The sequence below is a fragment of the Myroides sp. LJL119 genome (genome assembly GCF_054871605.1).
Map to the genome: position 1 here is coordinate 1 of NZ_JBTXLO010000003.1, position 57,671 is coordinate 57,671.

Here is a 57,671-nt window from a genome sequence, read left to right on the forward strand (position 1 = left end):
ATTATGATAATCCTATTGAATTAAATAGTATTTGGACAGATATGAGTTATAGCAACCAAAAATTAAAAGATTATCATATTGGAATTAAGTTAAGGTATGCGTTTCATTTATAATTATTAAAGTAAAGGATCCCCTTATCCCTATGATTTTTAATATAAAAAATCTAATTATCTGATTTAGTAACTTATCTTGGACTATGATTATAGCATAAAGATTTAGTGAGATTGTATTAAAAATTGTGTAAGTATAAAGTTCTGCTTGGGTTAAAAACCGAGCAGATTTTTTTTATTTAATATTTCACATACTTATGGTAATAAAAGAACTAATTACAGATGAGTTATTCAATCGGTTTAGAACTAAAGATAAACTTCAAAACTCCTAAAAAGGATAATAAAAAAGAGGAGTTGAAAATATGTTAGAAGGTTATTTAGATGCTCTGCTAAATTACGATAAGCAAGTTTTTCCTATGGGAAATAATGTGAGCAGTGGTTAATGAATTAAAAAATAAAAACTAGTTGAAGTAATAAAATTAGAAGTTTCTAGAGACTGGGATACAATTTTTAATCCGATTCTGACTTTAGCTTTAAGAAAAGCTAGTAGAAAATGAACTATGTCAGTTATGAGCTGGGGGAATAATATTAGACCGATTTATGATCTCTATATAAAGATAGGGTTAAACTTTAAACAAAACTGAACTTAAGTTTATTTTTGAATTTACCCTCTTAAAGATACAATGCCGATTTTAGTAAGGATTTGTAAATCGCCATCTGATTATATATTAAATGTTATTATAATTAACGACTTATATTCTAGAGCAGTATCAAAGAAAAGGTGTATTGTGTTTTTGAAGTGTTATTTGGTAGTGTGCTGATTTTTAATTATTTTTCTGAAAAATATGCCTTTTTAAAAATGAAGAACAAACTCTTTGTAACATTGACTTTATTATCTATTCCTATATTTGCAAATACTTCTATAATTTATAACGGAGCAGATTGTGCTGACTATAAGACACCTGAAAAGTTGTACAGAAATATTAAACAACACACAGAGCAACAAGTAACAAAATCTTTTAAAGAGCTATGTTTGATAGTTGATCAGTATGCTGAAAATACACTAAAGAAAGGCAATATAAATTCCTTAGCTATTGCTATTTATAAAGATGGACAGGTTTATGAGCAATATTATGGTGAATTAGACAAAGAGTCCAAAAAAAAACCAGATGGGCTAACACTTTATGAAATAGCTTCGATTTCAAAGGTGTTTGAAGGTTCTATAGCTGCTAAAGCGGTTCTTGAACAAAAGATAAAACTCAATGATGATGTTAGAATGTATCTTAATGGTGATTATCCAAATCTACAATTTGAAGGTACTCCTATTACTATTGAGAATTTATTGACTCATACATTAGGACTTAAGGATAAAGCTCCTAAGAAATTAGACAAGATTTATCAAGGTGTAAGACAGGGTGTTTATGAGAATAAAGATTTTCATTATAATATGTCTGATTTACTAAAAGAATTAAAGACAGTTGAGCTAAATAAAAAACCAGGAACGTTTTATGAATATAATTCAGTAGGCCCAGAATTAATGGCCAATATTTTAGAACAAGTATATGATAAGCCTTACAAAGATATCTTACAAGATTTTTTAAATGAACTTGATTTACAAGATACTCATTTGTATGAGTATGATAAATACAAAAATAGATTAGCAATCAGTTTTGATGACAAGGGAAGGGTAGCTCCATTACTTAAAAACCCGTTATTAGGAGGTTCCCATGGTATAATTAGTACATTACCTGATTTAATCAAACTTATGCAGTTTCAATTGGAGAGTAATAATCCTTTAATTAAGGAGTCAACACGTTTATTATTTAAAGATAAGATAGAAGGAGATGACAAGGGATATTTATGGGATGTTGGTTATGGTGAGAAAGAAGGTGCTTATTATGGAAAGACTGGAACTTCCAATGGTGTCCAAAGTGGTATTTTAATTTGTCCCGATTCAAGTTATGGAATGATTATAATTATGAATAATAATTCAGAGGAAGCACAAGATGACTGGGCAGGTCTGTATAATCAAATAGAAACAGATTTGATTATACAGCCAAAGATTAACCTTGTGTCTTTATTATCAATAGAATTTAAAAATGATTTCAATTCAGCTAAACATAAGTATAAAGAACTAAAGCAAGATAAAGAACAATATCTTTCAGGTTCTTTTTACCTGAATAATTTTGGATATGAATTAATCCATTCAAATCAAATAGACAAGGCAATTAAAGTATTTGAATTAGCACTGTCTGATGATAGTACTAACGCTAATTTGTATGACAGCTTAGCTGAGGCTTATTATTTGAATAAGGATTATGATAAGGCATTATTGAATTATACAAAAGCTTTAGAGTTAGATCCTGAAAATGAGAATGCTAAAGTTGTAATTAACAAAATTAAGCAATTGTAATTTATTGATATTACTATTAAATATAACTTCTTAGAGTCATTAAAGGTTTAGCTATATAAGAAACTACGTAAATTAGCAATAAAAACAAAGAAGATGACACAGTTCATATTACACTCCCTATGCCAATAAATTAAACTGAGAATAAATCTTTTGAATTACCTTTTCGGGTAGATTTTGCTCTTCACATAAAATCTTTAAAATCTTCAGTTGCCTTTACTACTTCATTAATTATTCCTTTGGCATTTTTTATAGAGTAACCCTCAGTTATTTCTAATATATCTTATCTATTAATGTTTGTACGTTTACCATTGATAGCCATGGCTCTTGCAACTCTTGTGTAATTCATTAGAGCGTCTAAGGGATACGTTAAATCATAGGCAGGAGTAAGGTTCCATTTATCTTTTTGATCATCGTAAATGAAGCTAAAGTTTTTTAAATGATCATCAATATTAGCGAATACCAAATTAAATACTATTTGTTTGAATATTTGCTGAATATCTTTGTGTGGCACTTTTAAATTTACATACAGTTTAAAAAGATTATCATAGTTTGAATTTTTAGACTTTCTAAAACCCAACCAGCCATTCCAGAAGTGCTTAAAACATGTTGTTTCTCTCCATTTTGCCTATCAAAACGCAAAGTGGCAAAATGTTTATCATCAATCAATCACCTCAGAAGGCATCATTTCTATACCAATAGAGGTAGCTAGTTGATAAAAGACAAATTCTACTTTTTCTTTAGAATAACCCAATTCCTGATTAATAGCTAATTTTATAAGGTAATGGCCTATTCATTTGTGCTTTCAAAATCACCTGCAATAATAGCTCCTGATTCTTTATATTCAGAAATTTAAATCTTAGGACGAGCTCCATCAGCCAAAGTACCTATTTTAAAAATATTGCGCAAAGGTAAATCGCTCAATCCTTTTTCTTGTATATAGCTTTTTACATCTAATACTTTTTTTACTACCTCTGTAATTTCCTTAATATTAATTTCTGTAGTAGCATTGATCGATTCTGAATGTACAAACTCTAAAGCGCCCATACCGCGCGCTCTTACGTAGAATAATTGCTCTAGTGGCGAAATGTTTACGGCCTCTTTATGGGAAAACTCTAACCATTCTTTAAACATTAAATGTCCAAAGACATTAGGTAGCAAGTCGGCTATCATTGGAGGCAAATCTCTAAAGGTATCGCCTTCAAACTCAGAAAACACCTGTATATTAGGTGTACGCCTAATGATATACGGAATCAATTTCTTGTATAGATTAGCGTTTAAAAAATCGGGCTGATACTGAAAAAAAGATTTCCTTTGATCGGCATCATAGCCAATTTTACCAATTTCGGTGTCTTTATATAAGACTGATATGATTTGATTTTTAGCCCTATTAATATAAAGATTGGTTGTCGTTTAAGTTTGTTTTTTTGGTTTATATAAACTGACTAAAACTATTTATTTGGTCAAAATATTGTAATATTTTTAAAACAATTTCAAGCGTTGCTATCGCCATTTTCTAGTTTGGAAATGGTGATAGGAGACAAATCTAATTCTGCAGCCAAACCTTGTTGTGTCAACTTATCTCTTTTGCGAAATTGTTTACACCATTCGCCTATAGATTTCTGGTTATCTTTTATGGTTATAAACCCTATCTTAATTTACATTATAATCTAAATAGAGATTAAATATCGTGTATTTTCATATTTTAATATAAAAATACACGATAAGAATCAAATCTTAGCTATTTGGTGGTAATAAACGTATGTATTTTTCTTTGTATCAACTATGATTTTTATTTTATTGTATAACTCTTCAAATTAGTTACTCATTTATAATTCATTTGTTATAGTTTAAATTCAACTGCTCAGCAAGTAACTGTATATTTTCTTTTCTTTTTAATGGCTCTATCCAATGTGATGGAATACTATCATATCCATATAAAATACCAGCTAAAGCTCCTGTAATAGCTCCATTTGTATCAGTGTCTTTGCCTAAAGACATAACTTTTAAAATAGCTTCTTCATAACTGTTTGTAGTAAGTATTGTTTGAAGAGCAATTTCTAAGCTCCCAACAACAAATCCTCTATTGTTAAATTCACTTGAATCGATTTCTTTAAAATTAGGAGAGAAGATACGTTTAAAGTATTCATTTTCTTGATAGCTCATAGCCAAGTCTTGTATAAGATTTTCATATGCCAGATGTGCATCTTTGGTTAAAACAAGATGCTTGGTATACATAAGATAGATATAACAGCAATCTATAGCTATTTTATGGGCATGTGTTAAACTACTAAACTTACTGATATAGCTGTAAGGATCTGTAATACTCTTATCATATAAAAGAGGAAATAGTAGGGGGGATATACGCATTAAAGAGCCATTTCCATTGTCACGTTCTGTCTTGAGTCCTGCTGTTCTCCAATTATATTCATTTGCAAAATTTTCAATAGCAAATAAAGTTGTTCTTCCAATATCAAAAGTATCTCCATCGGCAGTCCAATAACCTTCTTTCATCCAATCTTTAAAACGATCCATTAAATCGTTTAAATCAGTTTCTTCAGAGGCTAAATATTCTGCTGTACAAAAAGTAAGAGAAGAATCATCACTAAAGGTTCCGACAGGTTTGTGCCAGGAGCCAAATCCAGTTAATCTATTAGGTTCATTTTGATAATTAGTTTTGACAGACTCTAGGTCTATTTCATTTGGGTACTTAAATTCGATAGGAACTCCTAAAGCATCAGCTGCTGCTACACCAAAAAGGATATCTTGTGCTAAGTTTGACATTTAACATTTATTTTTAAAGATTGTGTCTCAAAATTAAATCATATAAATGGCAAGCCAAACTTCAAAGAAAAAATTCTTTAATTTACTTTTTAAAGTATTCAAATTAAAGATTATAATCAAAATATTTAGTTGCAAAACAATAAGAGATCTATTTGGTATGGATGTCAAAAAGTTTCAACGCCAGTATAAAAATAGTGAATTTAAAATTTGGAATCAAAGATCATATGCTAAAGATTAGTTGATATATCCGACAAATATAACTCAAAATCTATCTATAGATGAAGTCTGTTTATCTAAAGGTGAACAATATAAGCATAGTGACTCCCAAGGTTGGTAAAGGACAGAAAAACACCTTAGTAGTCATAGTAAAAGGTACTAAATCTAAAACGGTTATCGAGCACCTTTTAAGGCTGCCAAAGCGTTTAAGAGATAAAGTTACAGAGATAAAGTTACAGAGATAACTTTAGATATAGCAGGTTCTATGAAGCCCATAGCTAAAAAATGTTTTAGCAAAGCAGTACAAGTAATTAATAGTTTTTATGTTCAAAATATTATTAGTCAGACTGTTAAAAATGTTAGGCTTAAGTACCTTTGGCAAGAGTTGGAGATTCAAAGCAATGCTATTATTCAAACTAGGTTAGAAAAGAAAGTCCATGTACCTGAAATACTAAGTAATGGCGATTCACTAAGACAATTATTAGCCAGATCCCGACATTTACTTTTTAAAAATCCTAATAACTGGACTCTGGATCAGCAAAAAAGAGTAGATTTACTCTTTAATTTATACCCAGAAATTAAATAGGCGTATAATTTAACTAACTACCTTCTAGTTGTTTATAATCAAAAAGCACCCAAAGAAGTAGTTATGACCAAACTTGCACAATGGTTTAACCAGGTTAAGCAAACCGATCTAAAATAGTTCCAGATTGTTGTAAAAACCTTTGCCCAGCATTACCAAGATATCTTAAACTACTTTAATCACGGAAGTACAAAGGCCTTTACTGAATCCTTCAACTCTAAAATTAAGTACTTCCGTATTATGTATAGAGGAGTAAGAGATTGAAAGTTTTTTCTATTTAGATTAAGCAAACTTTTTGCTTAGTCACCAAGTTTTGCACTTAATCCCAAATGTCTACAAACTATTAAATGAAGAAAGCCTAACTATTTAATTATCAATAGTTAGGCTTTTTTTCTGTGGAGTCGCCGAGAATCGAACTCGGGTCCAAACAAGCAATCAGATGGCTTTCTACACGCTTAGTCTTTTATTATATTTTCGACTATTGGCTAGGCAAAAGACTACCACCAAGAGCTTAGACTCTTAAATTTCAACTTGTATTCGAGACCTTAACAAGTCTATGTTTACTTTACGGTTCCCTTAAATAAGATGCCGTAAACCAAGGCCTCTAAAGGGAATTTAGCTTTCTCACCTAGTGAGAACTAAAAGCAAATCCTACTATAATTCAGATTAAGCAGCTAAAGCGTAATTTTCTTCGCCGTGTAAAAAGTTCGTTACATGATATTTACGAGCTACATAACAACGCTCGACGTGCTTACTAACTAATTCCACTCGCTGTCAAAACCGATCGACCCCGTAGATTGAATTAATTCAGATTGCGAAATTAGGAAATTATATCTATTTGACAAAATTTTCATAGGATAAAAATACTTGTTGATACAAGTAAATAATTCTATATTTGACTAACCAAGCAAAGACTTTAACCATATAAATCATAATATTATGAAAATAGGAATAATCAAAGAGAGGAAATTTCCTCCTGATAGAAGAGTTGCGCTTTGTCCAAATCAAGTTAAAAATGCTTTGGAGCAATATAAAGACCTTAATATCAAAGTAGAAAGTTCCTTAGTTAGAATTTTTTCTGATCAAGAATACCTGGATTTAGGTATAGAAGTTTCGGATGATTTAAGCGATTGTGATGTAATTATCGGATTGAAAGAAATTCCCGTTAAAGCCCTTATACCAAATAAAACTTATCTTATATTTTCGCATACTATAAAAAAACAAATACATAATCGCGAGCTTTTACAAGCTTGCTTAAGAGAGAACATTACTTTAATGGATCATGAAACATTAGTAAACCAAGACAATAAGAGAATTATTGGTTTTGGAAGATACGCAGGAATAGTCGGTGCGTATAATACCCTTAGGGCTTTTGGAATTAAGTATGAGCTATTTAATTTAGCAAAGGCTGAAACTTTAAAAACAAAAGATGATTTGATTTATCGTCTTAAAAAGCAATTTTTCCCACCCATTAAAGTTGTTGTAACCGGAACAGGAAAAGTTGCGAATGGGATAATGGAAATTCTCGAGGGTATGAAGATGAAAAAGGTAGATCCTGATAAGTTTTTAACCCAAAAATATGATCGTCCCGTTTATACACAGATCGATGTTACTCACTACTATAAGCGTATTGATGGAACACAGGGCAGTAAACAAGATTTTTACGATTATCCAGAACTTTACACAAGCGATTTCGAACGATTCTCTGAAGTAGCAGATATTTTAATTACAGGACATTTTTTTAAAAAAGGTTCTCCTGTTATTTTAAGTAAGCAAATGCTAAATTCTGCAAAGAATCAAATAAAAGTAATAGGTGATATATCTTGTGATGTGGACCAGGGACCAATTCATGCCACTATAAGAACAAGTAACCTTGAGAATCCTTATTATGGATATCACCCAAAATTGGATCAAGAAGTAGAGTTAGACCACCCGGCTAGTATAACGGTAATGGCTATTGATAATCTTCCATGTGCGTTACCATATGATTCAAGTCGTGATTTCGGAGATGTCTTTATAAAGGAAATATTACCTGCCTTTTTCAACGAAGATATTGATAAAATTCTGGAGAAAGCAACGATAACAAAATCTGGAAGCTTAACCGATAACTATAAATATTTACAGGATTTTGTGGATTCCAATCAATAGTATTCTACAAGTAAAGAACTTTTTACTTGTAAAAAAAATAGTTTAGTTACAAAAAACCAGCCTTTTAGGCATTGCTTGATGGATTAAGTATTCTTGGAGATATGTCTTTTTTATCAATTAAAAAAGGCTGGTTTTTATTAATTCTCAATTAAATAATACCCTTGTGTTAATAATAAGTATGGAACAAGGTGAATTTTAGCTTTAATGGATTCTTTTAGAGTCTAATTTTGACTGGCTTTTAATTTGCTTATTTACTAGGTTTTTTTCTATCCAGTTTAAATAAGCAATTACTTTTTTTATTACCTGGTCTAAGTCTCTTTTTTGATTTTCTTTTTTACCACCTAGAATAATAATTCGTCCTACTTTATCAAGGTGGAAAAAGTAAACTCTTAATTTTCCAGATTTTGCCTCGTAAATCTTGGTTTTCTTGACTACTTTTAATCCTTTAGCAACCTCACGGAATTGACTATCAGGTAATCTGTTTAAATTTGAAGATAATTCTATTATAAAAAAGAGTCTTTTTAAGTCAGACCGTAAATTACCTGCTTGTTCTATTTTAGCGGTAAATAATTGAAAATTAGAAATGCCGTATTCTAGTAACTCTCAAACGGGTATTTTTGTGTTTTTACAAATCCCTTTACATAATTCAAGTGTATATCTATCCATAACAATGATTGTTTATATTAATACTTACTATTAAAATAAATTGCTCTTCTTTATGATAGTTCTTACAGTAAAAGATTGGAATTCCTTGTTCAAGGAGGTATATAAAACAAAACTATAGAAGTCTTTTTCTATGTTAGAAATCTTTATTTTAGGGTAAAGACTTAAAAAATAAATCTAAAGCTAATCTAAATTTTTATAAAAAACAAATCATTTGTTTAATAACTCTCTGATTATCAATTAAAGTAGGTGTTTTGAGTTGACTGTTAAGATTAAATAAAAAAGGCACCAAAAACAGATGCCTTTTAGATATTTTCTTAAAAATAGTTTATTGTAAAAATTTAAGTTTTTTTTAAAACCAAGTTTATCTATAATAAGATCTTTATACTAGTAATTAATATACCATGGTAACAAATTATCTTTTAAATGTTATTTTAATAAATTTTTACAAATAAAATTTAATTCTAGAATTTGTAATTCATTTAATGCCAGTAAAATAAAATATTTATTTTGCCTTATTAGTTAGACCAGATTATGTAAGCTAAGGCCTTTTATTAGATATTTTCAGTAAAAAATTTGTCAGCATGTTTAAGTCTGCGACTTTTTTGTTCTTTCTTTTTTTCGGCTAATATTTTAATCGTTTTTAGAATTTTTTCTGATAACTGCGCAAGCCAAGCCAATTGTTCAATAACCAAAGAAGACTCTTGCATTAAGGTAGAAAATTCCTCTTGAGTTGAACAAGTTCTTTTAAGTTCTGCTTGTCTGAGATTTTGTAAATAGGTAATGCTAACTTGAAAATTATCCATTGTTTCTTGTGACAGAAGGTTGGGACTCGTTTTCCTTTTTTCAAGTAAATCAATGCCTATTGCTAAATTTTGATCTATATAATTAGTTACTGTATTAAAAGCTTGTGAAGCCTTTGTGGTTTCTCTACTTTGTACATATACCCCAATAGAGGCTGCTATAGATAAAAAAGTATGATTTAAAACTGCAAGTTCGTAAATCTCTGCTTTTAGTAGTTGCTTGCTCTTTGGCTCTTGAATCATTCTTTGGAAAGAAGCCATAAGATTTCCCACTTCAATAAAAGCATACTTTCTAGCTAATTTATATGGAAGTGTTACTTCTCCTTTTTCGTTGTATAATACTACAATTTCTTTAACATATTGTTTGTTTGCTTGTATACTCTTTGATAAATGTTTGTTTACATTTAAAAACTCCCAAGAAGGCCATAAAAAATAATTTGCACAAAAGGCTAACACTGCTCCTATAAATGTATCAATGATACGATAGGTTAATAAATCCATGAAATTTGGAGTTAATATTCCGTATATTAAAACCACGTATATAGTTACAAATGTAACTCCTACTTTGTAATCGGTATGAGAAAACCAATATCCTAAGATCATGGATAAAACCACTAAATAAGCTAATACTTGTACGTTTTCTTGTATTAAATAAAGTAATCCAAATGCTATCAATCCTCCTGCAACTGTACCGATAACCCTTTCAAAGGAACGCTGTTTGGTAAGTCCATAACCAGGACGCATAATAACCACGATAGTCAGTAATATCCAGTAGCCATTTAGTAAATTAAAAATATTACTAATTATCAAACCAGTTAGTACTGTGATAGTTAACCGAGAGGCATGACAAAAAATAGTAGAGGTAAAGTTTAGGTTTTCTGCTAAGGTTTGCCAACGATAATGTACGGGAGTTAGAAATTTCTCTAAATCTTTGTAGTTGTCTTCTATGCTAGTTGTAAATGCTTTTTCTATTAATGTTCTTTCTAAAACCTTTACTTTATCAATTTGTTGCTGTGCATAATGTAATACATTGTTAAACATTAAAATAGCCTCAAGTTTGGTTTTAGAATTATCCTTTACACTAAATAACGCAAGTTGTTTTTGTAGCTGGTGTAATTGAGGAATTAGACTCTCATCTGGGGTATACTTTAGGTCCATATTTAAAGCCTCTCCAATTTTTTCCACTGTAGTGGATAAATCATAGGCCAACTTTTGATAGTTTGCTATAATATAAGGATCACTTTTAAATAATTCGCGTAATTTTTGGTGATCAAATGAACTAGAAACCGCTATTTCTAAAATATCTACTAAAGAGGTAAAAGCTACTAAAAGACGTCTATTATTTGAAGAGTTACCTGTGCTGGCTTTATTTCTAACGACAAATTCTCGTAGATTTTCGTGTACATCGTTTAATTGAATTTGAATTTTTAATTGTTCCCCGGTAATTTTGTCATTATCGGCATTACTGTCCCATAACTCCCCACGATATTTTAAGTACTTTGCCGTTAGCTCCATACAGTTTGAGGTAAGAAGTACCCCATAGCGACGTGGTCTAATATAATAAAATATAATTGCAACCAGTAGGTATAAAAGACCTCCAAAGAGTAAAAGAGATGCATAGGTCCATAACTCTTGTCCTTTATAAGTATGGGCTAAAGCTAAACTGGCTGCTAACAGACCACTAAAAGAAAGCAGATTTGCACGATGTCCATAGACAGCTATCATACTTAGACTAAAAAATATAAATATAAATACAGGATAAAATAACCAATATCCATGACTTAAAGATAAAGCAAGTGTTACCAAAGGAACCGTTACTGCTCCCACTAATAAGCCTGCGACTTTGTCCTTAATATTACTGGGAATATCAACCGGGGCGGTCAATAAAGATCCCATTGCCATGGCAAAGGCCCAGTTAAATTCTTGATAAGGCATGAATATTAAAAAAGGTATAACCCCTGAGAGAGTTATTTTTAAGGCTCCAGCTAGATGAGAATCATCTGTAAACTTTCTGGCTTTACTTAACATATGGATTAACTTATAATAGGATTTATCTTGGTTTTGTATTCAAGATAGCAAGGTAAAACAAATTAAAGATGAAAAATAATTTCAAGTATTAATTATTAGTTTATTTTTCATTAATTTTGCAGCTTGAATTTTTCTGAAAAATATAAAATTATGATATTATCAATAGTTGGGTATGGAGATCCTGTTTTAAGACAAGTAGGAGAGGATATAACAAAAGACTATCCCAATTTAGATCAATTAGTGCAAAATATGTATGAAACTATGTATTCTGCAAGTGGAGTTGGTCTTGCTGCACCACAGGTTGGATTACCAATTCGTTTATTTGTTATAGATGCTGCTCCGTTTGCTGAGATGGAAGATAATACAGCTGAGGAAATAGAGTTTTTAAAAAATTTCAAGAAAACTTTTATCAACGCAAAAATTACCAAAGAAGAAGGTGAAGAATGGGTCTTTAATGAAGGTTGTCTAAGTATTCCAGATGTACATGAACCAGTAAAGCGTAAAGAGAAAATTACCATCGAATATTACGATGAGAATTTTGAAAAACACGTAGATACATTTGACGGTTTAGCTGCAAGAGTTATTCAACATGAATACGATCATATTCAAGGCGTTTTATTTACCGATAAGCTTTCTACTTTAAAAAAGAAATTGATTTCAAAAAAATTGAACAATATTTTAGAGGGCAAAATCTTCACAGATTATAAAATGAAATTTGCTCAAAAAAAAGGTAGATAAATAAGTTGGATATTAAATACAAATTAAGATATTTGCGAATCTTAATGTGAAAATTTAGAAAAAATGAGTTTAGAAAAAGTATTAGCTATTTCAGGAAAACCAGGTTTATATGAGTTATTAGTGCAAACTCGTACAGGATTCGTTGCTGAATCTTTAGCTGATGGAAAAAAGAGCACTGTTGGATTAAGAAACAACGTAAGTTTATTATCGGAGATTTCTATTTATACATATAGCGATGAAATTAAATTGTTTGAGGTATTTAGAAACATAGCCAAAAAAGAGAATAATGGCGAGGCTATTTCTCATAAATCAGATAATCCTACTTTGGTAGCTTATTTTAGAGAGGTTTTACCTGAATTTGATGAAGAAAGAGTATATGCTTCAGATATTAAAAAAGTATTAAATTGGTATAATATTCTTCAAAAAAGAGGATTGATTGCCGAGTCATTCAAAGAAGAGCCTGCTGTAGAAGAGGCTAAATAATACTTTTAAAAATAGAATTTTATAAAAAGCTCGAATGCAAGTCAGTATTCGGGCTTTTTATTTTTTTTGGTATCTTAACAAAAAAAATCATGTACACAAGAAAACAACAACTTGAATCGATTTCACGTTTATTAGATATTTTAGATCAATTAAGAACCCAATGCCCATGGGATAGAAAACAAACCTTTGAGTCACTTCGTAATTTAACCTTAGAAGAGGTTTATGAGCTCGCAGATGCAATTAGTTCTAAAGACTATTTGGAGCTTAAAAAAGAGTTAGGTGATGTTTTAATGCATGTTTTTTTCTATGCTAAGATAGGTAGTGAAGAAGATTTGTTTGATATAAAAACAATTGCTGATGGTATTTGTGAGAAATTAATATTTCGCCATCCGCATATCTATGGAGCGCAAAAAAATTTGACATCGGAGCAAGTAGAGCAAAATTGGGAAAAATTAAAATTAAAAGAAGGCAATGAGTCTGTTTTATCGGGTGTTCCCAATGGACTACCTGCCATGGTTAAAGCATTTAGGATTCAGCAAAAAGCTAGTGGAGTGGGTTTTGATTGGCCAAATGAACAGCAAGTCTGGGATAAGGTAAACGAAGAGTTACAGGAATTTAGTGTAGAAAGACAGGCTTTGGATAAGGCCAAAATGGAACAAGAATTCGGAGATTTACTTTTCTCGTTGGTAAACTATGCGCGTGTAGTGGGAATAGATCCAGAGAATGCTTTGGAGCTAACCAATAAGAAATTTATAAATAGATTTAAATCTATGGAGACTCAAATAAAGCAGCATGGCCAGAATATAGAAGAATTATCCTTAGAACAAATGGACCATTATTGGGATCAAATTAAAGCACAAGAAAAGTTACAATAAATAAGACTTTACTAAATTAAAAAAGCTCCTTAATAAAATAGTTAAGGAGCTTTTTAGTTTTTATTAGTTAAGGTTGGGTTGAATTTTAATCTTTACTTTGAGATAAGTCTACTTGTTTTAAAGGAATTAGTTTGGTTTTAAATTTCACTTTATGATAAATATAAAAGAATAAGAAAAATGGTATTCCCATGTAAGTAATCATCATGGCCTTTATATCTACAACTCCTTTGAAAATTAGATCAGTATCTTGTCCAATAATTACTAATATACAAAGTATTAGTGCTAGAATTGGACCAAAAGGGAACCATTTGGCTTTGTATACTAGGTCGTTTATATTTTTATTTTGAGCCAAATAAGCTCTTCTGAATCTATAATGACTAATAGCAATTCCGAGCCACGCTATAAATCCGGTAAGACCAGATGCCGCTAATACGTAGTCAACAGCATTTTCAAAATTAGCCTGCAAAACAAATATAAAAAACACAACTAGTGCTGTAGCAGCAAGAGCAAGGGTTGGAACTCCATGCTTATTGGTTTTTTCAAACGATTTATAGGCCATCCCTTGTTTGCCCATGGCATATAGCATTCGGGTGGAGGCATACATTCCTGAGTTTCCGGCAGATAAAATCGAAGTAAGGATAACAGCATTCATTAAAGCTGCGGCAAAGGCCCAATGAGCTTTTTCAAATACAAGGGTGAAAGGCGACTTTGCAACTTGGTCAATGTCTGCCCCTAATAATTGATCACTGGTATAAGGAATAATTAACCCTATAACAAAAATGGCTAGTATATAAAAAATTAGAATTCTCCAAAATACCTGCTTAATAGCTTTTGGTATATTCTTTTCTGGATTTTCACTTTCTCCGGCAGTAATACCTATTAATTCGGTTCCTTGAAAAGAGAAACCAGCAATTAGAAAAACTCCTAATACGCTTAGGAATCTTCCCGAGAACCCATCCCCTAGAATAGGAGCGTTACCGATGGTGAAATTACTAAAACCAATATATTCAGATCCTAAAATTCCAAAAATGGTTAATACCCCTACAATTAAGAATACAATTACCGTGATTACCTTTATAAAAGCAAACCAATATTCGGATTCACCATAAGCTTTTACAGATAACATGTTTAAAAACACAATAAAAGAAAAGAAAATTAAGCTCCATCCCCAAGTAGGTATAATAGCTAAAGGCTCCCAGTAAGAAATTACTATAGAGGCAATGGATACATCTACAGCTACAGTGATAACCCAATTAAACCAATAATTCCAACCCAGGGCAAAACCAAATGATGGATCAACAAACCTGGCTGCATAGGTACTAAATGAACCAGATACAGGAAGATAAGTAGCCATCTCACCTAAAGATGTCATTAAGAAGTAAACCATTAATCCAATAGCCCCATAAGCGATTAAAGCTCCTCCAGGACCAGCAGATCGAATTGCTTCGCCACTGGCCATAAAAAGACCAGTACCAATACATCCTCCAATGGCAATCATTGATAAATGACGAGCCTTTAAAGCTCTTTTAACTTTTGTATTACTGTTTTGTTCCATCTAAAAATATTTGCAACAAAGGTAATTATATTTTCTTGCAAATTTAAATAATACGCAACGTTTTAGTGGGTTTTCTTATAAATAATACAATTAAAGGATTGTTTTTGTGTAGTTAATTATAGATTTTGCAAATATGTTATTAATAAAATAAAAATAAAATTCGCTTTAATCTGTATGATAAAATTAATTGTTCTAAAAATATAGCCATAAAGAGAATATAATTTGCTATTCTTTTTATGGCTATATTATGCAAAAGACCTTTTTTGCTTTATATTTTATGTTCTATCGTGCTGTCTTTAAGATGCATGTAACTTTATTAAAGACATTATTCCTTCATAAATAACATTTAGACCTACACAAAAGGTGAAAAAAGCACACATTTTATTGATAACGTTTGCTCCATTTGCTCCAATTCTCTGTGTAATATTAAAGGCAGAGTAAGTAAATACATAAAAAAGCAAACAACAAAGTGTTATTCCCACCATAATAGCGCCAAAGTTTTCTACTGTGGCTTCAAATTTTTTACTATACGAACTCGCTGCTAATGCAAAAATTACAGATATGGTTCCTGCATCTACCACAATTGGGAATGTTAAGGGGTAAAACAATTTATCTCTCATAGTGGTATCTGATTGTACCGTTGCACTGGTTTTTTGTCCTGCGCTTTTGTCATTAAGTAGGTCTAAGGCTGTCTTACAAATTAAAAAACCTCCTCCAACTTGGACAATAGGAATGGACAAATGAAATACCATTAAGATTAATTGTCCCAATAGTAAAGAAATAACGCATAGGGCAAAACTAAAATACACCAATCTTTTAGTGCAGTAATTTCGTTCATCTCGGGATAGATTTGTAAAAAATGAATTTACAATAAATGCCACTCCAATGGGGTTTAGTACCGGAAATATGGTCATAAACGAGGTTAAGGAATGCTGAAAGAAGGATTGAAACATAATACTTAAATCTTTAGATAACTTGTTTACAGAATAATTTAATTTTAAAGTTAATACTTTTTTTTAACAATTTTAGGTTTAAGACAAGTAATTTTAACAATTCTAAAGATGATATCCTAACTAATTAATTTTGATACCCATAAGTAAAATGCAAAGCGGGGAATTGTTTATTTTAGCATTTTATTTGTTTTTTAGATCAGCTAAAATTAGAAGAATAGCGTGAAAAGTTGTAGTTTTGCGACGTTTTATTCTTAACAACACAGCAAATAAACAACTGATGAAACAAACTAAGTATATATTCGTTACAGGTGGTGTAACATCTTCTTTGGGTAAAGGAATTATTGCAGCGTCTTTAGCTAAGCTGCTACAAGCGCGCGGTTACTCTGCTACAATTCAGAAGTTTGATCCATATATTAACGTAGACCCTGGTACATTAAATCCATATGAGCATGGAGAGTGTTTTGTTACCGATGATGGAGCAGAAACAGATTTAGACTTAGGTCACTATGAGCGTTTTTTAAATGTTCCAACTTCTCAAGCCAATAACGTAACCACAGGGCGTGTTTACCTTTCTGTAATTGAAAAGGAGCGCAGGGGAGAGTTTCTAGGAAAGACTGTTCAAGTTGTTCCACATATAACCAATGAGATAAAAGAGCGTATGCAACTTTTAGGAAAATCAGGGGATTATGACATTGTAATTACGGAAATTGGTGGAACAGTAGGTGATATAGAGTCTTTACCATACATCGAGTCTGTAAGACAATTATTATGGGAATTGGGTGATAACAACGCTATTGTTGTTCATTTAACTTTAGTGCCGTTTTTAGCCGCAGCAGGAGAACTTAAAACAAAGCCAACGCAGCATTCGGTAAAAACCTTAATGGAAAGTGGAATTAAAGCGGATATTTTAGTTTGTAGAACAGAGCACAACTTATCTACGGAAATTCGTCAAAAGTTAGCTCAGTTTTGCAACGTTAAACCAGAGGCTGTAATTCAAAGTATAGATGCACAGACTATCTATGATGTTCCTAATTTAATGTTAGAGGAAGGATTGGATAAGGTCGCTCTTAAAAAATTAGATCTACCGGAAAAGAAAACGCCAGATTTAGCTTCTTGGAATGAGTTTTTACATCGCTTAAAAAACCCTAAACACATTGTAAATATAGGTTTAGTTGGTAAATATGTAGAATTACAAGATTCTTATAAATCAATACTAGAGGCTTTAGTACATGGTGGAGCACAAAATCAATGTAAAGTAAATATTATTAGTATTCAATCTGACAATATTAATGCGGGTAACGTGGCAGATAAATTAAAGAATTTAGATGCTATTTTAGTTGCTCCTGGATTTGGTTCTAGAGGAATAGAAGGAAAGATTGAAACGGTAAAATATGCAAGAGAAAATAATATTCCATTTTTAGGAATTTGTTTAGGAATGCAAATGGCTGTAATTGAATACGCAAGAAACGTACTTAATTTCAAAGGAGCCAATACAACAGAGGTAAATGAAAGTACACAATATCCTGTGATTACTTTTATGGAGGAACAAAAAGCGATTACCGATAAAGGGGGAACTATGCGTTTAGGCGGATGGGATTGCGCTATTGAGTCAAATACAAAAGCATTTGATATCTACAAGAGCAATTTAATAAATGAGCGCCACCGTCATAGATATGAATTTAATAACCAATATTTGGAGGATTTCGTTAAAGCAGGCTTAATAGCATCGGGAAAAAACCCTGATACTGGTCTTGTGGAGATTGTCGAGTTGGATAATCATCCTTTCTTTGTAGGGGTACAATTTCACCCAGAGTACAAAAGTACGGTTGCTCAACCACACCCTCTGTTTGTAAATTTCGTACAAGCAGCGATTCAAAATAAACAAACTAATTAGTTTATTTTGCGCTCTTATTTATAGAATAATTTCAAAATCATTTGATCAATTACAAATTAAGTAATGGAAGAAAAAAAATTAGATCGTAACAGTATTGTAGGCTTTATTATTATTGCCGGTTTGCTTATATGGTTGATGCTTAACAACATGAACAATGAGCAAGAAGCTATGAAAAAAGACGCTGAATTAGCACAAAAAGAAATTGTGAAAGATTCGCAGGCTAAATCCATCGAACAGACCATTGCAATTGGTGCTGAAAACGATTCATTAGCTAGTGAAGCCTTACGTGCTAGTTTAGGTTCATTCGCCTATAGTGCTTTGTTACCATCTGCACAGGATGTAAATACAGAGCTAAAAAGTGAGTTACTTACTTTACAGGTTTCAAACAAAGGAGGATATTTATCAAATGTAACGGTAAACAACTTCGAGCGTTTTAGTAAAAATTCAGGAGAGCTAGTAGAACTTATTAAAGATCATAATTCTAATTTGAATTTAGAACTTTATACAAGTGATAATAGAGTATTTAATACACAAGATTTATACTTTACTCCAGAGTTAACTAAAGAAGGAGAGAACCAAGTCTTATCGATGCGTTTAAAGGCCTCTGAAACACAATACCTTGAGTATCGTTATGTTTTAAAACCTGATAACTACATGATAGACTTCTCTATTCGAAGTGTTGGTTTAAGTAAAATAGTTGACTTAAATAAAACACCAAAATTAGATTGGAGTTTAAGTGCGTATAGAAATGAAAAAAGTATCTCTTATGAGAATCGCTACACCAACCTTTACTACGAGTATGAGAATGGTAAGGATAATGATTTAGGAGCAGCTGGAAGTAAGGAAAATAAAACAGTTAAGGATGTTAGTTATATTGCATTTAAACAACATTTTTTCACATCTATTTTAATTACAGATAAGAACTTCAGCGATGCTAATCTTTCTTCTGTAAATTTAGCAAAAGATGAAGCAAGTGATACTACTTTTTTAAAGGAGTTTAATGCTCAGGTTCCTTTGGCTTATTCAAATGGAGAGTTGAGTTACGATATGAGTTTTTACTTTGGACCTTCGGATTATAAAATCTTAAGATCTTATGGTGAGAATCTAGACAATATAATTCCTTTAGGATGGGGAATATTTGGTTGGTTAAACCGCTTTTTATTTATACCTGTATTTGGAATTTTAACTTCTTTTATTCCTTCTTACGGAATAGCGATCATTGTACTAACTATTTTTGTTAGACTTATTATATCGCCACTTACTTACAAGAGTTATGTTTCTCAAGCTAAAATGAAAGCAATACGTCCGGAAATCACCGAACTTAATGAGAAATTTAAGAATGACCCGATGAAGAAGCAGCAAGAGACTATGAACTTGTATTCTAAAGCAGGGGTAAATCCAATGGCAGGATGTATTCCAGCTTTATTACAAATTCCTATTTTCTATTCATTATTTCAATTCTTCCCATCAGTTTTTGCTTTACGTCAAAAAAGTTTCTTATGGGCAGATGACCTTTCATCTTACGATTCGGTTTTATCTTTACCATTTAATATTCCATTTTATGGAAACCACGTGAGTTTATTCCCTATTTTGGCCTCTATTGCTATTTTCTTTTATATGAGAATGACAACCGGAGATCAACAAATGTCTGCTCCTCAACAAGAAGGGATGCCAGATATGGGTAAATTAATGAAGATCATGATTTATATCTCACCAGTGATGATGTTATTTTTCTTTAATAATTATGCCTCAGGATTGAGTTTGTACTATTTTGTATCTAACTCTATTACAATAGGTATTATGTATGTGATCAAAAATCATATCGTAAAAGAAGATAAAATTAAAGCCATTATTGAAGAGAATAAAACTAAGAAACGCCCTAAAGGTAGATTTCAGCGTAAAATGCAAGAGATGATGGAACAAGCTCAAGAGCAACAAAAACTAAAAGAACAAGGTAAAAAGTAATTTTAGCCTTAAAAAATAAAATCATTAATACCCTGAGCTCCTTTAAAAGTTATTCTTTTAAAGGAGCTTTTTTATTATACCTGGTAAAGTTTAATAACCTGAGGAAAAAACTGGCAAATAGCGCTTTATAGGTTAATTTACTAAGTGCTCCGATGTATGGAGGATAAAATAGATTACTCAACAAAGTAGCATTTAATGTTGCCTTAGAGGTGGAGAAAAAACAATATAGTTTTTTTAGAAATTTTTCTTGAAAACTATCAAGTGGTTAAAGCTTTATCAAAATTTTATGCTAGGGTTTTTAATTATTGTATTTTTGCTTTTTATTTTAGTATTAAAATATTTATGAAAAGAGTAGTAGTAGGACTTTCAGGAGGGGTAGACTCAAGTGTTGCCGCTTATTTACTGAAAGAACAAGGATATGAAGTTATAGGATTATTTATGAAAAATTGGCACGACGACTCAGTGACTATTTCTAATGAATGTCCTTGGCTAGAAGATAGTAATGATGCATTGATGGTTGCCGAGAAATTAGGTATACCTTTTCAGACTGTAGATTTAAGTGAACAATATAAGGAGCGCATTGTAGATTATATGTTTAATGAATATGAGAATGGACGTACTCCTAATCCTGATGTGTTATGTAATCGAGAAATTAAATTTGATGTCTTTATGAAAATTGCATTGAGTCTTGGCGCCGATTATGTAGCTACAGGACATTATTGTCGTAAAGCAGAAGAAACTATTTTGGATGACAATGGGCAACCACAAACGGTTTATAAATTAATGGCAGGTGTAGACTCCAATAAGGATCAATCTTATTTCTTATGTCAATTATCGCAGCAACAATTGGCAAAAGCTCTATTTCCAATTGGAGAGCTTTTAAAACCAGAAGTAAGAGAGATTGCAGCCAAAATGAACTTAATAACCGCGGATAAGAAAGACTCTCAGGGACTTTGCTTTATTGGGAAGGTTCGTTTACCAGAGTTTTTACAACAACAATTAAAACCTAAAAATGGTTTAATATATGAAATACCCGCAAATGCAGTAAGCTTTAATTTGCCAGAAGATCTTGATTCTTTACCAAAACAACAAAAGCTGTTAGCTCAAGCAAAAGCCTACCAACTAAGTCCGCAGATGGGTAAGAAAGTAGGTGAACATTACGGAGCGCATTTCTTTACTATTGGACAAAGAAAAGGGTTAAATGTAGGTGGAACCGTAGAGCCACTATTTGTAATTGCTACTGATGTAAAGGAAAATATCATTTATACGGGGCAAGGTAATTCTCATCCAGGATTATTTCATAAGGTCTTATTTGTAAAAGAATCAGAAATACATTGGATTAGAGAAGATTTAGCTTTGCAAGAAGGCCAAACAATGTCTATATTAGCACGTATAAGATATCGTCAACCTTTACAACAGGCAACTCTACATAAAGTTGAAAATGGTGTTTTTGTTGAATTTGAAAACCCTCAATCTGCAATAACAGAAGGACAGTTTGTTTCCTGGCATTTAGAGGATCAATTAATAGGGTCTGGCGTAATTAGCAAAGTATAATTAACCAACATTTATTTTATGAATCGAATTACGGAACTTTTTGGTATCCAATATCCAATTATTCAAGGAGGAATGATTTGGAATAGTGGATATAAGTTAGCAAGTGCAGTTAGTAATGCTGGCGGACTAGGATTAATAGGAGCTGGGTCCATGTATCCAGATGTTTTGCAAGAACACATCCGAAAATGTAAATCCGCAACAAACAAGCCTTTCGGAGTTAATATTCCAATGCTCTATCCTAATATCGAGCAGATAATGGATATTATTGTACAAGAAGGGGTTAAGATTGTTTTTACCTCTGCGGGTAATCCTAAGACTTGGACTTCTTTTTTAAAGGAGCATGGTATTACGGTTGTACATGTTGTTAGCTCTGCAAAATTTGCATTAAAGGCTCAAGAAGCTGGCGTTGATGCAGTTGTAGCGGAAGGTTTCGAGGCTGGTGGGCATAACGGGAGAGAGGAGACTACCACCTTAACTTTAATTCCGAATGTAGCTCGTCAAATATCAATTCCCTTAATTGCTGCCGGTGGAATTGCAACAGGAAAGACAATGCTGGCCGCTATGGTTTTGGGAGCACAGGGAGTTCAAATGGGAACTCGCTTTGTTGCTTCAAAAGAGAGTAGTGCTCATGCTGATTTTAAAGAATTAGTTACCACTTTAAATGAGGGTGATACTAGTTTGAGTCTAAAAGAACTGGCACCAGTAAGGCTTATCAAAAATGATTTTTATAAAGGCTTACAAGAGTTATATGAAACAGCTCCTAGTGTAGAACAATTAAAAGAATACCTGGGAAGAGCTAGAGCAAAACGAGGAATGTTTGAAGGTGATTTAAATCAAGGAGAGTTAGAAATTGGGCAAATTTCTTCTTTAATTGATAAAATAGATTCAGTTGAGAATATTATTAAGGAAATAGTACAAGAATTTGAATTAGCAAAAAAACAAGTTCTTTCCATGTAAAACTTGATTTTAATATATATAAAAGTCACTCTATTATTTTTATGAAATTAATAGAGTGACTTTTTTGTATTTTACAGTGATTATACTATATTTAGAAACCCAAAAAAATCAATCTAGAAAAAAAAGCCCTAAAATATGAGTTATTATAAAATAGAAAATCTTGAACAGTACTTTAAGCATTACAAAAAGTCTGTGCGTGAACCTAGAAAATTCTGGGGTAAAATAGCAGAAGAGAACTTTGTTTGGTACCAAGTTTGGGATAAAGTGTTTGAATTTGATGTAGAGAATTCGAAGTATCAGTGGTTTGTAAATGCAAAACTAAATATTGTAAAAAACTGTATCGATAGGCATTTGGCAAAAAAAGGTGATAAACCCGCTATTATATTTGAACCTAATGATCCTAAAGAACAGCACCAGATTATTACCTACTCCGATCTTTATCAAAGAGTAGCAAAAATGGCAAATGTTTTGAAAGAACAAGGGGTTAAAAAAGGGGATCGAGTTTGTATTTATTTACCAATGATTCCAGAACTTGCCATAAGTATGCTAGCCTGTGCTAGGATTGGAGCTGTGCACAGTGTTATTTTTGCAGGCTTTTCTTCCTCAGCAATTTCCAAACGAGTAAATGATTGTCAAAGTAAGATTATAATTACAAGTGATGGAAGTTATAGGGGGAGTAAAACAATTGATTTAAAAACTATTGTGGATCAAGCTTTAGAGTCTTGTCCCCAAGTTGAGAAAGTACTTGTGGTTAAAAGAACAAATGAAAAAGTGAATTTTCTACAAGGGCGTGACCTATGGTTAGACGAATTGCTGGAAAACGCTTCCGATAATAATGTTGCAGCTGTAATGGATGCGGAAGACCCGTTGTTTATTTTATATACATCTGGCTCAACGGGAATGCCTAAGGGTATGGTGCACACAACAGCTGGATATATGGTACAAACCGCATATTCATTTAAAAATGTTTTTGATTATAAAGAGGATGATATATTTTGGTGTACGGCTGATTGTGGTTGGATTACTGGCCATTCTTACATTTTGTACGGTCCTTTATTAAATGGAGCTACCACGGTAATGTTCGAGGGGGTTCCTACCTATCCTAATGCTAGTCGTTTTTGGGATATTATTGATAAGTATAAAGTTACCCAATTCTATACTGCACCCACTGCAATTCGTTCCTTGATGACCGAAGATTATAGTTATGTAAATTCACATGATTTATCGAGTTTACGTGTAATAGGATCAGTGGGAGAACCTATAAATGAGGAGGCTTGGCACTGGTATAATGATCATGTTGGCAAAAAAAGGTGTCCGGTGGTTGATACATGGTGGCAAACCGAAACAGGTAGTATTTTAATTTCTCCTTTAGCTTTTTTAACACCGACAAAGCCTACTTATGCAACGCTTCCTTTACCGGGGATTCAAACGGTTTTGATGGATGAAAAAAGAAATGAGATTAATGATAATCAGGTAGATGGAGCTTTATGTGTGAAATTTCCTTGGCCATCGATGGCAAGAACCATTTGGGGAGATCATAAAAGATATCAAGAAACTTACTTCTCACAATTCCCAGGAATGTATTTTACAGGGGATGGGGCTTTAAGAGATGAAGTAGGGTATTATCGTATTACGGGTCGCGCAGATGATGTGGTTATTGTATCGGGGCATAATTTAGGTAGCGCACCTATTGAGGATGCTATAAATGAACATCCGGCAGTGGCCGAATCGGCCGTTGTAGGGTATCCTCATGAATTAAAAGGAAACGGTCTTTATGGTTTTATTACCTTAAAGATGGAAGGTGAGTATCGTGATAGAGAAAACCTGAAAAAAGAAATCAACAATCAAGTATCTAGTCATATAGGTCCAATTGCTAAACTTGACAAAATTCAGTTTGTAGAAAGCCTACCTAAAACAAGGTCAGGTAAGATAATGAGACGTATTTTGCGTTCAATTGCTCAAGGTGAACAAAAAGAATTTGGAGATGTTTCTACCTTAATAAACCCAGAAGTAATTGAAGTGATTGTAAAAAATAAAATATAATTATTTAAAAACTGATAAACCCCTGGCTTACCTAAAATTAGATTTGCCAAGATAGAAAATAGATCTAAATACAATAAAAAAGGCTAACAGATGTGTTGGCCTTTATTGTTATTAGTTAATACAATATAGTAATAGATGTATATTAATCCTGAATAGTTAATTATAAAGTGTAAAATTGTTAATTTTATCAATTATTCTTAATAATATAATGTATATTATGTAAAATTAATAAATATAAATATATTTAGGTGATTATTTAAAATCCAACTAGGGGGTAATTAAACCACAGATACTTTAATTAAGGGGTCTTTAATTTTTATATAACTAATTTATTTTGCGCCTGCGATTAAGTAGGGTAGAGTAGGCTTATTTTTATCCTAGAATGATTTGTATTTAATAGATAAAGAAATAGATAATTCTATAGAATGGATAAAAAAGATATTATTGGGTGAGTGTAAATCTTTCTAACATACACAAACAAAGATAAATAGTTAAAATAGCCTTTTATTTTTAAGTATACTAAGTAGCTTTGCTAAAGCTAATTGAAAAGCAATTTAAAAAAATCTAAAATCTATTGAATTAAGAAAGTAACAGTAATATGGCAATGGCCAAGATAGAGAAAAGAACTCCGATGAGATTAATTTTTGATAGTTTTTCTTTAAAAAGAAAATACCCGATGAGTGTTCCCAATATAATAACGCCAAAGTTCATGCCTGCAAAAACTGTTGTTGGATTACTGGAAAAAACTTGGTGTGCTTTCATATAAAAAACTATGTTGATAAAATTTAAAACCCCTAAGGCAATTCCAAATAAGATTGTTTGTTTGTTTATTTGGAGGATTTGTTTTTTACCAAATATCAATAAAATAACAAAATAGAGTAGTCCTAGAATAAAAGCGCTAGCAAAAACATAAAATAAACTACTTGTATATGGTATAGTACTATAAAGGGCTAGTTGTTTAAAAAGAATATCAATAAGTCCAAAGCCTATAAAGACAATGACTGGAAAGTAAATAGAGTTATTATTTAATGTTGTGTTTTGAGATTTTGGTAAATAAGATCGATTTAAAATTAAATAAACGGAAATAAGTCCAATGCCCAGGGCAAGATATCTTATGGGAGAGATCTGTTCCTTGAAAAGAAAAACTGCCGCAACAATGGGAATAAATAAACTCATTCGCTGTGCAATATCGGTGCGAATTATACCGGCATACAAAACAGAATAGTACTGTGCTAAAAATAAGGAAGGCATTAATAAGGCCAATAAACCAATTGTGATTACAGGTAAATCTCCTGGGATAGCTGTCAAATCAACATGGAAGATAAAATAGGACAGACTAGTTGTTATTATATAATTTAAAAGGACCATTAAAAAAATATTTGTTGATAATCCTTTGGAATACTTAAACAGAACACCAACTAAAACACTACCTAAAATACTTAGAAATAAGTATAACATAAAAATCGATTTATTTAACAAGCCCAATATTACTAAGAATTCTTATGCCATAAAAGTGTTTTACTTTTTTAATATTTAATTACAGGTAATTTCAAAGCAAATTTAGTAGCGCAGAAATTACCATATTTGCTTTTATAAAAAATAAGTTTTCAAATAGACCAAAAGCAAAAATCTCTTTAAACTAGCAAATTCATTTTAAAAGTAGATAAACATACAAAGTAAAGTAAGTTAGGGGATTTAAAAAATCCTATTTTACATAATATACATTATGATTCAATAGTAGCTTAATTATTTAATCTTGTTTTAATGTTCTGATTCTATGCAGCAAAATTTTAAATTTTATTTATTTGATAAAAAAGTACTCTTTAAAGACTAGAATAATAAAGAAAAAGTTTACTTTTGCCGAAATGATTTTTTATTAAAAGATTTATACTGTGGAAAACGCTAATGCATTAAAACTAATAAAACAGATTCAGTCTGATTTAATTTCAGATGGTCTTGTTGTAGATAACATCGTTGCTAATCTAAAAAAATTAAGAGAATTTGCTCTTTTAGAAGAAAAACCAGTTTTGGTTAAAGCAATTCGATTAACTTATGAGCACCTAGAAAATAATAATGCTTTTTTAATTGCGATCCCTACGGATGAGCCAATCGAAGAAAATGAACAAACTATTGAGCAAAGCTCCACTTCAGACAATGATTTAGAGAGTCTTCAATATTTAATATCACTTTTTAAAGATATTAATAACAAACATAATTTAGCAGATCTAAGAGAATATAATACTAAATTACAAGCTTTTTAGTTGTCTGTTTAATCATACTAATAAAGGAGCGTTATTTTACCAAAAATAACGCTCCTTTATTATATATAACATATTTATAGTATTTTAGACCAAAAAATAAACGAGACTAAAAATGATTAAATTATTTAAATTAATAGCTACTTTAGAGGGTATCTCCCTTCTACTGCTCCTATTTGTTGGAATGCCTTTAAAATATGTATTAGAGTCCCCTTTGACTGTAAAATACGTGGGATGGGCTCATGGATTACTATTTATAGCCTATGTGGTTCTGGCCACAGTATTAAAACCTGATGAAAAATGGAGTTTTAAAACCTATGTTTTAGTCTTAATAGCCTCTTTGCTACCGTTTGGAACTTTTGTTATGGAAGCAAAATTATTAAAGAATCACCCTGCGTTAAAGTAAAAATATAATATAAAAGCTTCTCTATTATAGAGAAGCTTTTTTTATTCCATCCTCTATGATTTGCTTATGATCAAAAGCCAAATCGGGTAAATTATCTAACGTAAACCACCCTAATTGTTTTGCATCATCACTGGCCTTTCCTTGTATATCAGAATCAACAATACCAAGATATGCGATGCTAACAATATGAGCTCTAGGATCTCTGTTTTCTTTTCCGTATGCTCCGATTTGTTGCAGATTTTCGCATTTTATTTGTGTTTCCTCTAACAATTCTCTAGCAGCTGCATGCTCTAAATCCTCATTTTGGTCCACAAACCCACCTGGTAAGGCCCAAAAATCTTTAAAAGGATCATTTTTTCTTTTTATTAATAAAACTCTAATATTTTGCTTTTTTTTTATAATTACTGCATCAACAGTAATAAAAATGTTAGATTTTCTAGTCATAGATATGGTTTAAGGTTTGTTTATTTAGATAAATAAAGAGATTTTTATATATTTTATTTCAAATTTACATATTTTTAAAAACTTTACATTATATTTGCCTTATAAAGCGATTAGTAAAAAAACAATATTAATTATCAGTTAGTGGAAATTAAAATTACAACTATGAAAAAATTAACATTACCTTTATTGGCATCTTTGTTAGTAGTTGGGTCTGCTGTGGCTCAAGAAAAAAACTATAACAGATGGTCAATTGACTTAAATGGTGGTTTTGCAAAACCAGCTAGAACAGTTACATCAGGTCACTCTGCTGAAACTTTCAAAAACTTACACTTAGACGGTGGAGTTCGTTATAGCTTAAATAACAAATTTGGTATTAAAGCTTCATTTGGTTATGATAACCTTAAAAAATGGACTAATAATGCTACTAACGCGCACACAGAGTACTACAGAACAAGTTTAGAAGGGGTTGTAAACTTAGGACGTATCTTAAACTTCGAGAACTGGACTAACACAATTAACGTTCAAGCTCACGCAGGGGGAGGATACTCTTGGTTAAATGGAAACAACTTTAGTGGTACAGATAACATGGGTCATGTAATGGCTGGGTTAACAGGACAAATTAAAGTTCTTCAAAGAATTGCATTAAATGCTGACTTTACAGTTATTCAAAACGTTCAACAAAATCAAAACTGGGATGGTATGTCTGCGACACACAGATCTACTTTCCAAGGAACTATGTTCAATGCTACAGTAGGAGTTTCTATTTATTTAGGAAAATATTACCAGCATGCTGACTGGTATTCTGATTCTGCTAGAGAGAACGAAGAAATCTTAGCATTAAACAACAGAGTATCTAACATTGAAAACATGTTAGTTGATTCTGACGGAGATGGTGTGCCAGATTACTTAGATTTAGAGCCTAATACACCAGCTGGTGCTTTAGTGGATTCTAGAGGACGTAACATTGATTTAAATAACAATGGTATTGCAGATAACATCGAAAGATTTATCGAAGATAAATACGGAGATTTAGGAAACAACATCCAAGGTGATGATGCTCAAATGATCAAAGAATTAATCAACAAAGGATACGTTGCTGCTTACTTCGATTTCGATAAAGCTGAGCCAAGTACAGTTGAAGGAATTAACTTCATTGTAACTTATCTTAAAAATAACCCATCAGCTAAAGTTGATGTTCAAGGTTATGCTGACGCTATTGGAAACAAAGCTTACAACGATAAATTATCAACTAGACGTGCTGAAGCAGTTAAACAAATCTTAGTTAACTCAGGAATTGATGCTTCAAGAATTACTGCTGTTGGTGAAGGAATTGATAACCAAGTTAACAAATCTTCAGCTCAAGCTCGTAAGATCGCAAGAAAAGTTGTGTTCACAATTAAATAATTGTAAAATACAATACTTAAATAAATTAAGCGCAAGATTTTATTCTTGCGCTTTTTTGTTTTATAATAACTAACTTTGCTCCTACTTAAGTAATGTTATGAAATTTAAAATAAAATCAGATTATAAACCTACGGGGGATCAGCCAACGGCTATAAAGAAACTAAGTCAAGGAATCATTGATGGTGAAAAGTATCAAACTCTTGTAGGTGTAACTGGTTCAGGAAAAACTTTTACAGCAGCCAATGTTATTCAACAGGTTCAACGCCCTACTATTGTGTTGGCTCATAACAAAACTCTAGCTGCACAATTATACACGGAGTTTAAAAATTTCTTTCCAGATAATGCCGTTGAATATTTCGTTTCTTATTATGATTATTATCAGCCCGAGGCCTTTATACCTGTTACTGGGCAGTATATAGAGAAAGATCTTTCTATTAATGAGGAATTAGAAAAAATGCGACTTAGTACTACCTCTGCTCTACTCTCGGGTAGACGTGATGTGTTAGTTGTAGCTTCGGTATCTTGTTTATATGGTATTGGAAACCCTACTGAATTCCAGAAAAATGTAATTTCTTTAGAATTAGATCAACAAATAAGTCGTACAAAAGTATTACATCGCTTAGTACAGAGCTTATATGCACGTACCGAGGCGGATTTCACACCAGGTACATTCCGTATCAAAGGTGATATTATTGAAATATTTCCTAGTTATGCCGATAATCCTTTCCGCATTCATTTCTTTGGAGACGAAATTGAAGATATTGAAGTCTTTGATGTGAGTACTTCAGCGGTTATTGAAAAATATACGCAATTAAACATTTATCCTGCAAATATGTTTGTTACCTCTCCTGATGTTTTACAAAAAGCCATATGGGAGATTCAACAAGACTTAGTTAAGCAAGTGGATTACTTTAAAGAAATTGGTAAACATCTAGAGGCTAAGCGTTTGGAGGAACGCACTAATTTTGATTTGGAGATGATTCGTGAGTTGGGTTATTGTTCTGGGATTGAAAACTATTCACGTTATTTAGATGGTCGAGATGCTGGTAGCCGTCCCTTTTGTTTATTGGACTATTTTCCTGATGATTATTTGATGATTGTCGACGAATCCCATGTTACCATCTCTCAGGTACATGCAATGTATGGCGGAGATCGATCAAGAAAGGAAAATTTAGTAGAGTACGGTTTTAGACTCCCAGCAGCTTTAGATAATAGGCCTCTTAAATTTGAAGAGTTCGAGATGATGCAAAACCAAGTTTTATTTGTCTCGGCTACCCCTGCGGATTACGAGTTGGAAAAATCAGAAGGGGTTTACGTTGAACAATTAATTAGACCCACTGGATTACTTGACCCTATTATCGAGGTGAGACCCACAGAGAATCAAATTGATAACTTAATTGAAGAGATTCATTCTCGCGTTGAATTAGATCAAAGGATACTAGTAACTACACTTACCAAGCGTATGGCCGAGGAGTTGGCAAAATACTTTACCAAGGTTGGTATTCGTTGTAGGTATGTACACTCTGATATAGACACATTAGAACGTGTTGAAATAATGCAAGATTTAAGAAAAGGATTGTTTGATGTTTTAATCGGTGTGAATTTACTTCGAGAGGGATTAGATTTACCTGAGGTTTCATTAGTTGCTATTTTAGATGCAGATAAGGAAGGTTTTTTAAGAAGTCATCGCTCGCTTACTCAAACGGTGGGGCGTGCTGCAAGAAACGTAAATGGGATGGCAATTATGTATGGAGATAAAATTACAGCCAGTATGCAAAAGACCATCGATGAGACAAACTATCGCAGGGACAAGCAAATGGCTTATAATAAAAAACATAACATTACTCCCACTGCTATTAATAAGGCAATAAAAAGCGATTTGTTAAAACCGTCTTATGATGAGCTAGTCAAGCAAGAGGTCCAAAAAACCACCGAGCAAGAGATTAGACTTTTATCAAAAGTAGATATTGAAAAATTGATTCGTCAAAAGAGAAAAGAAATGGAAACGGCGGCTAAAGAATTAGACTTTATTAATGCTGCGCGTTTACGTGATGAAATTAAATTATTAAAAGATAAACTTTAGTTTTTTTATTTACCTTTACATAAATTAATAAATAATGACAAATAACGATATTTTTAAAAAATTACGAGTAGCCTTACAACTTAGAGATGATCAAATTGTAGAGATTTTAGAGTTAGTAGACTTCCGTATTTCTAAAGGAGAGGTAGGTAACTTTTTTAGAAACGCAGAGCATCCAAAATATGTTGAATGTGGAGATCAAATACTGCGAAATTTTTTAAATGGTCTAGTGATTTACTTAAGAGGAACCAAAGAGTCTCCTAAAGACCCTATGGAAGTACTTAAAGCTAATAAAGAACAAGTTGAAAATTCAAAAACTTTTAAAACTAAAAAAGAAAGCGAATTTAAGACCTCTTCTACTTCGCCTAAGAAAAACTTCTCTGCAAAAAAAGTACAAGATAAATCAAAAACGTTTAAAGCAAGAGACAATAAAAATCCTCTTGCGGGTATAAAATTTAATAACGGTAAGAAAAATAAAGAATAAGGACTCTTTTAACGATACAGTAATAAATTTAAAAAAAGGTATAGTGAATTAGATAATAAAGGCTAATACACTGTGCCTTTTTTAGTTAAATACTTTTAATATTTAACAATACCTTGTTAAAGTATTAAAGGCCTGAAATAACTGGCCTGTTTTTTGCAAGGCTAATAGGTATAATGTCCTTATTAATACAACATTTTTTTGTTGGTAAGAGTATGTAATTGATGTAAATTGCTAATTCTTATAATTATAATTTTATTTATGAAAAAAACCTTGCTAATTGGCTTACTATTAAGTGGTAATTTGCTTTTTGCACAAAACACTTTTAGTATTTCTCAAGCTACTTTTGGAGCATCAGAGGAATTTGCTCCAACAAAAATAATTGCTCCAAAGTGGAAAGATGATCAAGCTTTTTCTCTATTGAGCACAAATGGTGATAGTTTATTACTTAAGACTAAAGATAATAAGTGGAATAGCCAACTGGTTTTAACAACCAAAGACTTAGAAAATATACTAAATAGCTCGTTGAAGTATACTTCGTTTGATTTAAAAAGAATTCCGCATGATTTAAAATGGATTAATCCAGATGAAATTACCTTTACAGCATTAGAGCAAGCAGGTAAATTTAAATATAATGTTAGAGTAAATTTAAAAACTAATAAAGTTGTAAATAGTTTTGTTTACAATAGTGCTGCCACCGAGGAGATTATATCTAGAAATCAAGACTATTTGGCTTGGTTAAAACAGAATAATATTGTTATAACCAGTTCAAAAGGTGAAGATATTGTGGTTACCAATGATCCAACAACAGATATTGTTAATGGAAGTTCGTTTACTCACCGTCAGGAATTTGGAGTAACACAAGGTATGTGGTGGAGTCCAAAACAAGATCAACTTTTATATTACAGAAATGATCAAAGTTTTGTTTCGGATTATCCTATGATAGATTGGCAAGGTAGAATAGCCAAATCTAGCGATATAAAGTATCCAATGGCTGGTATGCCAAATGAGAGGGTTTCTTTGGTAATCTATGATGTATATACAAAAGAAAAAATCACTCTTAAAACAGGCTATGAAGACCAGTTTTTAACTATGGTTACTTGGGACCCAAGTGGTAATTACATTTACGTAGGGGTGTTGAATCGCCAACAAAATCACTTGAAACTAAATCAATACAATGCAGCTACAGGTGCTTTTGAGAAAACTTTGTTTGAACAAAAGGTAGATACCTATATTGAGCCATCTCAAGGATTAGTATTTTTACCTAATGATCCAAAGAGTTTTATTTACTTTAGTGACCAAGATGGGTATAGACAAATGTACCTATATAATACCGATGGGAAACTAGAGAAAAAATTAGGATTTGAACAGGTTATAGTAGATCAGTTTTTAGGCTTTGACCCTAGTGGTGATCAAGCTTTTTACATTGGTATAACAAATAATGGGTTAGATAAACAACTCTTTAGTGTTGATTTAAAAAAGAGTAAAACCCAACAAATAACTGAGAAATCTGGTACACATCAAGCAATTTTGAATCCTTCTAGAACTTTGTTTTTAGATCAATTCAATAGTATTGAAATTCCATATAAATTTTCTGTAGAAAGTGTATCTACTAGAAAATCAGAGGAAATTTTAAATGCCACTGATCCCTTTGAACATATAATTGATATGCCAAAAATGGATTTAGTAGAAATTAAAGCTGCTGATAATTCTACTATTTTAAATGGTCGAATTATTTATCCATTAAATTTTAATCCAAATAAACAATATCCCGTAATGGTTTATGTTTATGGAGGGCCTAATGCCCAATTAATTACCAATTCTTGGCTGGCAGGTTCTAATTTATTTATGCAGTATATGGCACAAAATGGATATATTGTATTTACTCTTGATAATCGTGGAAGTAAGAACAGAGGACGTGATTTTGAACAAGTTATTCATAAGGAATTAGGAAAAGCAGAAATGGCAGACCAATTAAAAGGAATTGATTACTTAAAAACACTTCCTTTTGTGAACCAAGATAAAATTGGCGTATATGGATGGAGCTTTGGTGGCTTTATGGCCACTTCTCTAGTTTTGAACTACCCGGATATTTTCAAAGTAGCTGTAGCAGGAGGTCCTGTAATGGATTGGAAGTCTTACGAAGTAATGTATGGGGAGCGTTATATGGATACTCCAATGGAAAATCCTCAGGGATATGAAGCCAATAATTTAATTAATCAAGCTGATAAATTACAAAATAAATTACTGATTATTCACGGTGCTTTAGATCCTGTTGTTTTACAACAACATTCTATGAATTTCATCCAGGCTTGTATTCAAGCTAACAAACAAGTAGATTATTTCTTGTATCCAACACATCAACATAATGTTTTGGGTAAAGATAGAGAACATTTAAATACAAAAATAGCTAATTACTTTTTTGATTACTTGGCTAAACCAATAAAAGAGTAAAGAAAGTTTTTACAAATCAAGTATAGACAAGCTCCAAAAAGTTAAGTACTTTTTGGAGCTTTTTTTATAAAAAAAAGCAACTAAAGAGATTAGCTGCTTTTAATAGTTTGTAAATTGTATGTAAGATATATTTTATCTATTGATTCCCTTTTTGATAATCAGCTAAGAATTGAGCCAATCCATTGTCTGTTAAAGGGTGTTTTAATAATCCTGTAATAGCACTTAAAGGACCTGTCATAACATCAGCTCCAATTTTTGCACAGTTTACAATATGCATTGTATGACGTACAGAAGCAGCCAATATTTGTGTTTCATAGGCATAGTTGTCATAAATTTGGCGAATTTCCTCAATTAAAACTAACCCATCTGTACAAATATCATCTAATCTACCAATAAAAGGAGATACATAAGTGGCTCCAGCTTTGGCGGCAAGTAATGCTTGTCCAGCTGAAAAAACTAAAGTGACATTTGTTTTAATTCCTTTAGAAGAGAAATACTTACATGCCTTGATTCCATCTTTAGTCATAGGTAATTTTACCACAATTTGAGGATTAAGACTAGCTAGCTTCTCACCTTCTTGAATCATTCCTTGGTAATCCACAGAGATTACTTCAGCACTAACATCTCCATCAACAATTTCGCAAATTGCTTTGTAATGATTTAAGATATTTTGCTCCCCGGTGATGCCTTCCTTGGCCATTAAAGAAGGGTTAGTGGTTACTCCATCAAGAACTCCCAATGCCTCTGCTTCCTTAATTTGCTCTAGGTTGGCTGTGTCAATAAAAAATTTCATAGTAAATATATTTCTTATATATGTTATGTTGTAGGTCAAAATTACAATTAAATCTTGGTATATAAGCTATTTTATAGGTAATTTATTCTTTAATATGATAATGGTTCATCAAGAGTCTCTCATATGTTTTACTTGGCAAAATTTTTCTTAAAAATAAAGAAAATTTCTGTAAAGGTTCTCCTACTTTATATCGAACTGCTGGTTTTGGAGTATTTATAATCTTGTAAATTTGCTTGGCCATTTGTATTGGATCACTTCCAGAATCTACATGTGAATTGGCCATTTCTAAAGACATTTTATAGGTTTCTTTATAAGGTGAGTCCTCTAAAACTGGCGCATGGTATCTTCGTTGAGCGATATCAGTGGCAAAGTCCCCAGGTGCTACATTAGTTACTTGAATTTTATATGGTTTAAGTTCCATTCGAAGACTCTCGGTAACCATTTCTAAGGCACTTTTTGATGCACAATAAATTCCTCTAAAAGGTAAGCCCATGTATCCAGCTATAGAAGTAACATTGATTATTAAGCCACTTTTATGTTCACGCATACTTGGAAGCACTGCTTTTATTACTTCAATAGGACCAAAAACATTTGTTTGAAAATTATTTAGGATTTCTTGACCTGACACCTCTTCTATGGCTCCTGTTATTCCTACTCCTGCATTGTTTATTAAAATGTCTATTTTATTTTGCTCCATTAAAACTTGATTTATAGCATTTTTAATGCTTTCTGGCTCACGTACATCTAGCGCTACTAGTTTAAACTTGCTTTGTTTAACATTTTGTGGATTGCGACTTGTTCCATAAACAATAAATCCTTTTTCTGTTAAATACTCTCCTACACATTTCCCTATGCCGGAAGAACCTCCTGTTATAAAAACAACTTTATTCATTAGATAATATATATTTTAACAAATATAAGACTATGTATGATATATTAAAAGCTAGGTAAAGATTATGAAAGTCTTTATATTTGACCCACTAACTAAAAAAACTTTTTTATTGTGATTAAAAAAACCCTATTTTTAAGCCTTTTGGGAGCCTCAATGGCCTTGGTGTCATGCAACACCGCTAAAACATCGAATCAGAGTATAGGTTCAGTAGAACAACAAACTCCTTATTGGCACAATGTAAATCAAGATTCTTTAAGTAAGTACTTAAAAGTTATTACATCGGAACATTTAGAAGGTCGTAGAACTGGTGAGCCAGGACAAAAACGCGCTGCAGCTTACTTGGAAAAGCACTATGTAAACAACGGAATTTCTGCTCCTACTGGAGCTGACTCTTATTTTCAAGAGGTTCCAGCTAGCTTTATGAAAACAAAGGCTAATTTAAAAGATAGTGAAAATGTATGGGCATTTATTCCAGGGAGTGAAAAACCGGAAGAAGTCTTAATTGTTACCGCTCACTATGACCATATGGGACTAGATAAAGGAGAGTATCATTATGGCGCGGATGATAATGGTTCTGGTACAGTGGCTGTTATGGAAATTGCTAGAGTATTCCAAGACTTAGCCAAAAAAGGTATATCACCTAAGCGTTCTGTTTTATTTATTCACCTAACTGGTGAAGAGTTTGGTTTATGGGGATCAAGATATTACGTTGAGAATCCTATTGTACCTTTAGAAAACTCCATATCAAATATAAATATTGATATGATTGGTAGAAGAAGTTATGAATATCCTACTCAAGATGATTATGTTTTTGTTATCGGAGCCGATAAAATTAGTCAAGATTTACATGATGCTGTTGAAAAGTCAAATAAAGAGTCTGTAGGAATTGATTTAGATTATAAGTTTAATGATGATAACGATCCGCAGAGAATTTACTACAGATCGGATCATTATAGTTTTGCTAAACACGGGATTCCTGCAGTTTTTTTCTACAACGGAGCCCACGAGGATTACCACACGCCAAGAGATACATATGATCGAATTGACATGGATTTACTAACAAAAAGAACACAATTAATATTCGCAACTGCTTGGGAATTAGCTAATCAAGATGAAAGACCACAAGTTACAGAAAAGTAAAATACTGCAAATTAAAACCATAGATATTTCGCTATTTATACTATGTTTTATAAATTTAATTTTATGGGTTTTTAGAGCAATCTATGTTTTTGAAATCCAAACAACTGGTATATTTAAATGGGTATATGATAATTTATTTACCCCTATGGTTCTAGCACTTTTTATTTTACCTACTTTAGTTATTGTAAGTACAATTAATCGAGCAATTAGTCTTGATTCTTTTGTGTTTCTTTCCTTAAAGTGTATTGTTTTAAATATCATATTATTGTTTATTTTAAAATAAATACCTTTGGAATAACTAACTTGAATGTCGATAAATAAAGATATAAACGTCTGTTTTTTAAAGCAGACGTTTTTTTATTTCTATAACGTTATTTTTTTAGCAAAAGCAGTAAATATCAAGGACATTTATTTAGGCCTTTTAAAAAAATAATGGCCATCTACGGTTTTATATATCTACAAAATCTTTTGTTTATTCATAATAAACTCGATAAGACCTAAACTTAAAAAGTAGTGTTGTTTATCATAAATTTATTATTGTTAAAGTATGGTGGGTAAGCCTTTAAAACTATCAAATATTTTTACAAAAACAGATTTGGGTTGTTGTGTAATACATCCTTTAAAATTAAAACACTTCTTTGCATGGTTTGCGTATCTAAATGGCCAAAACCTAAGCGTAAAGCAGTAAGGGATCTATCTTGATATAAAACATGCTTTGGAATAAATAAGCCTTGCTTATGACATAAATTACTTAATAAAAGTAAATTAATCGGCTTGTTGGCCACTAGCCAGAAAGCCAAGCCATTACTTGGTATACTCCAGTTAAAGTATTGCTTTAAGTGGGTGTTTAATAGGATGTCGAAATTATCTCGCCTTTTTTTATAAATAATGATACTTTTATTTAAGTGTTTAATAGCACTCCCCTCTTCTATCATCTCCCCTAGTGCTAGTTCCATTAGAACATTACCATGTCGGTCTAACAAACAAAGGTACTTTTGTAACTCCAAAATAAGGTTATCGGGAGCTACTATAAAACTAGCTCTAAACCCAGGTGCTAAACTCTTACCAAAGGAACCTAAGTAAACAACTGAACCTCGGGTGTCTTTTGTGGCTATAGATAAATCTTTGCCAGCATCGTACTTGAAATCATAATCACTGGCATCCTCTAAAATTATAAAACCATACTTTTTTGAAAGCTCTAATAATCTTTCTCTTTCCTTGGCCTCCATAACTCCAGTGGTTGGGTAATGTCCCTCTGGCATGGTATATACCATTCGAACAGGATATAATTGACATAATTTCTCTAAGCTATCCAAAGAAAGTACACCATCTTTTAAATCAACTGTTTTAATGGTGGCTCCTGCTTTTTGAAAAATCATGTTTGCGGCAAAATAACTTAGTTTTCCCACAACAACAATATCATTTTGCTGTAAAACAACTTGACAAAAGATGTATAAGCTCATCTCTAGACTTCTACTAATTAAAAGATTACTTTTTCTTATATGTAAAGCTCTCGTTAAATTCAAGTAATTACAAAGTTGCATTTTTAAATACTCTGCATTATTATGATGATAATAACCCATTTTTTTTTGATTACTTTTCCTTTTCATATTAGCTGAGTATAAAGAAATTAACTCCTGTATATGGGTTAAAGCTACATCAGGTGTCCCATCATTAAATACAATAGGGCAATTTGTATATTCAAAGGGGTCACGAAGTAAATTAGATTCTTTGAAAGCAAAGGCTGTTTGATTAGAAAAAACTTGCTTTTTTACATTTTTAATTACAGGTTTAATTCCTTGTCTTTTGGTATAAGGTATAACAAAAGCTCCGCTTTTATTTTTTATTTCAATCCAGCCTTGATCTTGTAATTCATTATAAGCTTTTGTAATGGTATTTCTGTGTACTTGTAAGTCATTACTTAATACTCTACTCCCGGGTAATCGCTGATTGCAAATCAGCAATCCTCGTTGAATACCATGAATTATAGCATCGGTGATTTGTAAGTATAAAGCTGTAGAACTTTGTTTATCTAGTTCTACAAAGTTTTTAAAAGAGAATCTAACTGGACTATTCATTATAATATATCTGGTACCCGTTTGTTTTTATAAAACTTCCGAGTTTTGTCCCAAATATAAAAATATGCAACAAACTATACAACAGATTATAAAAAACAATGAGCTACATGCAAAGTGGTTAAATACTTTGTCTTATTTAGAAAATGTAGGCGCTAGAAAAATTTCGGCCTGTGAGCAAGATCACACTGTGGATTTAATACAACTAAAGCATGCAGCAGAGGAACATCGTCATGCCTATTATTTAAAAAAGCAAATTAGTAAGGTTTTACCAGAAAGTAATTATAATTATAACCCAGGTGAATTATTAGCTGCGATACAGACTAAACATTATTTAAATGCTTTAGATCTAAAAGTGGCTCGCTTTTTAAAGAACAAATACCATTTAAATGAAAAAGATTTAAAATATGCTTGTTATCTGTTTGTGACCTATGCCATTGAAGTAAGGGCCGATATTCTTTATCCGATTTATCAAGAGCAGTTGAATTTACAAAAAAGTAAAGTTTTAGTCAAGTCTATTATCCTGGAGGAAGAAGGTCATCTTCAAGAAATGGTTGAACAACTAAATAGATTTGATAAAGATTGGCAAGATGCCGCTAGTATAGCAATCAGTTTTGAGCAAGAATTATTTAATTACTGGTTAAAAGGGGTTAAAAAAGAGCTTAAAAAGCATGAGGTTGTTAAATAGTGTTTGGCAAAATCTACTTGAAGATAAAAAGCATAATGGAGCCTTTAGAGAGTTAGAGATCAAAGATGAAAAATTTATTGACTTTTACAGCAATGATTATCTAGGTTTTGCTACGGATCAGCAATTGCAATACCAAATTCTAAAAGATTTACAACGAAATCCTGATGCCCTAACAGGTAGCAAAGGTTCTAGATTAATTACTGGTAGTAGTTTAGAGTTGCAAGCATTAGAAAATTACATTGCACAGATGCATCAATTTGAAAGTGCTTTGTTTTTTCAAAGCGGGTATACAGCCAATTTAGCACTATTTAGCAGTCTTTTAAAAAAGGGAGATACATATATTTTGGATGAGTTAATTCACCGCTCGGTTATCGATGGGTGCCGACTCAGTAATGCAAATAGATTTAAGTTTAAACACAACGACATGGTTGATCTTGGCAATAAAATAAAACAAGGCAAAGGAAATGTGATAGTTGTTGTAGAGAGTTTATATTCTATGGATGGTGATTTTGCTGATTTAGTCACAATTAGTGCTATTTGCAAAAAATATAATGCCCATTTAATTGTAGATGAAGCTCATAGCATGGGAGTTTTTGGCTATGGTCTATCCGAGCAGTTGGGATTACAAAAGCAGTTATTGGCCTGTGTGAAAACCTATGGAAAGGCCATGGGAGTGCAAGGTGCTGTGGTTTTAAGTTCCAGACTAATCAGAGATTATCTAATAAATTTTGCTTCAAGCTTTATTTTTTCAACTGGCATAAGTAATGCTCATGTAATGGCAGTGAGTAACAGTTATTTGAAACTGGAAAAAAGCCAAAGTACACTACAGAAATTACAATCTAATATTGATTTGTTTTTGTCTTTGTATGGTGGTAGTTTAAAAACAAAGGGCAGTCCTATTCAAGTTTTATTTGAAGACGAAGTTTTAGATACTACCATTTTTAAAAAAGATTTAATCCAAAATAAACTACGCCTTTATTTGGTTAAATCCCCTAGCGTTGCAAAAGATAAACAGCGCTATAGAATTTGTATTCATGCCAACCATAAATTACAAGAAATAGAACTTTTATGTAAAATAATAAATAAAAATTTAAAAACATGCACCAGTATTTTATAACAGGCATAGGAACAGAAATAGGTAAAACTCTAACTAGTGCCATTTTAGTACAGTATTTTAAAGCAAGTTATTTCAAGCCCATTCAATCAGGAGATTTAAATAAATCAGACACCATGAGAATTAAAGAATTATGTGAAGATCTAAAACATGCCTATTTAGAGACCTATGCATTAAAATTAGCCAGTTCACCTCATAAGTCTGCAGCCCTGGAAAATATAACAATAGACTTAGATACCATTTGTATACCCAAGACATCACATAACTTAATAATCGAGGGAGCTGGAGGTTTATTTGTTCCTTGTAATCAACAGCATTTTATAATTGACCTGATACAGAACTTAAAACTACCTGTGATTCTTGTGGTTAAGGACTACCTAGGGTGCATAAATCACACTATTTTATCTGTTTCAGCTTTACAAAGTCGTGGCATAAACTTAAAGTATGTTGTTTTTAACGGGGACTTTGATGTTTCCACTAAACAAATAATTATTAAACATTTACCAAAAGGTACCTCTATTATAGAAATACCTTTTTTAAATCAGATAGATAGAAAAACCATTTTAGAAACAGCAAATAATTTAAAAATTTATAACCTATGAGTAACCTTGTTAGACATAATTGGAGTAAACAAGAAATTTTAGATATATATAATATGCCACTTTTAGAGTTGATCTATAAAAGTGCAACAGTTCATAGAGCTTATCATAATCCGCAAGAGATTCAGCTCTCTACTTTATTATCCATAAAAACAGGAGGATGTCCAGAGGATTGTTCCTATTGTGGGCAAGCAGCCAGGTATCATACCGATATAAAAGTCCAAGCTTTGTTACCAACTCAAACGGTCTTAGAACGTGCTAAAAAGGCTAAAGAAAACGGTTCTTCTAGGTTTTGTATGGCGGCAGCCTGGCGTGAAGTCAGAGATAATAGGGACTTTGATCGTGTCTTAGAAATGGTAAAAGGCGTTAATGAATTAGGGTTAGAGGTTTGCTGTACCCTTGGCATGCTCAGTGAACAACAGGCTGAACGATTGCAACAAGCTGGTCTTTATGCCTATAACCATAATATTGACACATCGGCCGAACATTATAATGATGTAATCTCTACTAGAAACTTTGATAATCGATTAAACACTATTAGCAATGTAAGAAAGGCTGGCATTACAGTTTGTTCGGGAGGTATCATAGGCCTTGGAGAAACAACTTTAGATAGAATATCCATGTTGCATACTCTTGCCAATATGGATAAACACCCGGAATCTGTTCCTATCAATGCTTTAGCAAGGGTTAAAGGAACCCCTTTACAGGATTATCCAAAAGTTAATATTTGGGATATGGTAAGGATGATTGCTACAACTCGTATTATAATGCCTACAACTATGGTTCGATTAAGCGCGGGGCGAATAGAAATGAACGAGCAAGAACAAGCTTTTTGTTTTATGGCCGGTGCAAATTCTATTTTTACTGGGGAAGATCAAACTTTACTAGTTACCCCTAACCCATCCTCAAATCAAGATTTAGAACTATTGAAAAATTTAGGTTTAATGCCAATGTATAAAAATAAAGAAAAAGAATGTTAGAATCCCTTGAACAGCGCGATTTAAAAGTAAATTGGCATCCTTATACTCAGATGAAAACTGCACATGGACCAATTGCAATAACCCATGGTAAACAAGCCTATATTTATGATGAAAATGGCAATAAGTATATTGATGCTGTATCCTCATGGTGGGTTACTTTGCATGGCCATGCTCACCCTTATATTGCGCAAAAAGTATATGACCAATTACAAAGCATCGAGCAGGTAATCTTTGCTGGCTTTACCCACAAACCAGCTGTTGAATTATCAGAACGATTGTTAAAACTTTTACCTAAGAATCAAGAAAAGGTTTTTTATAGTGACAATGGCTCCACAGCCATTGAAGTAGGTATAAAAATGTGTTTGCAATATTTTTATAATCAAAATCAATCCAAAAGTACTATTGTGGCCTTTAAAAATGCTTACCACGGAGATACCTTTGGAGCAATGAGTGTTAGTGCAAGAGGAATTTGGACTGATCCTTTTTTAAAACAACTTTTTAACGTTGTTTTTATCGATCCACCTACTCCAACAAATTTTAAGAGCAATAAAAAAATTATAGATAAACACGCTGATGATATAGCTTGTTTTATCTATGAACCTTTAATTCAAGGAGCTGCAGGTATGCAAATGCATCAAGCAAAAGATCTAGACTTATTGTTAAGCTATTGCAAAAGTAAATCCATTTTGTTGATTCAAGACGAAATATTTGTTGGTTTTGGTAGAACTGGTAAATTATTTGCTGCCGATCATTTAAATACAAGTCCGGATATTATGTGTTTTTCAAAAGGCTTAACAGGAGGGACTATGGCCATGGGAGTTACCACTTGTAGTGATTTAATATATCAGGCTTTTTATAGTGATGATAAAACTAAAGCCCTTTTTCATGGACATTCTTTTACGGCAAGCCCTTTGGCATGTAGTGCTTCTTTGGCTAGCCTAGATCTTTTACTTTCCAAAGCTTGTCAAGATGATATTCAAAGAATAAGTCAAAGTCACTTGGATTTTAAAAAAATAATACAAACTCATCCTAAAGTAAAAAATGTACGTTGTTGTGGAACTATTTTTGCTATGGAATGGATAACAAATGAGCATACTTCCTATTTTAGTGATATGCATGATATTTTATATCCGTATTTTTTAGAAAAAGGAATTCTTATGCGTCCTTTAGGTAATATAATCTACTTGGTACCACCCTATTGTATAACAGATAAGGATTTAGATTATATTTATAAAACCATTTTAAAGGCATTAGATAAAATTTAATAGATATTTTTAAAGGTGTAGTAAGGTTACTTTGTAAGTTACTTTATTACATCTTTTTTCTTTATTTATTTTTCTTGTTATACAACAGGTTTAAAAAAACAAAGGGATTCTTTAAAAAAGAATCCCTTTGTTTTGGGTGATTAATGGGTTTCGAACCCACGACCTTCGGAACCACAATCCGACGCTCTAACCAGCTGAGCTATAACCACCGTGTTTAATTTTAGTTATATCATGATATTTTGGGTGATTAATGGGTTTCGAACCCACGACCTTCGGAACCACAATCCGACGCTCTAACCAGCTGAGCTATAACCACCGTGTTTAATTTAGTTATATCATGATATTTTGGGTGATTAATGGGTTTCGAACCCACGACCTTCGGAACCACAATCCGACGCTCTAACCAGCTGAGCTATAACCACCGTGTTATTGTTTAACGGTTGCAAATTTAGCCATTTTTCTATATTTGACAAGCTTTTTTGCAAAAAAAAACAACTATTTTATAACAAATCTCCTAACGTATTGACTGCTAAATACCTCTCAACTGTAAAACCTTCTGCAAAATCTGTATTAATGAGTCTGCCTAGGTCCATGGCGCGATAGGTGATACTGTCTAAGAAATTTTTTGAGGTAATTGGCGTACTTGGTTCTTTTGAATTTTCATCAAAAAATTGTGTCTTATAAGCCATTACTGCCTTTACCTTTTGATCCATGTAACCGGTGACATCTACCACAAAATCTGGCTCTATATTTTGCCATTGGATATAATGGAAAACAAGTCTTGGTCTAAATGCTTGTTGTTGTTGACCCTCTAAGTGAGTTTTAATTTTTCGAAGACCCGATAAAAAACAAGCATCAGAGACAAGGCTACTACCTTTTCCGTGATCAATGTGTCTGTCTTTAATTGCATTACAAATTACAATATCTGGTTGATATTTACGAATCATCTTTATAATCTCTAATTGGTGATCTTTATCATTGATAAAAAAACCATCTGCAAAACCTAAATTCTCGCGAATCTCTACTCCAAGTATTTTAGCAGCATCACTAGCTTCTTGTTTTCTTGTAAACTCGGTACCTCTGGTTCCTAGTTCTCCCTTGGTTAAATCAACAATTCCCACTTTTTTCCCTAAAGCGACCTCTTTTGCTAGAGTGGCTCCACAACCTAATTCAACGTCATCTGGGTGGGCTCCAAAGGCTAATATATCTAATTTCATCTTTATTAGTTTAATATTTTTTTCATTGTACTACTTTTATTTACCGTCTCTAAAAACTCTAGAGATGGATTACTATCTTTTGTAATCCCACACCCAATGTATAAATCAACAGAATCTTGTTTAATACTCATACATCGTAGATTTACATACAAATCTGTTGCTTGACTCTGGGGATTATTTGCGCAAAAATTCAGCTCCCCTAAATAACCTGCGTAATATTCTCGATTGTATCCCTCTTGGTTGATTAAAAAATCCAAAGCCGGTTGTTTTGGCATTCCGCACACTGCCGGAGTTGGATGTAATGCCTCTACAATGGGTCTTAAGTCTTGTTGTTTTAATTTAGCATAAATATCTGTACAGATGTGCATTACCTTTGCTGCGCTTTTTGTATATGGCTTGGAACAAGTTATTTCTTGACTAAAGGGACTCAATCCTTGGATAATAAAGTCGGTTACAAATTGCTGCTCTTGTTTTTCTTTGTCTCCCCAATCTACTTGCTTTTGTCCCAAATTTACCTGTGTACCAGCCAAAGCCATTGTATGGAGTATATCTTTATTTAAATTTAATAATGTTTCGGGAGTTGCTCCACACCACAGACCAATCTCTGGGTGATATACAATAGAGCAAAAAGCAGTTGGATATGAACTTGATAAGTTTTGAAACAGTAAGATAAGATTAGTTACTTTAATATCTAAGGTTTCTTTGCGAGAAGCAACTACCTTTGAAAAACTTTGTTCACCGATAGCCTTTATACATCTTTTGACTAAATCCTCAAAGTTATTTTGGTTATCATTATCTGTAACATCTTGTAAATATGTTGTTTGCTCTATATTTATCTTACTTAAATCATGCTTAATTATCTGTGACTTTTGTGTGGGAATATAAAATCTTTCTCCCTTAAAAAAAGGTGCAAATACAAAACCTTGCTCATCGAAGTTTTCAACTTTATATAATTGCTTATCATCTTGGAAGATTCCAAATGCTTGACATGAATCTGCCTTTCGATATATAGCAAAAGGCATCTGTAGAGTATAATGTTCCTCTAATTTTTCAAATAATTCCATGTTATGCCCTGTCTATTACAATATTAGTTATTTTACAAATAGATATTAATTGATCATTATCATCTGTAATTCGTATTTCCCATAAATGTACGGTTCTTCCTCGGTGTAAAAGTTTGGCGGTTCCTATAACTCTTCCAGCTCTTTTACTTTTTACATGATTGGCAGAAATTTCAATACCTCGTACCTCTTGGGTTGTGGTATTAATAAGCATTAAAGAAGCTCCACTTCCCAAGCTTTCAGCTAAAGCAACGCTTGCCCCACCATGTAAAAGCCCCATTGGTTGATGAACCGTTGAGTTAACGGGCATTGTGGCTACTAAATAATCTGGTCCAGCATCTATAAATTCAATACCTAGAGTTTGCATCAAGGTGTTTTTTGAAATTCGAGAAAACATTTCTAAAACTTCAGTTTTATTAAAATCTTTTTTACTGTTTTTGCTCATAGGAATGCAAAGTTAGGAGCTAGCAAAGATATAGCTCTTAATTTTAAAGTAAAAATTAGTTTGATATCTTAAAATAAATATAATTATTCCCGTTTTTTAAAATTCAAGAGCTTTAATCTTCCACAAAGCTCTAGGATTATCGTATTTTTTAGTAATTTTAGACCCTCGTAGAAACAAGATACGAAAAAAATAATAAAACTACAATGGAACAGATCCAACAAGAAGTTCATAATGCTTATGAAGTTATAAAAAACGGAGGTATTATTTTATACCCTACAGACACCATTTGGGGTATAGGATGTGATGCAAATAACCCAGAAGCAATTAAAAAGATATTTGCCTTAAAAAGACGTGTTGAGACTAAAAGCATGATTGTTTTAGTTAATGGTGATCGTTTAATGCACCATATCTTTACTCAAATACCAGAGGTTGCATGGGATATTATAGATTACAGTGAAAAACCAACTACTTTAATACTGGATAATCCAAAGAATGTAGCCAAAGAATTAATCAGTAGTGATAATTCCTTAGGAGTTCGCTTGGTAAAAGATCCTTTTTGTTATAAGTTAATAGAGAGAATGAAGTCTGCTTTGGTTTCAACCTCTGCAAATATCAGTGGTCAACCCTCTCCTAGAAATTACTATGATATTTCTTTAGATATAATACAAGGGGTGGATTATATTGTTAATCTAAGGCAAGAAGAAACAAAAACAGCCCAGCCATCCACTATTATTAAACTAAAACAAAACAATCAAGTAACAATACTTAGAAAATAAGCTATTTTAAGTATTTTACTTTTCATACTATGAATAATATTTCTAAATATCCGCAGGCCCTGAATCATCCTATTTTTGAAATAATTTCAAACGCAGCTGCAAACTTAAAAGTTGAAAGTTATGTTATAGGCGGGTTTGTAAGAGATTTTTTATTACAAAGAGATTCTAAAAAAGACATCGATATTGTTGCCATTGGTAGCGGTATTGAGCTTGCTTTAGAGGTTTCAAGATTACTTCCAAATCATCCCAAGGTCCAAATATTTAAAAATTATGGTACCGCGATGCTACGCTTTGAGGATATTGACATAGAATTTGTTGGTGCCAGAAAAGAGTCTTACCACTTTGATAGCCGCAAGCCAATGGTAGAAGATGGCACCTTACAAGATGATCAAAACAGACGTGATTTCACCATCAATGCTCTGGCTCTTTCTTTAAATAAAAACCATTATGGTCTTTTATTAGATCCCTTTAATGGTATTGAGGATTTAAACAATAAAATTATAAAGACTCCTTTGGATGCGGATATTACCTATTCGGATGATCCGCTTCGAATGATGAGAGCTATTCGTTTTTCCAACCAGTTGGATTTTATTATAGAGAAAAACTCCTTAGATGCCATTACTAGGAATCACGAGCGTTTAAAGATTATCTCTGGTGAGCGTATAGTAGAGGAGTTAAATAAGATATTACTTACCCCTACTCCATCAAAAGGCTTTTTATTATTATATAAAACAGGACTTTTAGACTTAATCCTACCTGAGTTAACAGCTTTAAATCAAGTTGAAGAAATCGAAGGACATACCCACAAAAATAATTTCTATCACACCCTGGAGGTAGTTGATAATATTAGTCGAAACACCCAGGATTTGTGGCTTAGATGGGCCGCTTTACTCCATGATATTGGTAAGGCACCAACCAAGCGATTTAGTAAGAAAAACGGTTGGACTTTTCATGGACATGAATTCTTAGGAGGTAAAATGGTAAAGAAAATTTTTACTCGTCTGCATATGCCTTTGAATCAAAAAATGAGATTTGTTCAAAAGATGGTAACTATGAGTTCACGCCCTGTCGTGCTTTCACAAAAAGAGGTAACCGATTCAGCTGTACGTCGTTTAATTTTTGATGCTGGTGAAAATGTAGAGGATTTAATGATTCTATGTGAGGCAGATATAACAACGAAAAACCCAAACAAGTTTAAAAAATACCATAATAACTTTAAGCTAGTTCGCGAGAAAATTGTTGAAGTTGAAGAAAGAGATCAAATTAGAAACTTTCAACCACCAGTTACAGGTGAACAAATTATGGAAACCTTTGGACTGGGTCCATGTCGAGAGATTGGACAGATTAAAGAAGCTATTAAAGAAGCTATCTTAGAGGGTGTAATTGCCAATGATCATCAGGCTGCTTTTGATTTTATGCTTGAAAAGGCTTTTAAAATGGGTTTAGAGCCAGTAAAAAAGAAATAATTATAGATATATAGATATGAAAAAATATTTTTTATCCCTTTCTAAATTATCCCTAGTATTAGTTTACTTAGTGATTTTTGCAGGTGCTGCAGTTAGAATGACCGGCTCAGGAATGGGATGTCCGGACTGGCCTAAATGTTTTGGATATTATATCCCTCCAACTGAAATTGAAGTCTTGCAATGGCAATCTGATCGAGAATATAAAAAAGGACAGATGATCATTCACCAAGAAAGTCTTTATAAGGCAAAAGAAAATTTCAAAACCGGAGATCTTTACCAAGATGAGAATTGGGAAAAATATACCAAACATGATTATGCCGAGTTCAACCCGCAGCATACTTGGATTGAATATATCAATCGACTCTGTGGTGCACTGGCTGGTTTTGCCTGTGTTGCGATGGCTATTAGTTCCTTTGGCTATTGGAAAACCAGAAAATCATTGGTTTTAGCCTCTTGGTTAGTTGTTTTTTTAATGGGCTTTCAAGCTTGGCTTGGAGCCACAGTGGTATTCTCGGAGTTAAATCCGTTTAAAATCACAACCCATATGGTTATGGCCTTGGTTATTGTTGCTATTTTAATAGCCATAATACATACAACAAAAAATGTAACAGAGATTAAAAAATACGACGGAAGGTTTAAAGTACTTTTATCAATTGCTTTAGTTTTTACTTTAATTCAAGTAGTCTTAGGTACTCAAGTTAGAGAGTTTATTGACGAACAGGTTCGAGCTGGTATTGGTAATGAGCACTTGTGGTTAGACAACCCAAGATTAGATTTTTATATTCATAGAAGCTTTTCTTTTGCTGTTTTATTTGTAAACCTTTATTTATTTTATCTAAACAAAAGTCTTACATTAGGATTTAGTAAAATAAATTGGGTTATGGTTCTTTTATTACTTGAGGTATTATCCGGTATTTTGATGAATTATTTTTATTTCCCATTTGGTTCTCAAGCCCTACATTTAGTAATTGCATCTGTTTTATTCGGACTTCAGTTTCAATTGGTCCTAGAGGCTAGAAAATGCTATCATTGCGGAAAGAGTTCAGAAGACTAACCCTTTTAGAAAATAAAAAAGAGCAATTAGAATTTGCTACATTATACTAAAAGCCCTAAAGATTATTCTTTAGGGCTTTTTTTTATCTTTTATGAATTAAAAATAAAGTCTATTGTTTTATCGGTCACTAATTTTAAGTGATCCGGTAGAGTTGATTGGGTAAAGGGATGTCTAGCTCCAAAAACATGATCGGCATCTTCTACTATATACAATTCCGAATTACTTATCCATAAATGAAGTAGTTGGGCCTCTTTTAATTCTACGGCAGTATCTAAAGTACCGTGAATCACTAAAGCTGGTTTTTTTAGGTTTTGAGCCGCTTTTTGTATATCTAGCTTATCTTGATTTTGTTCAAAATCCTGCCAATAAGAAAAATAATGTGGTAGTTTTTGATTTGTACGTGAATTAGTAACGTAGAAAACTCCTTCTTTTTGCCATCTTTGAAAACGGTATCTTTGAGGAAAACGTTTTTTAAAATCACAAACCCCGGCCCAACTTACAACCTTTGTTACTAGTTGATTGTAATAAGCCTGTAGGATTACTGCCCCTCCTGCTCTACTGTGGCCTATAATGGTAATATTTGAAGAATCAACCAAGGGGTTTTTAGAAAAAAAATCAATAACACATTCAAAATCTATTTGCTCTTGGGAGTAGGTGTTTTTAGCAAAAGCTTGCAAATCGGTAAAATCACTAGCTTGTTCAGGAGTTGTTCCATTATGTGAGAAATTAAATTTTACCACATAAGCTCCAGCCATTGCAATTTGATCCATAGCTAAATGCCAAGCACCCCAGTCTTTAAAACCTTTATATCCATGGGCAAAAATTACCAAAGGCATATTTTTATTTCCCTTAAGGTAGGTAGAGTCGCATAATATAGGTAAGGGAAGTGTCTCAAGGAGGTGATTGTGTTTGATTAGCTGCATAATTCAATAGGTTTATTTTTATAAAGATAACCAACCTTAGGGGAGTATTATAATTAATTAAAAAATAAGCTATTATTTAAAGGTAATAAACCCTAAACTAGTTATACCTAAAATTAAGCCTGACTAAAAGGCCAGACTTAATTTTATATGGTTTATAAATTATATTGAAGTGCAGTTTTACAAAGTATCTAATTATAGCCCTGGGCTTGATTGCCTAACAAATGGGTATATATTTTTCTATATAATGGCAAATCTAGGTTTAATGCATCTGCCTGTTTAACTACATAGCCTCCCATTATATCTAATTCATTTACACTTTTGTGTGCTAAAAAATCACTATGCATTGAGGTAGTTGATCCTGGAGGATTGTTTTTAAAACTCTTCATTAAAGTAGGAATAAACCCTTTTGGAAGATTTATCTGCAATGCTTTAGCAAGAGAACAGATCTCTTTTAAAAGCTCTTCTACTTCCGGCCCATGCTTTTCTATTATCTGATTAAAACTAGCATTAAAATAGGTAGTTGCCATAGCCGATGAAGAAACTAAAATATACTTTTTCCACACCTCGGTTTGAATATCATTACTTAAAACAGCATTAATTCCTGCTTTTTTCAATAGTTGTTCAAATATAACTAGTCTTTGATCGGATTTATTTTCTAATCCAAAATAGATCATTTGTTTCCCGCTAGGGTTCTCAACTACTCCTGGTTGTGTTAACCTAGATAGAATATAGGTACAGCCGTTAACAACTAGTGCTTGTTTAAAAGCATTTTTTAAGCTCGGGTAAGCCAAAACGCCATTTAAAAGTGGTAGGATAACAGTTTGATTTCCAACAAGTGGCTCTATTTGCTTAATGGCACTTTCTAAATCATATGATTTGGTGGCAATTATAACATAATCGGACACACCTATCTGTTTTGGGTTATCCGTTACCGTTGTTGGTTTAACAACAAACTTTTGGGTTCCATTTAAAAGGCTAATACCTTGATCTTTAATCACTTTTAAATTTTCTCCTCTTGCTAAGAAGCAAATTTCAATATCTGGAGTATTGAAATATTCTTTGGCCAACAATGCCCCATAAAAACCTCCAACAGCTCCTATGCCAACTATAGTTATTTTTATTTTCTTGCTCATTTTCTATATATTGAATTAATAGCTTATTAAAAGTAATAAAAAAAACTTATATATCTAGTTATATCTGAGTTTTTATCTAAATTCCTTTAGCTTCTACTATTATTTTAATAATAAATAAAATTGATAAAACATAAATTGTAGGACTTATTTGTCTTGCTTGATTACTAGCTAATTTAAAAATAGTATAGCTTAAAATACCAAAAACAATCCCCTCGGCTATGGAATAGGTAAAAGGCATAAAAACAATAGTTATAAAAGCAGGTAATCCTTCCGAGAAATTATCAAAAGGAATTCTAACAACAGAGGATATCATAAAGAGCCCAACCACAATTAATGCCGGTGCGGTTGCAGCTGCCGGGATAATCAAAAATAAAGGAGCAAAAAACAAAGAAAGAAAAAACATAAAAGCTACACTAACAGCGGTTAATCCGGTTCTTCCTCCAGAGGCTACTCCCGAGGCACTTTCTACATATGAGGTTACCGAACTTGTCCCCAATATAGAACCAATTGTACTACCTATTGCATCGGTAAACAAAGCCTTTTTCATTTGAGGGAAATTCCCCTGGTTATCAGCTATATTTGTCTTAAAGATAACACCTATTAAAGTTCCAATAGTATCAAAAAGATTTACAAATAAAAAAGTGAAAACAATAACTAACATATCCAAGGAAAGGATTTGTTTATAGCCATCACTACTAAATATGGGTTCTAAAGCTTTTGCAAAAATGGGCTCAATAGAAGGAGGTGTATCCACAATAGAATCAGGAAGAGTAACATCCCCTAAAATAACACCTAAAATAGTGGCCGCAATAATACCAAGTAGTATGGCCCCATTAACATTTCTAATAAAGAGGATTCCTGTAACCACTAATCCTGTTAAGCAGATCCAGACATTATGTGAGGAAAAGTCCCCTAGCCTAACCAAAGTATTGGGATCGCTAATTACTATTCCCGAACCTTTAAGGCCTATTAGAGTTATAAACAGGCCAATACCTACAGGAATTGCATCTTTTAAAACTTTAGGTATACTGCGGACAATTAGCTCTCTAATGTTAAAAAAAGTAAGTAATAAAAAGATAATCCCTGCCAATAGTACTCCGGTTAAGGCAAATTGCCAGGAGTATCCAAGGGTAAGTACCACCGTGTAGGTAAAGAAGCTATTTAAGCCCATGCCTGGAGCTTGAGCAATAGGTAATTTGGCGTAAAAACCCATTAAAAGGGTGGCTATAATTGTAGTTAAAGCCGTTGTGGTAAATAAAGCTTGCTTGTCCATAGAGGTCTCCGATAAAATCGTCGGGTTTACCACCAAAATGTAACTCATGGTTAAAAAAGTGATAATTCCGGCTAAGAACTCCTTGGAGATTGTCGTGTTGTTTTGGGTAAGTTTAAAGTAGTTTTCTAAAAAAGTTTTCATTTATATTGTGTGCTGTTAAGCATGCAAAAATAATAAAGTAATTAACAATAATTCTCTTTAGATTCGTTTAATCTTGTGTTTATATTAATTTAAAAAACAACGGGAATCTCCTTAGTAAATAAAGAGAAAATTTTCTTTAAATACTTCAAAATCCTTATCTTTGTTACTTTGTCAAAAAATATGCTGAAATCAGAAGATACTATAGAAGTTATAGGCGCAAGGGTTCATAATCTAAAAGATATAGATGTTAGTATTCCCCGCGAAAAACTAGTTGTTATTACCGGATTATCAGGCTCGGGAAAATCATCCTTAGCCTTTGATACTATATATGCCGAGGGGCAAAGAAGATATATTGAAACTTTTTCTGCTTATGCAAGGCAATTCTTAGGAGGTTTAGAGCGTCCTGATGTTGATAAAATCGATGGATTATCCCCGGTTATTGCTATTGAGCAAAAAACCACTAATAAATCACCTAGATCTACCGTTGGAACAATTACGGAAATCTATGATTTTCTGCGTTTATTATACGCCAGAGCATCCGATGCTTATAGTTATAATACGGGGGAAAGAATGATTAGTTATTCCGACCAACAAATTCAGGAGTTAATCCTAAAGGATTTTGCCGGTAAACCAATCAATATTCTAGCGCCAGTTGTTCGTTCACGTAAAGGACATTATCGTGAACTTTTTGAGCACATAGCAAAACAAGGATTTTTAAAAGTGCGTGTTGATGGGAAAATAGTAGACATTGAGTCTGGTATGAGAGTTGATCGTTATAAAAATCATGATATTGAGATTGTAATAGACCGAATTGTTGTGGATAATAGCGAATTGACAATTCAGCGTATTTCTCAAAGCATTCAAGTGGCTATGAATTATGGAGAAGATACCATAATGGTCAGTGAGCAAGATAGCTCTGAAGTACGATTTTTTAGTAGAGATTTAATGTGTCCAACAACGGGAATTTCTTATGCAAAACCCGAACCTAATAATTTCTCTTTTAACTCTCCTAAAGGGGCTTGCCCGTGTTGTAATGGTCTGGGAGTAATAAATCAGATTAATTTACAAAAAATCATTCCAGATGCTAGTATTAGTATTGACAAAGGCGGATTAGCACCAATTGGTGAGACAAAAAAAACATGGATATTCACCCAGCTTGACACCATTTCAAAGAAATATAATTTTAATCTAAGTGATCCAATTAGTAAAATCCCTGAACAAGCCATGGAAGTCATCTTAAATGGTGGCATAGAGAGTTTCTCGGTGGTTTCTAAAGTTGCGGGAATTACTAAAAATTACAAAATAGACTTTGAAGGAATTATAAATTTCATCGAAAATCAATACAATGAGAGTGAAAGCGCGACAATAAAACGCTGGGCCAAGGATTTTATGGATGAGATTACTTGTCCAGAATGTCAAGGAACACGTTTAAAAAAAGAAGCCTTATATTTCAAAATAGCCAATAAAAGTATTGGAGATTTAATTCAATTAGATATAGATTCTTTAATTCAATGGTTTAATAAATTACCAAAACATTTAACCCAAACACAAAAGTCTATTGCCACAGAGGTTTTAAAAGAAATAAATACTCGTTTATCGTTTTTACAAAACGTGGGATTAACTTACCTATCTCTTAATCGTAGTTCTCGTACATTATCAGGTGGTGAGGCACAAAGGATTAGATTGGCAACCCAAATTGGATCACAATTAGTAGGAGTTTTGTATATCTTAGACGAGCCCAGTATAGGTTTACATCAAAGGGATAATGAAAAATTGATAGCTTCTTTAGAGTCATTAAGAGATATTGGAAATTCGGTGTTGGTTGTCGAGCACGATAAAGATATGATCCAAAGGGCTGATTATGTAATTGATATAGGTCCTTATGCTGGTAAAAATGGAGGCCAAATTATCAGTCAAGGCACCCCTGTGGAGTTATTAAAGGAAACAACCCTAACTGCAAAGTATTTAAATGGTCAATTACAGATCCCTGTTCCTAAAAAGCGTAGAAAAGGTAATGGGAAAACCCTATCTTTAAAAGGAGCAACTGGTAATAACTTAAAGAATGTATCTATTGATATTCCCCTGGGTACACTTACTTTAGTTACTGGAGTTTCGGGTTCGGGAAAATCTACTTTAATCAATGGAACCCTATACCCTATTTTAAACACTCATTTTTTTAGAGCAGTTGCAAAACCACAGCCTTATAAGAAAATTGAAGGATTAGAGCATATTGATAAAGTTATAGCAATTGATCAGAGTCCTATTGGAAGAACTCCCCGATCAAATCCGGCAACATATACAGAGGTTTTTTCTGATATTAGAAGCCTATTTGCCCAGACCACAGAGGCCTCTATTAGGGGCTATAAACCCGGTAGGTTTAGTTTTAATGTTAAGGGTGGTCGATGTGATACTTGTGAAGGAAGCGGGGTTAGAACAATTGAAATGGGCTTTTTACCTGACGTATATGTAGAATGTGAGACTTGTCAAGGCAAGAGATTTAATCGTGAAACTTTGGAAATCCGCTATAAAGGAAAAAGTATTTCAGATGTTTTAAACATGACAGTTGAAGAGGCAGGTGAATTTTTTGAAAATATTCCAAAAATTTACCGTAAATTGAAAACCATTAATGAAGTCGGACTAGGATATTTAACCTTAGGTCAGCAAAGTACAACCTTATCTGGAGGAGAAGCCCAGCGTATTAAATTGGCTTCAGAATTATCTAAAAAAGATACCGGTAATACATTTTATATTTTAGATGAACCTACCACTGGGTTACATTTTGAGGATATCCGCGTATTAATGGAAGTTATAAATAAATTAGTAGAAAAAGGGAATACCGTTTTAATTATTGAACATAATCTTGATGTAATCAAGCTTGCCGATCATATTATTGATGTGGGCTTGGAAGGTGGTAAAAATGGCGGTCAAATCATTGCCATTGGTACTCCTGAACAGATAGTTGAAAATGGTAAAGGCTATACAGCCCATTTCCTTAAAAACGAATTAAAAACGAATTAGAAAATGAAAGAACAATTTGTAAGTGAAGAGGCTAAAATTCAAGAAAAATTCAAACAAAAAACTTGGACAGAAATAAAAACCAATGACTCTTGGGGAATATTCAAAATTATGTCTGAGTTTGTAAATGGATATGAGAAGATTGGACGTTTGGGTCCTTGCGTTTCAATATTTGGATCGGCTCGTACAAAAAGTGATGATCCTTATTATAAATTAACAGAGGAAATTGCTTTTAAAATTAGCAAGGCTGGATATGGTGTAATTACAGGAGGGGGTCCTGGTATTATGGAAGCTGGAAATAAAGGAGCTCACTTGGGTAAAGGAGTATCTGTGGGATTGAATATAGAGCTTCCCTTTGAACAACATTTTAATCCCTATATCGATGCGGATAAAAACTTAGAATTTGATTATTTCTTTGTTAGAAAAGTTATGTTTGTTAAGTATTCTCAAGGATTTGTTGTCATGCCAGGAGGCTTTGGTACTTTAGATGAATTATTTGAAGCCATTACTTTAATTCAAACAAAAAAAATAGCGAAATTCCCTATTGTTTTAGTGGGAACCGAATTTTGGAGTGGTTTAATGACTTGGATAAAAACATCTTTACTTGAACAACATAACAATATTTCTGAAAAGGATCTAGACCTAGTTCAAATAGTTGACACGGCCGATCAAGTGGTTGAAGTAATTGATACTTTTTATAAAAAATATAGCTTACAACCAAATTTTTAAAAAGCTAAAACGCCTTAAAGATACTTGGTAGAAATTCTGCTTGTTTATATTAAAACAGGCAGAATTTTTTTTTTAATTTCCTATAACTAGTTTTTAAAAAAAGACTACCAACTTTAGCAAACAATTCAAATTATAATTTTGTGGGGCTTATATAATTTAAAAGCAAAAAAAAATCCAGAGAGAAATTTCCCTCTGGATTTTTTTTGCTTTTCAGTCTATTGTAAGATATACTAATTATTTAGTATTTCACCAATTTTTTCTCCTAATGCTGGTCCTCTTAAGTTCATAGCTACAATTGTACCATTTTCATCTACTAGGTAGTTTGCAGGGATTCCCTCTATACCGTAATCTTGAACAATTGGATCTTCCCAGTATTGTAAATTAGATACTTGAGTCCAAGCTAATTTATCAGTATCCACAGCTTTAAGCCAAGCATCCTTTGTTCTATCTAATGAGTATCCAATTACATCAAAACCTTGGTCTTTGTACTGATTGTAAGTAGCAACTACATTTGGATTCTCTTGACGACAAGGTCCACACCAAGCTGCCCATACATCCACTAAAACTAATTTTTTTCCAGGTAAGAACTCACTTAAAGTTAATTCTTTCTCATCTGGTGTTAAAGCCTTGAAATCAGGTAACTTAGAACCTACTTTCAATCCT

General features: G+C 32.5%; 46 protein-coding genes, 3 tRNA genes, 1 other RNA gene and 1 pseudogene (1 of these 51 running past the window's edge). 28 read left to right on the forward strand and 23 right to left on the reverse strand.

All coding sequences use genetic code 11. From position 1 onward, the window contains the following. Positions 1 to 909 precede the first annotated feature (909 nt). Entirely contained in the window at positions 910 to 2,463 is a 1,554-nt protein-coding gene (locus ACYSNV_RS04955; protein WP_461761464.1) for a serine hydrolase, read from the forward strand. A gap of 280 nt (positions 2,464 to 2,743) precedes the next feature. Here the strand turns inward: ACYSNV_RS04955 and ACYSNV_RS04960 are convergent, their stop codons facing one another. From ACYSNV_RS04960 to ACYSNV_RS04975, 4 genes are all read right to left on the reverse strand, one after another. Continuing rightward, positions 2,744 to 2,974, reverse strand: a complete 231-nt coding sequence (locus tag ACYSNV_RS04960; RefSeq protein WP_461761465.1) for a HipA domain-containing protein — start codon at positions 2,972 to 2,974, stop codon at positions 2,744 to 2,746. A gap of 338 nt (positions 2,975 to 3,312) precedes the next feature. Next, the gene (locus ACYSNV_RS04965; protein WP_461761732.1) at positions 3,313 to 3,855 is read right to left on the reverse strand and encodes a HipA N-terminal domain-containing protein; all 543 of its coding nucleotides are present in this window, start codon (positions 3,853 to 3,855) and stop codon (positions 3,313 to 3,315) included. 98 nt (positions 3,856 to 3,953) lie between these two features. Beyond that, on the reverse strand, positions 3,954 to 4,118 hold the full coding sequence (locus ACYSNV_RS04970) for a helix-turn-helix domain-containing protein (protein ID WP_461761733.1): 165 nt from the start codon (positions 4,116 to 4,118) through the stop codon (positions 3,954 to 3,956). A 178-nt stretch (positions 4,119 to 4,296) separates the two neighbouring features. After that, positions 4,297 to 5,244: an ADP-ribosylglycohydrolase family protein gene (locus tag ACYSNV_RS04975; RefSeq protein WP_461761466.1), complete on the reverse strand. Its 948-nt coding sequence runs from the start codon at positions 5,242 to 5,244 to the stop codon at positions 4,297 to 4,299. Between the two features lie 451 nt (positions 5,245 to 5,695). Between ACYSNV_RS04975 and ACYSNV_RS04980 the strand changes: the two are divergent. Further along, positions 5,696 to 6,307 (forward strand): annotated as a pseudogene (locus ACYSNV_RS04980) (ISL3 family transposase); the annotation flags it as partial. Between the two features lie 129 nt (positions 6,308 to 6,436). Here ACYSNV_RS04980 and ssrA read toward each other — a convergent pair. Further along, positions 6,437 to 6,835: a transfer-messenger RNA gene (ssrA, locus tag ACYSNV_RS04985) on the reverse strand. A gap of 147 nt (positions 6,836 to 6,982) precedes the next feature. On the opposite strand from ssrA, the gene ACYSNV_RS04990 reads away from it, so the two are divergent. Then, positions 6,983 to 8,191 (forward strand): NAD(P)-dependent oxidoreductase, encoded by a 1,209-nt coding sequence (locus ACYSNV_RS04990; protein ID WP_461761467.1) that lies wholly within the window; start codon positions 6,983 to 6,985, stop codon positions 8,189 to 8,191. 1,217 nt (positions 8,192 to 9,408) lie between these two features. Here ACYSNV_RS04990 and ACYSNV_RS04995 read toward each other — a convergent pair. After that, on the reverse strand, positions 9,409 to 11,685 hold the full coding sequence (locus tag ACYSNV_RS04995) for an FUSC family protein (RefSeq protein ID WP_461761468.1): 2,277 nt from the start codon (positions 11,683 to 11,685) through the stop codon (positions 9,409 to 9,411). Positions 11,686 to 11,835: 150 nt separating this feature from the next. Here ACYSNV_RS04995 and def point away from each other — a divergent pair, with 150 nt between their 5' ends. From def to mazG, 3 genes are all read left to right on the forward strand, one after another. Next, entirely contained in the window at positions 11,836 to 12,423 is a 588-nt protein-coding gene (gene def / locus ACYSNV_RS05000) for a peptide deformylase (RefSeq protein WP_461761469.1), read from the forward strand. A gap of 63 nt (positions 12,424 to 12,486) precedes the next feature. Next, positions 12,487 to 12,906, forward strand: a complete 420-nt coding sequence (locus ACYSNV_RS05005; protein WP_461761470.1) for a DUF5606 family protein — start codon at positions 12,487 to 12,489, stop codon at positions 12,904 to 12,906. 89 nt (positions 12,907 to 12,995) lie between these two features. Then, positions 12,996 to 13,781 carry a nucleoside triphosphate pyrophosphohydrolase gene (mazG, locus tag ACYSNV_RS05010; protein WP_461761471.1) on the forward strand — a complete coding sequence of 262 codons (786 nt, stop codon included), beginning with the start codon at positions 12,996 to 12,998 and terminating at the stop codon, positions 13,779 to 13,781. Between the two features lie 85 nt (positions 13,782 to 13,866). Here the strand turns inward: mazG and ACYSNV_RS05015 are convergent, their stop codons facing one another. Both ACYSNV_RS05015 and ACYSNV_RS05020 read right to left on the reverse strand, forming a co-directional pair. After that, on the reverse strand, positions 13,867 to 15,336 hold the full coding sequence (locus ACYSNV_RS05015) for an amino acid permease (protein ID WP_461761472.1): 1,470 nt from the start codon (positions 15,334 to 15,336) through the stop codon (positions 13,867 to 13,869). Between the two features lie 296 nt (positions 15,337 to 15,632). After that, a complete protein-coding gene (locus ACYSNV_RS05020; RefSeq protein ID WP_461761473.1) occupies positions 15,633 to 16,289 on the reverse strand; it encodes a MarC family protein in 657 nt (218 codons plus the stop codon). Between the two features lie 277 nt (positions 16,290 to 16,566). Here ACYSNV_RS05020 and ACYSNV_RS05025 point away from each other — a divergent pair, with 277 nt between their 5' ends. The 5 genes from ACYSNV_RS05025 (at position 16,567) to acs (ending at position 24,702) form a co-directional block, all read left to right on the forward strand. Then, a complete protein-coding gene (locus ACYSNV_RS05025; RefSeq protein WP_461761474.1) occupies positions 16,567 to 18,183 on the forward strand; it encodes a CTP synthase in 1,617 nt (538 codons plus the stop codon). 63 nt (positions 18,184 to 18,246) lie between these two features. Further along, complete coding sequence (gene yidC / locus ACYSNV_RS05030; RefSeq protein ID WP_461761475.1) at positions 18,247 to 20,148, forward strand: membrane protein insertase YidC; 1,902 nt, start codon at positions 18,247 to 18,249, stop codon at positions 20,146 to 20,148. A 342-nt stretch (positions 20,149 to 20,490) separates the two neighbouring features. Beyond that, positions 20,491 to 21,702 carry a tRNA 2-thiouridine(34) synthase MnmA gene (mnmA, locus tag ACYSNV_RS05035; RefSeq protein WP_461761476.1) on the forward strand — a complete coding sequence of 404 codons (1,212 nt, stop codon included), beginning with the start codon at positions 20,491 to 20,493 and terminating at the stop codon, positions 21,700 to 21,702. Positions 21,703 to 21,720: 18 nt separating this feature from the next. Then, entirely contained in the window at positions 21,721 to 22,659 is a 939-nt protein-coding gene (locus ACYSNV_RS05040; protein ID WP_461761477.1) for an NAD(P)H-dependent flavin oxidoreductase, read from the forward strand. Between the two features lie 135 nt (positions 22,660 to 22,794). Beyond that, entirely contained in the window at positions 22,795 to 24,702 is a 1,908-nt protein-coding gene (acs, locus tag ACYSNV_RS05045) for an acetate--CoA ligase (RefSeq protein ID WP_461761478.1), read from the forward strand. A gap of 579 nt (positions 24,703 to 25,281) precedes the next feature. Here the strand turns inward: acs and ACYSNV_RS05050 are convergent. Continuing rightward, positions 25,282 to 26,160: an EamA/RhaT family transporter gene (locus ACYSNV_RS05050; protein ID WP_461761479.1), complete on the reverse strand. Its 879-nt coding sequence runs from the start codon at positions 26,158 to 26,160 to the stop codon at positions 25,282 to 25,284. Positions 26,161 to 26,594: 434 nt separating this feature from the next. Between ACYSNV_RS05050 and ACYSNV_RS05055 the strand changes: the two genes are divergently transcribed. Together ACYSNV_RS05055 and ACYSNV_RS05060 are read left to right on the forward strand one after the other, a co-directional pair. Then, positions 26,595 to 26,963: a hypothetical protein gene (locus ACYSNV_RS05055; RefSeq protein WP_461761480.1), complete on the forward strand. Its 369-nt coding sequence runs from the start codon at positions 26,595 to 26,597 to the stop codon at positions 26,961 to 26,963. A 112-nt stretch (positions 26,964 to 27,075) separates the two neighbouring features. Further along, on the forward strand, positions 27,076 to 27,366 hold the full coding sequence (locus ACYSNV_RS05060; protein ID WP_461761481.1) for a DUF3817 domain-containing protein: 291 nt from the start codon (positions 27,076 to 27,078) through the stop codon (positions 27,364 to 27,366). A 24-nt stretch (positions 27,367 to 27,390) separates the two neighbouring features. Here the strand turns inward: ACYSNV_RS05060 and ACYSNV_RS05065 are convergent, their stop codons facing one another. Beyond that, positions 27,391 to 27,810, reverse strand: a complete 420-nt coding sequence (locus tag ACYSNV_RS05065) for an NUDIX domain-containing protein (protein WP_461761482.1) — start codon at positions 27,808 to 27,810, stop codon at positions 27,391 to 27,393. Between the two features lie 162 nt (positions 27,811 to 27,972). On the opposite strand from ACYSNV_RS05065, the gene ACYSNV_RS05070 reads away from it, so the two are divergent. From ACYSNV_RS05070 to ACYSNV_RS05085, 4 genes are all read left to right on the forward strand, one after another. Further along, positions 27,973 to 29,214, forward strand: a complete 1,242-nt coding sequence (locus tag ACYSNV_RS05070) for an OmpA family protein (RefSeq protein ID WP_461761483.1) — start codon at positions 27,973 to 27,975, stop codon at positions 29,212 to 29,214. 97 nt (positions 29,215 to 29,311) lie between these two features. After that, a complete protein-coding gene (uvrB, locus tag ACYSNV_RS05075; RefSeq protein WP_461761484.1) occupies positions 29,312 to 31,297 on the forward strand; it encodes an excinuclease ABC subunit UvrB in 1,986 nt (661 codons plus the stop codon). 34 nt (positions 31,298 to 31,331) lie between these two features. Beyond that, on the forward strand, positions 31,332 to 31,778 hold the full coding sequence (locus ACYSNV_RS05080) for a DUF1456 family protein (protein WP_461761485.1): 447 nt from the start codon (positions 31,332 to 31,334) through the stop codon (positions 31,776 to 31,778). Between the two features lie 258 nt (positions 31,779 to 32,036). Then, on the forward strand, positions 32,037 to 34,229 hold the full coding sequence (locus ACYSNV_RS05085) for a S9 family peptidase (protein WP_461761486.1): 2,193 nt from the start codon (positions 32,037 to 32,039) through the stop codon (positions 34,227 to 34,229). 136 nt (positions 34,230 to 34,365) lie between these two features. Here ACYSNV_RS05085 and fsa read toward each other — a convergent pair whose 3' ends face one another. Together fsa and ACYSNV_RS05095 are read right to left on the reverse strand one after the other, a co-directional pair. Then, positions 34,366 to 35,022 carry a fructose-6-phosphate aldolase gene (gene fsa / locus ACYSNV_RS05090; protein ID WP_461761487.1) on the reverse strand — a complete coding sequence of 219 codons (657 nt, stop codon included), beginning with the start codon at positions 35,020 to 35,022 and terminating at the stop codon, positions 34,366 to 34,368. 82 nt (positions 35,023 to 35,104) lie between these two features. Beyond that, positions 35,105 to 35,914, reverse strand: coding sequence for an SDR family oxidoreductase (locus ACYSNV_RS05095; protein ID WP_461761488.1), 810 nt, complete (start codon positions 35,912 to 35,914; stop codon positions 35,105 to 35,107). Between the two features lie 114 nt (positions 35,915 to 36,028). Here ACYSNV_RS05095 and ACYSNV_RS05100 point away from each other — a divergent pair, with 114 nt between their 5' ends. Further along, positions 36,029 to 37,054 carry a M28 family metallopeptidase gene (locus tag ACYSNV_RS05100; RefSeq protein ID WP_461761734.1) on the forward strand — a complete coding sequence of 342 codons (1,026 nt, stop codon included), beginning with the start codon at positions 36,029 to 36,031 and terminating at the stop codon, positions 37,052 to 37,054. A gap of 581 nt (positions 37,055 to 37,635) precedes the next feature. On the opposite strand, the gene ACYSNV_RS05105 is transcribed toward ACYSNV_RS05100, so the two are convergent. Continuing rightward, a complete protein-coding gene (locus ACYSNV_RS05105) occupies positions 37,636 to 39,132 on the reverse strand; it encodes an aminotransferase-like domain-containing protein (protein WP_461761489.1) in 1,497 nt (498 codons plus the stop codon). Between the two features lie 64 nt (positions 39,133 to 39,196). Between ACYSNV_RS05105 and ACYSNV_RS05110 the strand changes: the two genes are divergently transcribed. The 5 genes from ACYSNV_RS05110 to bioA are packed head-to-tail and all read left to right on the forward strand — an operon-like array spanning position 39,197 to position 43,775. Next, complete coding sequence (locus ACYSNV_RS05110) at positions 39,197 to 39,817, forward strand: hypothetical protein (protein ID WP_461761490.1); 621 nt, start codon at positions 39,197 to 39,199, stop codon at positions 39,815 to 39,817. Then, positions 39,801 to 40,934: an aminotransferase class I/II-fold pyridoxal phosphate-dependent enzyme gene (locus ACYSNV_RS05115; protein ID WP_461761491.1), complete on the forward strand. Its 1,134-nt coding sequence runs from the start codon at positions 39,801 to 39,803 to the stop codon at positions 40,932 to 40,934. Before ACYSNV_RS05110 ends, ACYSNV_RS05115 begins: the two co-directional genes overlap by 17 nt. Beyond that, positions 40,916 to 41,533: a dethiobiotin synthase gene (gene bioD, locus ACYSNV_RS05120; RefSeq protein ID WP_461761492.1), complete on the forward strand. Its 618-nt coding sequence runs from the start codon at positions 40,916 to 40,918 to the stop codon at positions 41,531 to 41,533. Before ACYSNV_RS05115 ends, bioD begins: the two co-directional genes overlap by 19 nt. Next, a complete protein-coding gene (gene bioB, locus ACYSNV_RS05125; RefSeq protein ID WP_461761493.1) occupies positions 41,530 to 42,510 on the forward strand; it encodes a biotin synthase BioB in 981 nt (326 codons plus the stop codon). The genes bioD and bioB overlap by 4 nt, the downstream gene beginning before the upstream one ends. Then, positions 42,504 to 43,775 carry an adenosylmethionine--8-amino-7-oxononanoate transaminase gene (bioA, locus tag ACYSNV_RS05130; protein ID WP_461761494.1) on the forward strand — a complete coding sequence of 424 codons (1,272 nt, stop codon included), beginning with the start codon at positions 42,504 to 42,506 and terminating at the stop codon, positions 43,773 to 43,775. Before bioB ends, bioA begins: the two co-directional genes overlap by 7 nt. A 135-nt stretch (positions 43,776 to 43,910) precedes the next feature. Here bioA and ACYSNV_RS05135 read toward each other — a convergent pair. From ACYSNV_RS05135 to ACYSNV_RS05160, 6 genes are all read right to left on the reverse strand, one after another. After that, a tRNA-His gene (locus ACYSNV_RS05135) sits at positions 43,911 to 43,984 on the reverse strand. A gap of 33 nt (positions 43,985 to 44,017) precedes the next feature. After that, positions 44,018 to 44,091, reverse strand: a tRNA-His gene (locus tag ACYSNV_RS05140). A gap of 32 nt (positions 44,092 to 44,123) precedes the next feature. After that, a tRNA-His gene (locus ACYSNV_RS05145) sits at positions 44,124 to 44,197 on the reverse strand. A gap of 78 nt (positions 44,198 to 44,275) precedes the next feature. Continuing rightward, positions 44,276 to 44,992, reverse strand: coding sequence for a bacillithiol biosynthesis deacetylase BshB1 (gene bshB1, locus ACYSNV_RS05150; protein ID WP_461761495.1), 717 nt, complete (start codon positions 44,990 to 44,992; stop codon positions 44,276 to 44,278). Positions 44,993 to 44,997: 5 nt separating this feature from the next. Next, on the reverse strand, positions 44,998 to 46,056 hold the full coding sequence (locus tag ACYSNV_RS05155; RefSeq protein ID WP_461761496.1) for a chorismate-binding protein: 1,059 nt from the start codon (positions 46,054 to 46,056) through the stop codon (positions 44,998 to 45,000). 1 nt (position 46,057) lies between these two features. Continuing rightward, entirely contained in the window at positions 46,058 to 46,498 is a 441-nt protein-coding gene (locus tag ACYSNV_RS05160) for a PaaI family thioesterase (RefSeq protein WP_461761497.1), read from the reverse strand. Between the two features lie 203 nt (positions 46,499 to 46,701). On the opposite strand from ACYSNV_RS05160, the gene ACYSNV_RS05165 reads away from it, so the two are divergent. Genes ACYSNV_RS05165 through ACYSNV_RS05175 form a run of 3 tightly spaced genes read left to right on the forward strand, consistent with a single transcriptional unit; the run spans position 46,702 to position 49,794 of the window. Next, positions 46,702 to 47,274, forward strand: a complete 573-nt coding sequence (locus ACYSNV_RS05165; protein WP_461761498.1) for an L-threonylcarbamoyladenylate synthase — start codon at positions 46,702 to 46,704, stop codon at positions 47,272 to 47,274. Between the two features lie 29 nt (positions 47,275 to 47,303). Next, complete coding sequence (locus tag ACYSNV_RS05170; protein WP_461761499.1) at positions 47,304 to 48,740, forward strand: CCA tRNA nucleotidyltransferase; 1,437 nt, start codon at positions 47,304 to 47,306, stop codon at positions 48,738 to 48,740. Positions 48,741 to 48,756: 16 nt separating this feature from the next. Further along, positions 48,757 to 49,794 (forward strand): COX15/CtaA family protein, encoded by a 1,038-nt coding sequence (locus ACYSNV_RS05175; protein WP_461761500.1) that lies wholly within the window; start codon positions 48,757 to 48,759, stop codon positions 49,792 to 49,794. A gap of 89 nt (positions 49,795 to 49,883) precedes the next feature. On the opposite strand, the gene ACYSNV_RS05180 is transcribed toward ACYSNV_RS05175, so the two are convergent. The 3 genes from ACYSNV_RS05180 to ACYSNV_RS05190 all read right to left on the reverse strand — a co-directional run bounded on the left by ACYSNV_RS05180 (position 49,884) and on the right by ACYSNV_RS05190 (position 53,264). Continuing rightward, a complete protein-coding gene (locus ACYSNV_RS05180) occupies positions 49,884 to 50,717 on the reverse strand; it encodes an alpha/beta hydrolase family protein (RefSeq protein ID WP_461761501.1) in 834 nt (277 codons plus the stop codon). Positions 50,718 to 50,905: 188 nt separating this feature from the next. After that, positions 50,906 to 51,850, reverse strand: coding sequence for a ketopantoate reductase family protein (locus ACYSNV_RS05185; protein ID WP_461761502.1), 945 nt, complete (start codon positions 51,848 to 51,850; stop codon positions 50,906 to 50,908). A gap of 76 nt (positions 51,851 to 51,926) precedes the next feature. Next, complete coding sequence (locus tag ACYSNV_RS05190; protein WP_461761503.1) at positions 51,927 to 53,264, reverse strand: NCS2 family permease; 1,338 nt, start codon at positions 53,262 to 53,264, stop codon at positions 51,927 to 51,929. Positions 53,265 to 53,444: 180 nt separating this feature from the next. Between ACYSNV_RS05190 and uvrA the strand changes: the two genes are divergently transcribed. Then, complete coding sequence (gene uvrA / locus ACYSNV_RS05195; protein ID WP_461761504.1) at positions 53,445 to 56,282, forward strand: excinuclease ABC subunit UvrA; 2,838 nt, start codon at positions 53,445 to 53,447, stop codon at positions 56,280 to 56,282. Between the two features lie 3 nt (positions 56,283 to 56,285). Next, positions 56,286 to 57,008, forward strand: a complete 723-nt coding sequence (locus ACYSNV_RS05200; RefSeq protein WP_461761505.1) for an LOG family protein — start codon at positions 56,286 to 56,288, stop codon at positions 57,006 to 57,008. Positions 57,009 to 57,238: 230 nt separating this feature from the next. Here the strand turns inward: ACYSNV_RS05200 and ACYSNV_RS05205 are convergent, their stop codons facing one another. Then, a protein-coding gene (locus ACYSNV_RS05205; RefSeq protein WP_461761506.1) for a redoxin family protein crosses the window boundary here: on the reverse strand, positions 57,239 to 57,671 show its end. 719 nt of this gene lie beyond the right edge of the window; 433 of the gene's 1,152 nt are visible here — the last part of the coding sequence; its start codon lies beyond the right edge, outside the window — the gene reads right to left on this strand; it ends in the stop codon at positions 57,239 to 57,241.

Coding starts and splice junctions, on each gene's coding strand:
- ACYSNV_RS04955 (WP_461761464.1), top strand. CDS start 910: ATGAAGAACAAACTCTTTGTAACATTGACTTTATTATCTATTCCTATA.
- ACYSNV_RS04975 (WP_461761466.1), bottom strand. CDS start 5,244: ATGTCAAACTTAGCACAAGATATCCTTTTTGGTGTAGCAGCAGCTGAT.
- ACYSNV_RS04990 (WP_461761467.1), top strand. CDS start 6,983: ATGAAAATAGGAATAATCAAAGAGAGGAAATTTCCTCCTGATAGAAGA.
- ACYSNV_RS04995 (WP_461761468.1), bottom strand. CDS start 11,685: ATGTTAAGTAAAGCCAGAAAGTTTACAGATGATTCTCATCTAGCTGGA.
- def (WP_461761469.1), top strand. CDS start 11,836: ATGATATTATCAATAGTTGGGTATGGAGATCCTGTTTTAAGACAAGTA.
- ACYSNV_RS05005 (WP_461761470.1), top strand. CDS start 12,487: ATGAGTTTAGAAAAAGTATTAGCTATTTCAGGAAAACCAGGTTTATAT.
- mazG (WP_461761471.1), top strand. CDS start 12,996: ATGTACACAAGAAAACAACAACTTGAATCGATTTCACGTTTATTAGAT.
- ACYSNV_RS05015 (WP_461761472.1), bottom strand. CDS start 15,336: ATGGAACAAAACAGTAATACAAAAGTTAAAAGAGCTTTAAAGGCTCGT.
- ACYSNV_RS05020 (WP_461761473.1), bottom strand. CDS start 16,289: ATGTTTCAATCCTTCTTTCAGCATTCCTTAACCTCGTTTATGACCATA.
- ACYSNV_RS05025 (WP_461761474.1), top strand. CDS start 16,567: ATGAAACAAACTAAGTATATATTCGTTACAGGTGGTGTAACATCTTCT.
- yidC (WP_461761475.1), top strand. CDS start 18,247: ATGGAAGAAAAAAAATTAGATCGTAACAGTATTGTAGGCTTTATTATT.
- mnmA (WP_461761476.1), top strand. CDS start 20,491: ATGAAAAGAGTAGTAGTAGGACTTTCAGGAGGGGTAGACTCAAGTGTT.
- ACYSNV_RS05040 (WP_461761477.1), top strand. CDS start 21,721: ATGAATCGAATTACGGAACTTTTTGGTATCCAATATCCAATTATTCAA.
- acs (WP_461761478.1), top strand. CDS start 22,795: ATGAGTTATTATAAAATAGAAAATCTTGAACAGTACTTTAAGCATTAC.
- ACYSNV_RS05050 (WP_461761479.1), bottom strand. CDS start 26,160: ATGTTATACTTATTTCTAAGTATTTTAGGTAGTGTTTTAGTTGGTGTT.
- ACYSNV_RS05060 (WP_461761481.1), top strand. CDS start 27,076: ATGATTAAATTATTTAAATTAATAGCTACTTTAGAGGGTATCTCCCTT.
- ACYSNV_RS05065 (WP_461761482.1), bottom strand. CDS start 27,810: ATGACTAGAAAATCTAACATTTTTATTACTGTTGATGCAGTAATTATA.
- ACYSNV_RS05070 (WP_461761483.1), top strand. CDS start 27,973: ATGAAAAAATTAACATTACCTTTATTGGCATCTTTGTTAGTAGTTGGG.
- uvrB (WP_461761484.1), top strand. CDS start 29,312: ATGAAATTTAAAATAAAATCAGATTATAAACCTACGGGGGATCAGCCA.
- ACYSNV_RS05080 (WP_461761485.1), top strand. CDS start 31,332: ATGACAAATAACGATATTTTTAAAAAATTACGAGTAGCCTTACAACTT.
- ACYSNV_RS05085 (WP_461761486.1), top strand. CDS start 32,037: ATGAAAAAAACCTTGCTAATTGGCTTACTATTAAGTGGTAATTTGCTT.
- fsa (WP_461761487.1), bottom strand. CDS start 35,022: ATGAAATTTTTTATTGACACAGCCAACCTAGAGCAAATTAAGGAAGCA.
- ACYSNV_RS05095 (WP_461761488.1), bottom strand. CDS start 35,914: ATGAATAAAGTTGTTTTTATAACAGGAGGTTCTTCCGGCATAGGGAAA.
- ACYSNV_RS05105 (WP_461761489.1), bottom strand. CDS start 39,132: ATGAATAGTCCAGTTAGATTCTCTTTTAAAAACTTTGTAGAACTAGAT.
- ACYSNV_RS05110 (WP_461761490.1), top strand. CDS start 39,197: ATGCAACAAACTATACAACAGATTATAAAAAACAATGAGCTACATGCA.
- ACYSNV_RS05115 (WP_461761491.1), top strand. CDS start 39,801: ATGAGGTTGTTAAATAGTGTTTGGCAAAATCTACTTGAAGATAAAAAG.
- bioD (WP_461761492.1), top strand. CDS start 40,916: ATGCACCAGTATTTTATAACAGGCATAGGAACAGAAATAGGTAAAACT.
- bioB (WP_461761493.1), top strand. CDS start 41,530: ATGAGTAACCTTGTTAGACATAATTGGAGTAAACAAGAAATTTTAGAT.
- bioA (WP_461761494.1), top strand. CDS start 42,504: ATGTTAGAATCCCTTGAACAGCGCGATTTAAAAGTAAATTGGCATCCT.
- bshB1 (WP_461761495.1), bottom strand. CDS start 44,992: ATGAAATTAGATATATTAGCCTTTGGAGCCCACCCAGATGACGTTGAA.
- ACYSNV_RS05155 (WP_461761496.1), bottom strand. CDS start 46,056: ATGGAATTATTTGAAAAATTAGAGGAACATTATACTCTACAGATGCCT.
- ACYSNV_RS05160 (WP_461761497.1), bottom strand. CDS start 46,498: ATGAGCAAAAACAGTAAAAAAGATTTTAATAAAACTGAAGTTTTAGAA.
- ACYSNV_RS05165 (WP_461761498.1), top strand. CDS start 46,702: ATGGAACAGATCCAACAAGAAGTTCATAATGCTTATGAAGTTATAAAA.
- ACYSNV_RS05170 (WP_461761499.1), top strand. CDS start 47,304: ATGAATAATATTTCTAAATATCCGCAGGCCCTGAATCATCCTATTTTT.
- ACYSNV_RS05175 (WP_461761500.1), top strand. CDS start 48,757: ATGAAAAAATATTTTTTATCCCTTTCTAAATTATCCCTAGTATTAGTT.
- ACYSNV_RS05180 (WP_461761501.1), bottom strand. CDS start 50,717: ATGCAGCTAATCAAACACAATCACCTCCTTGAGACACTTCCCTTACCT.
- ACYSNV_RS05185 (WP_461761502.1), bottom strand. CDS start 51,850: ATGAGCAAGAAAATAAAAATAACTATAGTTGGCATAGGAGCTGTTGGA.
- ACYSNV_RS05190 (WP_461761503.1), bottom strand. CDS start 53,264: ATGAAAACTTTTTTAGAAAACTACTTTAAACTTACCCAAAACAACACG.
- uvrA (WP_461761504.1), top strand. CDS start 53,445: ATGCTGAAATCAGAAGATACTATAGAAGTTATAGGCGCAAGGGTTCAT.
- ACYSNV_RS05200 (WP_461761505.1), top strand. CDS start 56,286: ATGAAAGAACAATTTGTAAGTGAAGAGGCTAAAATTCAAGAAAAATTC.